The organism is Flavobacterium xueshanense (assembly GCF_900112975.1).
GTDB lineage: Bacteria > Bacteroidota > Bacteroidia > Flavobacteriales > Flavobacteriaceae > Flavobacterium > Flavobacterium xueshanense.
Genome location: NZ_FONQ01000008.1, coordinates 1 through 57,671 on the forward strand (window position 1 = coordinate 1; position 57,671 = coordinate 57,671).

Annotated in this window: 49 protein-coding genes, 3 tRNA genes and 2 pseudogenes (1 of these 54 running past the window's edge); 34 read left to right on the plus strand and 20 right to left on the minus strand. The window is 34.6% G+C overall.

Features of this window, described 5'->3' with window-relative positions:
• Window positions 1-334, plus strand: a 334-nt coding sequence (locus tag BMZ76_RS08825; protein WP_143071068.1) for an IS30 family transposase, incomplete at its 5' end; no start/stop codon positions are given.
• A 35-nt stretch (window positions 335-369) separates the two neighbouring features.
• On the opposite strand, the gene BMZ76_RS08830 is transcribed toward BMZ76_RS08825, so the two are convergent.
• From BMZ76_RS08830 to BMZ76_RS08855, 6 genes are all read right to left on the minus strand, one after another.
• A complete protein-coding gene (locus tag BMZ76_RS08830; RefSeq protein WP_091205054.1) occupies window positions 370-735 on the minus strand; it encodes a response regulator transcription factor in 366 nt (121 codons plus the stop codon).
• Between the two features lie 145 nt (window positions 736-880).
• Window positions 881-3,232, minus strand: a complete 2,352-nt coding sequence (locus BMZ76_RS08835; RefSeq protein ID WP_091205057.1) for a response regulator — start codon at window positions 3,230-3,232, stop codon at window positions 881-883.
• Between the two features lie 9 nt (window positions 3,233-3,241).
• Window positions 3,242-3,535 (minus strand): response regulator, encoded by a 294-nt coding sequence (locus BMZ76_RS08840; RefSeq protein ID WP_091205059.1) that lies wholly within the window; start codon window positions 3,533-3,535, stop codon window positions 3,242-3,244.
• Window positions 3,536-3,666: 131 nt separating this feature from the next.
• The gene (locus BMZ76_RS08845) at window positions 3,667-4,077 is read right to left on the minus strand and encodes a response regulator (protein WP_091205061.1); all 411 of its coding nucleotides are present in this window, start codon (window positions 4,075-4,077) and stop codon (window positions 3,667-3,669) included.
• A 4-nt stretch (window positions 4,078-4,081) separates the two neighbouring features.
• Window positions 4,082-4,810, minus strand: coding sequence for a sensor histidine kinase (locus BMZ76_RS08850; protein WP_091205063.1), 729 nt, complete (start codon window positions 4,808-4,810; stop codon window positions 4,082-4,084).
• A 6-nt stretch (window positions 4,811-4,816) separates the two neighbouring features.
• Window positions 4,817-7,135, minus strand: coding sequence for a PAS domain-containing protein (locus BMZ76_RS08855; RefSeq protein ID WP_091205424.1), 2,319 nt, complete (start codon window positions 7,133-7,135; stop codon window positions 4,817-4,819).
• A gap of 646 nt (window positions 7,136-7,781) precedes the next feature.
• On the opposite strand from BMZ76_RS08855, the gene ppsA reads away from it, so the two are divergent.
• The 19 genes and pseudogenes from ppsA to BMZ76_RS08950 all read left to right on the plus strand — a co-directional run bounded on the left by ppsA (window position 7,782) and on the right by BMZ76_RS08950 (window position 26,267).
• On the plus strand, window positions 7,782-10,202 hold the full coding sequence (ppsA, locus tag BMZ76_RS08860) for a phosphoenolpyruvate synthase (protein WP_091205067.1): 2,421 nt from the start codon (window positions 7,782-7,784) through the stop codon (window positions 10,200-10,202).
• A 180-nt stretch (window positions 10,203-10,382) separates the two neighbouring features.
• Window positions 10,383-10,970, plus strand: a pseudogene (locus tag BMZ76_RS16120) (SDR family oxidoreductase).
• A 215-nt stretch (window positions 10,971-11,185) separates the two neighbouring features.
• Entirely contained in the window at window positions 11,186-11,461 is a 276-nt protein-coding gene (locus BMZ76_RS08870; RefSeq protein ID WP_091205069.1) for a zinc ribbon domain-containing protein, read from the plus strand.
• 329 nt (window positions 11,462-11,790) lie between these two features.
• Window positions 11,791-12,018, plus strand: coding sequence for a hypothetical protein (locus BMZ76_RS08875; protein ID WP_091205071.1), 228 nt, complete (start codon window positions 11,791-11,793; stop codon window positions 12,016-12,018).
• Complete coding sequence (locus BMZ76_RS08880) at window positions 11,970-12,203, plus strand: hypothetical protein (protein WP_167547444.1); 234 nt, start codon at window positions 11,970-11,972, stop codon at window positions 12,201-12,203. The genes BMZ76_RS08875 and BMZ76_RS08880 overlap by 49 nt, the downstream gene beginning before the upstream one ends.
• Window positions 12,204-12,484: 281 nt before the next feature.
• The gene (locus BMZ76_RS08885) at window positions 12,485-12,925 is read left to right on the plus strand and encodes a CBS domain-containing protein (protein WP_091205076.1); all 441 of its coding nucleotides are present in this window, start codon (window positions 12,485-12,487) and stop codon (window positions 12,923-12,925) included.
• Window positions 12,912-14,066 (plus strand): phospholipase D-like domain-containing protein, encoded by a 1,155-nt coding sequence (locus BMZ76_RS08890; RefSeq protein ID WP_091205079.1) that lies wholly within the window; start codon window positions 12,912-12,914, stop codon window positions 14,064-14,066. Before BMZ76_RS08885 ends, BMZ76_RS08890 begins: the two co-directional genes overlap by 14 nt.
• A gap of 614 nt (window positions 14,067-14,680) precedes the next feature.
• Entirely contained in the window at window positions 14,681-15,622 is a 942-nt protein-coding gene (locus tag BMZ76_RS08895) for a reverse transcriptase domain-containing protein (protein WP_208857650.1), read from the plus strand.
• Window positions 15,623-15,834: 212 nt separating this feature from the next.
• Window positions 15,835-16,407 carry a YceI family protein gene (locus tag BMZ76_RS08900; protein ID WP_091205081.1) on the plus strand — a complete coding sequence of 191 codons (573 nt, stop codon included), beginning with the start codon at window positions 15,835-15,837 and terminating at the stop codon, window positions 16,405-16,407.
• Window positions 16,408-16,482: 75 nt separating this feature from the next.
• Window positions 16,483-17,373 (plus strand): DnaJ C-terminal domain-containing protein, encoded by an 891-nt coding sequence (locus tag BMZ76_RS08905; RefSeq protein WP_091205084.1) that lies wholly within the window; start codon window positions 16,483-16,485, stop codon window positions 17,371-17,373.
• Window positions 17,374-17,375: 2 nt separating this feature from the next.
• Window positions 17,376-17,663, plus strand: coding sequence for a chaperone modulator CbpM (locus BMZ76_RS08910; protein ID WP_091205086.1), 288 nt, complete (start codon window positions 17,376-17,378; stop codon window positions 17,661-17,663).
• A 186-nt stretch (window positions 17,664-17,849) separates the two neighbouring features.
• The gene (locus BMZ76_RS08915; RefSeq protein ID WP_091205089.1) at window positions 17,850-18,683 is read left to right on the plus strand and encodes a universal stress protein; all 834 of its coding nucleotides are present in this window, start codon (window positions 17,850-17,852) and stop codon (window positions 18,681-18,683) included.
• Window positions 18,684-19,073: 390 nt separating this feature from the next.
• Window positions 19,074-19,352 carry a transposase gene (locus BMZ76_RS08920; protein ID WP_244281773.1) on the plus strand — a complete coding sequence of 93 codons (279 nt, stop codon included), beginning with the start codon at window positions 19,074-19,076 and terminating at the stop codon, window positions 19,350-19,352.
• Window positions 19,352-19,804: a hypothetical protein gene (locus tag BMZ76_RS08925; RefSeq protein WP_091205095.1), complete on the plus strand. Its 453-nt coding sequence runs from the start codon at window positions 19,352-19,354 to the stop codon at window positions 19,802-19,804. Before BMZ76_RS08920 ends, BMZ76_RS08925 begins: the two co-directional genes overlap by 1 nt.
• A 608-nt stretch (window positions 19,805-20,412) precedes the next feature.
• Complete coding sequence (locus BMZ76_RS08930; RefSeq protein WP_091205099.1) at window positions 20,413-21,195, plus strand: MlaE family ABC transporter permease; 783 nt, start codon at window positions 20,413-20,415, stop codon at window positions 21,193-21,195.
• 5 nt (window positions 21,196-21,200) lie between these two features.
• Complete coding sequence (locus BMZ76_RS08935; protein ID WP_091205428.1) at window positions 21,201-21,953, plus strand: ABC transporter ATP-binding protein; 753 nt, start codon at window positions 21,201-21,203, stop codon at window positions 21,951-21,953.
• Window positions 21,954-21,960: 7 nt separating this feature from the next.
• Entirely contained in the window at window positions 21,961-22,953 is a 993-nt protein-coding gene (locus tag BMZ76_RS08940; protein ID WP_091205101.1) for an MlaD family protein, read from the plus strand.
• 48 nt (window positions 22,954-23,001) lie between these two features.
• Window positions 23,002-24,039, plus strand: a complete 1,038-nt coding sequence (locus tag BMZ76_RS08945; RefSeq protein ID WP_091205103.1) for a glycoside hydrolase family 130 protein — start codon at window positions 23,002-23,004, stop codon at window positions 24,037-24,039.
• 11 nt (window positions 24,040-24,050) lie between these two features.
• Complete coding sequence (locus BMZ76_RS08950) at window positions 24,051-26,267, plus strand: glycosyltransferase (protein WP_091205106.1); 2,217 nt, start codon at window positions 24,051-24,053, stop codon at window positions 26,265-26,267.
• A gap of 85 nt (window positions 26,268-26,352) precedes the next feature.
• Here BMZ76_RS08950 and BMZ76_RS08955 read toward each other — a convergent pair whose 3' ends face one another.
• Both BMZ76_RS08955 and BMZ76_RS08960 read right to left on the minus strand, forming a co-directional pair.
• The gene (locus tag BMZ76_RS08955; RefSeq protein ID WP_091205109.1) at window positions 26,353-27,477 is read right to left on the minus strand and encodes a cysteine desulfurase family protein; all 1,125 of its coding nucleotides are present in this window, start codon (window positions 27,475-27,477) and stop codon (window positions 26,353-26,355) included.
• 23 nt (window positions 27,478-27,500) lie between these two features.
• Window positions 27,501-28,415, minus strand: a complete 915-nt coding sequence (locus BMZ76_RS08960) for an EamA family transporter (protein ID WP_091205111.1) — start codon at window positions 28,413-28,415, stop codon at window positions 27,501-27,503.
• A 204-nt stretch (window positions 28,416-28,619) separates the two neighbouring features.
• Here BMZ76_RS08960 and BMZ76_RS08965 point away from each other — a divergent pair, with 204 nt between their 5' ends.
• The gene (locus BMZ76_RS08965) at window positions 28,620-29,564 is read left to right on the plus strand and encodes a hypothetical protein (RefSeq protein WP_143071070.1); all 945 of its coding nucleotides are present in this window, start codon (window positions 28,620-28,622) and stop codon (window positions 29,562-29,564) included.
• 139 nt (window positions 29,565-29,703) lie between these two features.
• Here the strand turns inward: BMZ76_RS08965 and BMZ76_RS08970 are convergent, their stop codons facing one another.
• Complete coding sequence (locus BMZ76_RS08970; protein WP_091205116.1) at window positions 29,704-30,255, minus strand: Smr/MutS family protein; 552 nt, start codon at window positions 30,253-30,255, stop codon at window positions 29,704-29,706.
• Window positions 30,248-30,430, minus strand: a complete 183-nt coding sequence (locus BMZ76_RS08975) for a hypothetical protein (RefSeq protein WP_091205119.1) — start codon at window positions 30,428-30,430, stop codon at window positions 30,248-30,250. Before BMZ76_RS08975 ends, BMZ76_RS08970 begins: the two co-directional genes overlap by 8 nt.
• A gap of 101 nt (window positions 30,431-30,531) precedes the next feature.
• Here BMZ76_RS08975 and BMZ76_RS08980 point away from each other — a divergent pair, with 101 nt between their 5' ends.
• Window positions 30,532-30,810 carry a DUF2752 domain-containing protein gene (locus BMZ76_RS08980; RefSeq protein WP_091205122.1) on the plus strand — a complete coding sequence of 93 codons (279 nt, stop codon included), beginning with the start codon at window positions 30,532-30,534 and terminating at the stop codon, window positions 30,808-30,810.
• Between the two features lie 82 nt (window positions 30,811-30,892).
• Here the strand turns inward: BMZ76_RS08980 and BMZ76_RS08985 are convergent.
• Window positions 30,893-31,519: pseudogene (locus BMZ76_RS08985) on the minus strand (DUF1003 domain-containing protein).
• Window positions 31,520-31,943: 424 nt separating this feature from the next.
• Between BMZ76_RS08985 and cysM the strand changes: the two are divergent.
• Window positions 31,944-32,831: a cysteine synthase CysM gene (gene cysM, locus BMZ76_RS08990; RefSeq protein WP_091205125.1), complete on the plus strand. Its 888-nt coding sequence runs from the start codon at window positions 31,944-31,946 to the stop codon at window positions 32,829-32,831.
• A gap of 123 nt (window positions 32,832-32,954) precedes the next feature.
• Window positions 32,955-33,647 carry an SGNH/GDSL hydrolase family protein gene (locus tag BMZ76_RS08995; protein WP_244281774.1) on the plus strand — a complete coding sequence of 231 codons (693 nt, stop codon included), beginning with the start codon at window positions 32,955-32,957 and terminating at the stop codon, window positions 33,645-33,647.
• 84 nt (window positions 33,648-33,731) lie between these two features.
• Here the strand turns inward: BMZ76_RS08995 and BMZ76_RS09000 are convergent, their stop codons facing one another.
• Entirely contained in the window at window positions 33,732-34,142 is a 411-nt protein-coding gene (locus BMZ76_RS09000) for an OsmC family peroxiredoxin (RefSeq protein ID WP_091205128.1), read from the minus strand.
• A gap of 132 nt (window positions 34,143-34,274) precedes the next feature.
• On the opposite strand from BMZ76_RS09000, the gene BMZ76_RS09005 reads away from it, so the two are divergent.
• Both BMZ76_RS09005 and BMZ76_RS09010 read left to right on the plus strand, forming a co-directional pair.
• Window positions 34,275-38,420 (plus strand): T9SS type B sorting domain-containing protein, encoded by a 4,146-nt coding sequence (locus BMZ76_RS09005; RefSeq protein ID WP_091205130.1) that lies wholly within the window; start codon window positions 34,275-34,277, stop codon window positions 38,418-38,420.
• Between the two features lie 80 nt (window positions 38,421-38,500).
• The gene (locus BMZ76_RS09010; protein ID WP_091205133.1) at window positions 38,501-41,287 is read left to right on the plus strand and encodes a T9SS type B sorting domain-containing protein; all 2,787 of its coding nucleotides are present in this window, start codon (window positions 38,501-38,503) and stop codon (window positions 41,285-41,287) included.
• A gap of 189 nt (window positions 41,288-41,476) precedes the next feature.
• Here the strand turns inward: BMZ76_RS09010 and typA are convergent, their stop codons facing one another.
• On the minus strand, window positions 41,477-43,273 hold the full coding sequence (gene typA / locus BMZ76_RS09015) for a translational GTPase TypA (protein ID WP_091205136.1): 1,797 nt from the start codon (window positions 43,271-43,273) through the stop codon (window positions 41,477-41,479).
• 173 nt (window positions 43,274-43,446) lie between these two features.
• Between typA and BMZ76_RS09020 the strand changes: the two genes are divergently transcribed.
• Window positions 43,447-45,162 (plus strand): PAS domain-containing sensor histidine kinase, encoded by a 1,716-nt coding sequence (locus BMZ76_RS09020; RefSeq protein ID WP_091205138.1) that lies wholly within the window; start codon window positions 43,447-43,449, stop codon window positions 45,160-45,162.
• The gene (locus tag BMZ76_RS09025; protein ID WP_091205141.1) at window positions 45,162-45,572 is read left to right on the plus strand and encodes a response regulator; all 411 of its coding nucleotides are present in this window, start codon (window positions 45,162-45,164) and stop codon (window positions 45,570-45,572) included. The genes BMZ76_RS09020 and BMZ76_RS09025 overlap by 1 nt, the downstream gene beginning before the upstream one ends.
• A 67-nt stretch (window positions 45,573-45,639) precedes the next feature.
• Here BMZ76_RS09025 and rpsT read toward each other — a convergent pair whose 3' ends face one another.
• The 5 genes from rpsT to proS all read right to left on the minus strand — a co-directional run bounded on the left by rpsT (window position 45,640) and on the right by proS (window position 47,785).
• Complete coding sequence (gene rpsT, locus BMZ76_RS09030; protein WP_091205143.1) at window positions 45,640-45,891, minus strand: 30S ribosomal protein S20; 252 nt, start codon at window positions 45,889-45,891, stop codon at window positions 45,640-45,642.
• Window positions 45,892-45,924: 33 nt separating this feature from the next.
• Window positions 45,925-45,996, minus strand: a tRNA-Glu gene (locus BMZ76_RS09035).
• A gap of 41 nt (window positions 45,997-46,037) precedes the next feature.
• Window positions 46,038-46,109: transfer RNA gene (locus tag BMZ76_RS09040), tRNA-Glu, on the minus strand.
• Between the two features lie 47 nt (window positions 46,110-46,156).
• Window positions 46,157-46,228 (minus strand) — tRNA-Glu (locus BMZ76_RS09045).
• A gap of 78 nt (window positions 46,229-46,306) precedes the next feature.
• Window positions 46,307-47,785 (minus strand): proline--tRNA ligase, encoded by a 1,479-nt coding sequence (gene proS / locus BMZ76_RS09050; RefSeq protein ID WP_091205146.1) that lies wholly within the window; start codon window positions 47,783-47,785, stop codon window positions 46,307-46,309.
• Window positions 47,786-47,886: 101 nt separating this feature from the next.
• Here proS and BMZ76_RS09055 point away from each other — a divergent pair, with 101 nt between their 5' ends.
• The 6 genes from BMZ76_RS09055 (at window position 47,887) to BMZ76_RS09080 (ending at window position 56,697) form a co-directional block, all read left to right on the plus strand.
• Window positions 47,887-48,903 (plus strand): hypothetical protein, encoded by a 1,017-nt coding sequence (locus BMZ76_RS09055; protein ID WP_091205148.1) that lies wholly within the window; start codon window positions 47,887-47,889, stop codon window positions 48,901-48,903.
• A 47-nt stretch (window positions 48,904-48,950) separates the two neighbouring features.
• The gene (locus BMZ76_RS09060; RefSeq protein WP_091205150.1) at window positions 48,951-50,531 is read left to right on the plus strand and encodes an OmpP1/FadL family transporter; all 1,581 of its coding nucleotides are present in this window, start codon (window positions 48,951-48,953) and stop codon (window positions 50,529-50,531) included.
• Between the two features lie 262 nt (window positions 50,532-50,793).
• Complete coding sequence (gene rimO / locus BMZ76_RS09065) at window positions 50,794-52,107, plus strand: 30S ribosomal protein S12 methylthiotransferase RimO (protein ID WP_091205152.1); 1,314 nt, start codon at window positions 50,794-50,796, stop codon at window positions 52,105-52,107.
• A 37-nt stretch (window positions 52,108-52,144) separates the two neighbouring features.
• Entirely contained in the window at window positions 52,145-52,621 is a 477-nt protein-coding gene (locus tag BMZ76_RS09070; RefSeq protein ID WP_091205154.1) for a hypothetical protein, read from the plus strand.
• A gap of 33 nt (window positions 52,622-52,654) precedes the next feature.
• Window positions 52,655-53,557 carry an N-acetylmuramoyl-L-alanine amidase gene (locus BMZ76_RS09075; RefSeq protein WP_091205156.1) on the plus strand — a complete coding sequence of 301 codons (903 nt, stop codon included), beginning with the start codon at window positions 52,655-52,657 and terminating at the stop codon, window positions 53,555-53,557.
• A 311-nt stretch (window positions 53,558-53,868) separates the two neighbouring features.
• On the plus strand, window positions 53,869-56,697 hold the full coding sequence (locus BMZ76_RS09080) for a M16 family metallopeptidase (protein ID WP_091205159.1): 2,829 nt from the start codon (window positions 53,869-53,871) through the stop codon (window positions 56,695-56,697).
• A gap of 194 nt (window positions 56,698-56,891) precedes the next feature.
• On the opposite strand, the gene BMZ76_RS09085 is transcribed toward BMZ76_RS09080, so the two are convergent.
• Together BMZ76_RS09085 and BMZ76_RS09090 are read right to left on the minus strand one after the other, a co-directional pair.
• Complete coding sequence (locus BMZ76_RS09085; RefSeq protein ID WP_091205162.1) at window positions 56,892-57,251, minus strand: hypothetical protein; 360 nt, start codon at window positions 57,249-57,251, stop codon at window positions 56,892-56,894.
• Between the two features lie 62 nt (window positions 57,252-57,313).
• Window positions 57,314-57,671 carry the 3' end of an AIR synthase related protein gene (locus tag BMZ76_RS09090; protein ID WP_091205168.1) on the minus strand. Its footprint extends 821 nt past the window's final position, so only the last 358 of its 1,179 coding nucleotides appear in the window; the start codon falls outside the window, past its right edge; the stop codon is at window positions 57,314-57,316.

Consider the following 57,671-nt stretch of genomic DNA (forward strand, 5'->3'; position numbering starts at 1 on the left):
GCAAGCGACTATTTCATTGCTACAGAACTGGAAGCCCTATTTGTTTACAATAACATCCGATAATGGCAAAGAATTTGCAATGCATCAAGATATAGCAACAGCACTAGAAATTGATTTTTATTTTGCGAATCCATATAGTCCTTGGGAACGAGGAGCTAACGAAAATCTAAATGGACTTATCAGACAGTATATACCTAAATCAACATCCTTTGAAGAGATATCCAATGAAAGAATTATAGAAATTCAAGAGAAGTTAAATAACCGTCCAAGAAAAAGATTTAATTTTGAAACACCAAATTATATGTTTAATCAAAAAGTTGCATTTATAACTTGAATCTAGCGAATTAAAAAAGGAAACTACTCCAATTCCTATTTTTTTAGCAAAAGTCGTTTTATTCTCACCAACAATTCATTAGGACTGAAAGGCTTTGTTATGAAATCATCTGCTCCCAATTTAAAAGCCTGCAAAACTGTTTTCTCCAATCCCACAGCCGAAAGTATAATGATTGGGATATTTAGTTTGAGTTCTATTTTTACTTTATTTACGATATCCAATCCCGATATCAAAGGCATCATAATGTCGGAAATGATTAAATCAGGACTTTCTGAAACTATTTTGTCTAAAGCAACTTGTCCGTTTGGACATAAAATCACATGATATCCTTCTTTTACCAATCTGAATTCCATGGTTTTTAACATCATTTCATCATCCTCGGCAATTAATATTTTCTTCATAAAAATTTTTATACGTTTATAGTTTGAACTATTCTAGTTATTATTTAATTCTCCATTATAAGAAAATATCTCTAATTAAGCTTTTTGTACTACCCAAATAAAAATACACTTTTTACAATAATAATATAAAGTTCACTAAAGAAATTTAATATTCCTCCACCAACTCCAGTTCTTTGATGGCTAATTGACAAATTTCATTTAAATAAACAACTTCCTCTTTTCTTTTTAGTCCCAAAGGATTTATTTCAAGTTCTTTTTCAATGCTATTTATACTTTCAGAAGCCTTGATTACACCCAATAAACTGATGGAAGATTTTAGTTTATGAATCTCTTCTTTTAAAGTTTTGATATCATCATTTTTGTTCAATTCAAGGATTAATGCCATAGTTTCAGGCGTTTTTTCTAAAAAAACGGCAACCATATTTTTTATGAAAGTGTCATCTCCATCTGCGAATTCCTTTAAATATTTGAAATTAACGAGTTTTTCTATTGTCATTTCTTTTGTTGCTAATTCAGGAGATAGTTTTAAATTCCCTTTATTTTTAGTCAAGTTCAGATATAATTTCTCCAATAACACATTAAAATCATACGGTTTCGATAAGTAATCGTTCATTCCATTTTGCAAACATCTTTTCTCCTCTTCTAATGTAGCGTGCGCGGTCAAGGCGATAATAGGAATTGTAGATTTCTCCCCCATTTTGGTTCGAATGAAACGTGTAAGCTCATTTCCGTCCATTTCCGGCATTTGGATGTCCATCAAAATAATATCATAATCATTATTCGTTATCTTTTCAATCGCTATTTTTCCATTAGCGGCAATATCAATTTCTTTGTCCCATTTCCCAAAAACTTTCATTGCAAGAAGCTGATTCAATTCATTGTCCTCTACTAAAAGTATTTTTATGTCTTTTAAAAAATCGGGAGCGATTGCCGTATTTTTTAATTTAATGTGGTTGGCGGTTACTTTCTGAGCCTTTTTATATTTTAATGAAAAAGAGAATTCACTTCCTTTGGAAACAGCACTTTCAACAATAATCTTTCCGCCCTGCAACTCAACTAGTTTTCGAGTTATGGTAAGACCAAGTCCGGTTCCTCCATATTTTCTGGTTGTTTCGTTTGAAGCCTGATTGAAACTTTCAAATATGGAATCTATTCTATCTTTTGGAATACCAATTCCGGTGTCGATTACTGAAAATTTGATTAGCGAATCTGATTCGGTTTCCAGCAATTCAGTAACTACCATTTCCACATATCCTTTTTCGGTAAATTTTAGAGCATTCCCAACCAGATTCACTAAAATTTGAGCCAGTTTTGTAGGATCTCCATTTAAATTATCATTTATATTCGGATCGATATCGTATAACAATTTTATTTTTTTCTCTTTTGCAGTTGGACACAGCAACTCAATAACATAATTGACTGTTTTTGACAAAGAAAAATTTACGGCTTCAAAAATCATTTTATCGGCTTCAATTTTCGAGAAGTCAAGAATATCATTGATAATAAACATCAAATTATGGCTGGCTTTTTTTATCGCTTCCACACTCTGTTTCTGGTCATTGTCTAAATTTGTACTTTCGAGAATTCTGGCAAATCCTATGATTCCATTCATCGGAGTCCGAATTTCATGGCTCATATTGGTAAGGAATTGTTCTTTTATAACTACCGCTTTTTCCGCTAAATCTTTTGCTTTTATTAATTCTGCTTCCGTACGTTTTTGTTCACTGATATCTTGAATGGTTCCCAGAATTTTACAAGGTTTACCATTTTCGTCATTCAAACATTTGATGAATACATTGATATATTTTAACGTCCCTTTTTTACTGGTGATGCTGTGCTGGAACTGTACTTCTGCATTTGTATTTTTGACATGATCGAGATTACTTTCATAAAGCGCTAAATCTTCGGCATCAGTAAAAAATGATTTAAAAAAATCAACGGAAGCAATCGCCTGATTTTCTACTTCAAAAATAGTAAAAAATTCATCAGAAAAATAGGATTCATTATTGCTTAAATTGATTTCCCAGCTTCCTATTTTAGCCAGTTTTTGTGCTTCCAGAAGTCGGTTAGCATTTACCTTCAAAGCAAATTCTGTATCTTTTCGGAGTTTTATACTGTCATGCAAATTAATGGCATTTCTAATACTTTGAGAAACTCCATCAGGAGTCAATAAGGTTTTCGGAATATAATCCGAAGCACCGCTTAATATCGCCTGGCTGGCAATTTTTTCATCTCCTTGCGAGGTTACAAAAATGATCGGGGTTTCAATTCCGGACTCTCTTATTTTTTTCAAAAAAGAAATTCCATCCGTATCCGGCATCATATAATCTAAAAAAATTAAGTCATACTTCAATGATTTAATTTTTTCTATTCCTTCATCTGCTGAAAACACACTGTCTACCTCAGCAATAATTCCGGATTTAGATATGGAACGGCTGATGGTAATGGAATCGACTTTATCATCATCGATTATTAATATTTTTAAAACGAGGGCCATAGTGTGTTGTTATTTTTGACTGGAAAATTCAATTATATTCCAATAGTCATTCAATACCGAGAAAAAATGATTTAATTGTTGGATTTCGAATGAGAGCGGAATGTATCCTGCAATATTCAAGTTCAAAGCTGTTGTTTTATTTTTACCGTAATCCGAGTGGGTAATGACAAACATTAAAATCGATTTTAAATCCGGATGATTACGTATTGCATTCAATACATTTATTTCTTTGTTCTTTGTTCTGTTCAAATCAATCAGTACGATTTTAGGAACAGGAGTGAGTTTATGGGAACCGTTTAACATTAACCATGCTTCATTTTCGTTTTGTGCTGAAAATAAAGTATGTTTACTATTAATTTCTGAAAAGGACTTTTTAATATTTTCACAACCAACAAGATGTTTGTGTTTCCCAAAATCAAAACAGATTAAATAAATTACATTTCACATAACTGCCAGAAATTTTTTAGAGTTGCGACTGAGGTCACAAATTTTTCAAAAGAAAGCGGTTTAAGAATGTAACCGGCAACGTTCAAATTATAAGCATCAATCTTGTCACTATCTTCGTTTGAAGTGGTCATTACAAAAACCGAAATGTTTTTAAGCTTCTCGTTTTCCCGCACAATTTTAAGAAACTCGATTCCATTCATTTTTGGCATATTAATATCCAAAATAATGATTTTAGGCAAAGGAATAATTTTGTCCTTTAACATTTCGAGTGCTTCCACTCCATTTCCGGCGATAAAAAGCGGATTCATAATCTTGTTTTTAGAAAATGCTCTTTTTACATTCATTACATCTACTTCATCGTCTTCGATTAATAAAATATTGACCAATTTTTGGTTCATAATTTTAATTTTTTAATGTTATTATTTTAGGCCAATGTATTGTAAAAACCGAACCGCTGTGTACATCAGGAGAATATTCTATTTTTCCTCCCACTAATTTCATGATTTTACAACTGATGGCTAATCCTGCTCCAGTTGTATCTACAATATCTTTAGAATTAACGGTATAAAAAATAGAGAAAATTTTATGAATTGCCTGTTCGGGTATTCCGGGTCCGTTATCACTTATTTTTATTTCGTAATCGTTATCATTTTCTACGATGTCAATGAATACCTTCCTATTTTCTTCATGATGAAAGCGAACGGCATTATCAAGGACACTCATTATTACTTTTTGCATTTTCACACCTAAAGTAACACAATTTTCATTAATTATATCAGCCTTAAAATGAAAGTCAACATTTGATTCACGGTCAAATAAATCAATACAATTCGCAATCATTTTAGTAATATTCAATTCGTAAAATTCTAATTCTGTTCTGTCAACACGGGAAAGCTCCAACAATGCATTCATCATATTTTCAAGACGGTATACTCTGTTTTTCAACAATCCTAAGTTAGTCAAAACATCTTGATTTACAACACTTCCTAAATCTTCCTCAATCCAGGTCGTTATATTTGATATCGCTCTCATTGGCGACTTTATATCATGTGAGACGATATAAATAAACTCTTCAAATTCTTTTTTAAGGGCTACCAATTCTTCTTGGCACTTCTTTTCAGATTCCTCCATTTGTATTTATTTTGGTACGGTGAAAATGAAATTACACCCTTTATTTTGTTCGGATTCAATATGAATTGTCCCTCCTTTTTCTTCAATAATTTTCTTGACAATAGATAATCCAATTCCGGTGCTCTCTTTTACATCGCGCGCTTCAATGGTTTGAAAAACTTCAAATACTTTTTTATGGTACGCTTCCGCAATTCCGGGGCCATTATCTTTGATGCTAAATTGGTGAAAACCAGATACTGATTGATAATGACATTCAATTTTCCCTAAAGATTTATTGTTGTGTTTTACTGCATTACTAATTAGGTTACTAAATACCTGTTGCAATAGTATTCGTTCAGTTACAATAATCGGAAAGTTGTCGTCAACTGTAATTTCGAAACCTTCATCCGGAACTATAGAATCAATGATCTGACGTAACATCAGTTCCAAATCAATGGTTTCTTTCTCAATTTCAACTCGACCAATACGGGAATATTCTAAAACTCCGTTAATCAAGTTTTCCATTCGTAACACGCGCCCGCGCAATAAATCAAAGTTTGCGCTTGCCTCTTTTGGCATATCCGGCATATCTTCAACAATCCATTCCGAAAGATTATTTATTGCCCTGAGCGGAGCCTTCAAATCATGAGAAACTACGTAAGCAAACTGATCGAGTTCTTTATTCTTCTTTTCAAGATTCAGCAACGCATAATTTAGGTTTTCCTCTGCGTTTTTTTGATCCGTTATATCCGTACTTATTGAAATATATTGATAGGGATTATTTTTTTCGTCCAAAAAAGGAACAATAGTGGCTTTCTCCCAGTAGTATGAACCGTCTTTGGCTAAATTGCGCATTTCTCCTTTCCAAATAGTATCCTTAACAATGGTTCGCAATGTGATTTTAGCAGATTCTTCAGGAAAATGCCCCGTAATACTGCGCTGATCTTTACCTATAAGTTCATCCTTGGCATATTTAGAAATGGTACAGAAGTTATCGTTGACGTATGTAAGTAGTCCCATTTGATTTGAAATAGATACAATTGCGGATTCATCAAGAGCCGATCGTATGTCTTGTATTTCTTTCGATTTTTGAATGATTTTTTGTTCGGCCATCGTTATCGCAGTGATGTCCTGAATAATACCTTTTAATTCTGTCACCTCGCCATTTTCATTTTTAAAAGGCTGACCAATCTCTAATATATGTTTGACGCGTTGATCCGGAAATACGATTCGGTATTTAATTTTAAAATCTTTTCCAGTTTTGTTCACATCGATACTGACTTTATTCAGCTTTGCTAAATCATCCTTATGAATTCTGCTTCTGTATGCTTTATACAATTGATCCGTAGGCATTTTATCAAGTTCAAAAATACGGTAATGACCTTCTGACCAAATTAGGTCATTAGTAACCAAATCAAATTTCCAGCTGCCAATTTTTGCAATACTTTGCGATTCATCCAGTAATCTGTTCCCATCAATTAAGCTTTGTTCTGCTTCTTTCTCTTTTGTCATATTTCGCGCAATACAGTATAGATTTCCAGTAAGGGGATCTGGAGAGGTATTCCAGCTCAATACAACATATTTCCCGTTTTTACAGAGGTACCTGTTTTCAAAACTAATGGTCAGTTCACCTCTAGAGAGTTTTTCAACTTCATGGTATGTTGAAGCTAAATCATCGGGATGAATAAAGTTGACAAAAGGACTTCCTTCCAATTCTTCCTTAGAATAACCTAAAACGGATGTAAATGCAGGATTTACTTTATAAAATAATCCATCCACATTGGCAATGCAAACCAAATCTTTAGAGAGATCTATAAAATTTTGAAACTCTCTCTGCGATTTATTAAGGTCTAAATTTTTCTTACGCGCATCCAGCAACAAAACAACTTGACCGGCAAGTAATTGCAATGCGTTTTTTTGTTCCTCAGTAAGTATTTTGGGTTTTGTATCAATAACACAAAGTGATCCTAAATTAAAACCATTTGCATCGTGAAGCGGTGCTCCAGCATAAAATCGGATCTTGGGAGCTCCCGTTACGAGAGGATTATCCGCAAATATTTCATTTTCCAAAGCATTACTGACCTCGAAAACACCATCACCCATAATGGTATATTGACAAAAAGAATCTTCTCTTGAAGTTTCGGTAACATCTATTCCAATGGTAGATTTAAACCACTGTCGTTGACTATCAATTAAACTTACAAGGGCAATGGGAGTTCCACAAATGTACGAAGCAAGCTGGGTGATGGAATTATATTCTTTTTCTGGTAATGAATCCAGTACCGCATATTCTTTCAGAGCTTTCAGTCTTTCTAATTCTTTCTCCGGTTTTGGATGTATTTTCATCAAGATGGGACTTTTTTTTACTAGTACTGATAAAGAATTAATAATTTCTGGCGGTTGAATGATTATTTGTTTCAATTTTCATAAGCAACCTTTCTGTACTTTTATTCAAATACTAATATGTTTCGTTACAAAAATAAAATTAATTTTGAATTAAACGGAAAATTCATAACATAAAATTACTTCATGCCGCAAAGATTAAACTAGAGTTTAAAAAGCCAAATGATAAAGAATCGCAAGTACTTGAATGACACAACAGAAACCATTTAAAATAAAAATTATCCATTTAATATACCAACTTCTTATTAAAAAAAACGTCCTTAAATCACAACCTTTTGCCAAAAATAAAAATATTTTAAAGCACTTGATAAAATACACATTATTATGATTAACAACAACTTAAACACAAAAATAAATACTATTTTTTAAGATTAGAAAAAATATTTTATTAAATTTACAGTATTGGTTTTAGCAAACAGGAAATCCTACTTCTCGCTTCTTTAAACCTAAAAAAGTCCTGTAAATTTTAAACCTACCTCTGAATTTCAAAATTTTATAATCGGATTAATTAAAAGCCCCTACCTAATTTCTGATACTATTATTTTAACAGACTTTAAAGAAAGCATATTTTTATTTAAAAAAAAACGAAATGAAAAAGTACAAACACATCCTGTTTTTCAATCAAATTGGTATTGAATCCCTTAGCAAAGTTGGAGGCAAAAACGCCTCTCTTGGCGAAATGTACAATCAGCTCAATCCAATTGGCATCGTCATTCCAAACGGATTTGCAGTTACCGCCGAAGCATACCGATTATTCCGCAAAGAAAATAATCTGGAACAGCCGCTTCAAGAGTTGTTGATGTCATTGGATACTAAAGACTATTCAAATCTTTCTTTCATTGGAGAAAAAGCCAGAAATCTTATTTTATCAGCCACCATTCCGGAGGAGACTCGTGCTGAAATTGAGCTCGCTTACCAATCGCTTGGCGAACAATGCGGCACAAGCACTCTAGATGTGGCGGTTCGAAGCAGCGCTACTTCGGAGGATTTACCTACCGCCAGTTTTGCCGGAAGAATGGAATCATTTTTGAACATTAACGGAGCACAACAATTGCTCGAAGCCATTCGCCGGTGTTATGCATCCTTATTTACAGACCGCGCCATAAAATACCGTTATGATATGGATTTTGCCAAATTAGATATTGCAATTTCCGTTGGTGTGCAACAAATGGTGCGGAGTGATAAAGCATCTTCAGGCGTTGCCTTTACCATAGATCCGGACAGCGGTTTCGAAAATACTATTATCATAAATGGCTGCTGGGGATTGGGTGAAAATATTGTTCAGGGAACCGTTACACCGGATGAATGGATGATTTTTAAGCCAACTTTAGAAAACTCGGATTTGAATCCAATGCTGAAAAAACAATGCGGCAGAAAAGAGTTCACGATGATTTATTCCGATACATCAGAAAGTAGCTCAGCAGAAAACACCATTGTAAATACCGAAACGACTTTGGAAAAACAAAACCAATTTTCCTTAACAGATAAAGAAGTCATCCAACTATCCCAATGGTGCGTTAAAATTGAAAAACATTATCAGAAACCAATGGATATTGAATGGGCAAAAGACGGTTTGAATAACGAATTGTTCATTGTTCAGGCACGTCCGGAAACCGTTCACGGAAAAGGAAATAAGCAGGTTCGGGAGATATACACATTGAAAGAAAAAAGCACGCTTTTGACTAAAGGAATAGCTCTTGGCGATAAAATTGCTTCAGGTAAAGCCCGAATCTTGAACAATCCGCAAGAGGGTGCTTTGTTGCAAAACGGAGAAATCATAGTCACTGATTTGACTAATCCGGACTGGGATCCCATTATGAAAAGAGCTTCGGCGATTATTACCAACAAAGGCGGACGCACCAGCCATGCCGCCATTGTCGCCCGAGAATTGGGAACTGTTGCGGTGGTGGGTTGTGGAGATGCGACCGCAACAATACAAAACGGGCAGGAAATCACAGTGTCCTGTTCCGAGGGCAAAGTAGGCAATATTTATGACGGGAAATTGAAATGGGAAATAACAGAACAGGATTTCAGTAAACTTGAAATGCCTAAAACAGATCCGATGCTAATTCTTGCTGATCCCGAAAGAGCCTTTGAATTAAGCCATTACCCCAATCAGGGTGTGGGTTTGATGCGGATGGAATTTGCGATTTCGAATACTATCAAAATTCATCCTCTGGCGTTGTGCGAACCTGAAAAAATAAGGGATGAGGATGTAAAATTGGAAATAGCGGCATTGACAATCGGATATGAAGATCCTAAAAAATATTTCGTTGACAAACTCGCCGAAGCCGTAGCTATTGTGGCAGCTGCTTTCTATCCAAAAGAGGTCATTGTGCGTATGAGTGATTTTAAAAGCAACGAATACGCCAACCTCATCGGAGGGAAATATTTTGAGCCTGATGAAGAAAATCCAATGATTGGCTTTCGGGGCGCTTCGCGTTATTACAGTGATTTCTATCGAAAGGGTTTTGCCTTGGAGTGCGAAGCTATGAAAAAAGTACGCAACGAAATGGGACTTCACAATGTAAAACTGATGATTCCATTTTGCCGCACGATCGAAGAAGGTGAACGTGTATTGGCCGAAATGGCTAAAAATGGTTTGGTACAAGGCATCAACGGATTGCAAGTTTATGTTATGATTGAAATCCCAAGCAATGTATTGATGGCGGATGATTTTGCAAAACTCTTTGATGGTTTTTCTATTGGTTCCAATGATTTAACCCAGCTCACTTTGGGGCTGGATCGCGATTCGGCATTAGTGAGTTACTTGTTTAGCGAAGAAAATCCTGCTGTCAAAGCGTTAATAAAAGAAACCATTAGGGTGGCGAAACGTAATGAAATAAAAGTGGGACTATGTGGACAAGCACCAAGCGATATCCCTGAATTCGCCACGTTTTTAGTAAATGAAGGCATTGACAGTATCTCTTTTAACCCAGATGCTTTGATAAAAGGAATCGAAAATATTTTGGAAGCAGAACAAAAAACAAAAAGAAAAATCATAGTCTAAGAAAACCAAATCATGGAAACAATATTCAAGAACAAAGTGGCATTAGTAACCGGTGGTTGTTAGGGAATTGGCAAATCCACGGCACTAACTTTCACCAAAAAAAGAGCCAAAGTAGCCGTAGCAGACTGGAAAGAAAATGATGAAATGGTAAACCTTATCAAATAATTAGGCGGTGAAGCCATTTTTATTAAATGCAACGTTTTAAAAACCGATGAAGTGAACGCAATGATTGCGCAAACGATTGCCGCATTTGGCGGAATGGATTATGCGTTCAACAATGCCGGAATCGAGGGTGCGTCTGCTTCTACCCAAGATTGTTCGGAGGAAAATTGAGATAAAACTATTAGCATAAATCTAAAAGGAATTTGCCTCTGCATGAAATATCAAATTCCCGAAATACGCTAACAAGGCAAAGGAGCCATTATCAACTATGCCTCTGTAGCCGGAATGGTTGGTTTTGCAGAACTACCGGTTTACGTGGCTTCTAAAAATGGCATTGTGGGATTTACAAAAACCACTACTTTAGAATGTGCTACTCAAGGAATCCGAGTAAATTTAATGTGTCCTAGCTTTATTTAAACACCAATGATTGATCGACTGGCCGGAAAAGCAAAAGAAGGTATTGAGCGATTTAATGGTTTTAAACCCATCGGGCGTTTTGGTCTTCCGGAAGAAATAGCCAATACAGTGGTTTGGATGTGCTCAGATGAAGCGTCTTTTGTAACCAGACATGTGATGGCAGTAGATAGCGGATTTACACCACAGTAATTTTATATGGTATTCAAAAACATTCCAAAATGAAAAGTATAAGCCTTTGTTGTTACTGCTTATCTTTTTCTAAAAAATAAATTAAAAACCAAAACTAAGTCCCTTTTGCGACAGCAAGAATTTAGTACTTATGAGCCCATCGACAACCTGATGTAAACCCAAAATAAATTAGAAACTACATAAAGAAAAAAAGCTAACTATTTAAATCAACCCACCTGGAAAACACACCTTTTTATTGTCAAAGTTGCGGAGTGCCACTGACTACAGAAGACATCAAAGGAACCGAAAATAACGGTCAGAAAACAAATGACTATTGTAAATATTGTTATAAGGACATTCACTTTAAAAAACCAGATATGAACTTGGAACAAATGAAAAATACCGTAAAAATGCATATGGAGAAAAAAAATCTTCCTAATTTTATGATTCAAAAAGCACCAAATATTTTACCCGTTTTGAAACGCTGGAAAAACATACAATTTTTGATTTAATTCCTAATCACTTTGCATCACGGACAATAGTATCGGGTAAATAATGTTTACGCATCGGAAGATTTATTTAAATAAAGTTTTACAAAGCAATGAAAATGATGAAAGTATTTTCTTGATGAACGAAAATTTGAGTTAGAAAATGAGAATATCGGATAAAAGAAAAAATGGATAAATAAGCAGAGGAATACGCTAAAAAAAATAAATCAAAATTCCGGAAGAAGATTATGCTACAATCTCCAAATTACATGAACTGACGGCTTACAATAAAAATAAAAAATGATAAAGTAAAAGTATTAGTCTACAGCATCTTTGGCTTTGATAAACCATTTATGGAAAAAGCAGCACATGGAAATCATAAATTGGTTTTTACGGAGCAGCATTTGAATGAAAATACGGCACACTTGGCCCAAGGATTTGATGCCGTTTCGCTTTTCACTTCGGATGTGGCTTCAGAAACGGTTTTGCAAAAACGCTACACCTCGGTGTTAAATATATTGCGCTGGGGGCTGTGCACTCAGATTTTATTGATGTTCCAAGGGCAAAAGCTCTGGCGATAAAAGTGGCAAATATCCCCATGCATTCACCTTATTCGGTTGCTAAACATGCTGTTGGTTTGGTATTGGCACTCAACGAGAAACTCGTTTTTGGGCAGCGATTAATGGAAATTGGAGATTACCGAATGGATCATTTAGTCGGTTTTGATTTGCATGGAAAAACTCATCACCATTCCCAATACTTCTGAACAACTGATGGCAGAATTATCTAATGGTGTCAATGCCTATAATTTTTTCTAAATTTCTTTTTAGTCAATTTCTGGCTGGTGCTTTTTAATTTAATTCCAGCGTTTCCGTAGGATGGCGGCCGCATTTTACGTGCTTTTTTATCCTTTCGGATGAGCGCCATATAGCTACCCGAATATCGGCAAGGATTGGTCAATTTCTAGCTTTAGATTTTATACTTTTTGGTTTTTTTATCTCACCTATTTTAATTTTTATTGGTATTTTTGCAATTATTGGGGCTCAGATGGAAGCGGATTATACCGAATCAAAATTCATGCTAAAAGGATTTAAAGTCCACGATGTAGTAATGAAAGACTATCCAAAAATTGATGCCAATGCAACCGTAAAATCTGCCGTAGCATTAGTTTTGGACAGCCAAAACAATAATTTTTTAATCATGGAAGAAGGGACACCAGTAAGAACACTAAATAGCGATCAAATCATAATGGCACTCTCCAAAAAAGGCGAAGAGGAATTTATTTATAATGTGATGGATCGGAATTTAATTTTTATCGATGCAAATTCGCTTCTGGAAAATGTTTTTGAACTGATACAACTCAATAAATCAAGGTTAATGCTCGTTATCGAAAATAATGAAATGGTCGGAACTTTGGACATCGGAAATCTAATGGAATTTATTTTGATAAATGAGATTACAATAAATAAAGTGCATGATAAAAACTAACGATAGCTTTAATATTTCTAATAATCTGGAGCTGGTGTACAGTGGTGAAGATTATTTTTCCCGTTTAGAAGCTATCATCCGGGAAGCACAATTTCAAATACACCTGCAAATGTATCTTTTTGAAAATGATGCAACGGGAAAAAGAATTGTCAACGCACTAAAAGAAGCCGCGCTCCGGAAAGTTGAAATTTACGTACTTTTGGATGGTTTGGGCTCTTTATCTTTTCCGTCAGAACTGCAAAAGGATCTGAAATATAGCGGCGTTAACATTCGTTTTTTTGCCCCTTTATTTTCAACGTATACTTTTTATCTCGGACGAAGATTGCATCGCAAAGTGGTTGTTGCTGATGCAAAAGTTGCGCTGGTTGGTGGCATAAATATCGCTGATAAATACCGCGGTTCCGCCACAGAAAAACCTTGGCTGGACTACGCCGTCCAATTAAACGGAGAAATTGCCAAACCACTTCAACAGCTTTGTCATGATCTTTATTTTAAAAAAAGACAGCTGGGAAACAAAAAAATAAAATCTGCGTTTAATATCCAGCAAAATACTACCGTTCGCATCCTCCAAAATGACTGGTTAAAAGGGAAAAACGAAATTTGTGATGGTTATATAAAATCCATTCGGCATGCCAAAAAGGAGATCATCATTGTAGGCAGTTATTTTCTTCCTGGAATCCGAATTATTCGAGCCTTAAAAAAAGCGTCTAAAAATAAAGTAGTCATCAAATTGATTCTCTCAGGAAAATCAGATCTACCGCTGACAAGACGGGCAACTTGCTTTTTGTATGGCAAACTCCTCAGTTATAACATTGAATTATTCGAATGGAATGAATCCGTTTTACACGGAAAAGTTGCCGTTGTGGATGGCAATTGGTCAACAATTGGTTCCTTTAACCTGAATAATTTGAGTTCGTACGGAAGTCTGGAAATGAATGTTGAAATCCTTTCGGAAACCTTTTCAGTACGGTTTCAGACGCACCTCAACGAAATTATTTCGCAATGCCAAAGCATCACTCCGGAATCATTAAAAACCAAAACCACTATAATGACAAAGTTCATCAACTTGATGGCGTATGTCGTCACTAGAATCGTAGAATTAGTTGTTACTTATACTCCTTACAAACGGTTTTACAATTAAAAAAGAAGAATCCATTCTTGCGTTTCTAATTATAAAAACGGGTGTAAAGGGCAATTTAAAATTAAAACTAATTTTTTTAACAAATAATGCGGTCAATTCATTTTTTTTTGTAAATTTATAGTTGTAACGTATTATATATTAATACATTATAAAAATTAGACGTTGATTATAATTTTTAAAAATGGAACTATACCGATTTAAAACCCAAAAAAAAGAGGATTGGATCCAAAAGGATTTTGAAAGACAAATCCCTAAATTGGACCGTAAAAAAATATTTATCCCTAATCAGGATGAACTGTTTTTTTAATTCATTTTTAAGAAGCAAATTTGTTAGCCAAGGTTATCAACGGAGCCGTGAGTCACTGTTCTGTAATTGAATGTTCTTTCAAGCACCAGGTTTAAAAGATTCTCCGCTGAGCTCCGAACTTTTAAACCGGTTTTCTTAATTGGGTTTAGGGACATAAATGTCCCTACCCCATTAATGACTCAACCTTATGGATTTTAAACATTAGGAAGAAACATTTATCAAGGAATCCCGGAAATTAGGCTTTTCGCTCCCTAACATTCAGCGTTGTCTGGATTATGCCGAAGTTTTATTTTCGCATCAGGTTCCGGTGATTTACAATCCCACACATCTATCGGCTCTTGTAGGTTACAAAAAAGAATACCTGAAAAAAGCATCGCTGTTTCCTAACTATTTTTACCGAGATTTTGAAGTTGCAAAAAAAAATGGAAGCAAACGACTTATATCTGAACCACTCCCCAGTTTGAAAGAAATCCAAATGTGGATTCTCAGAAACATACTGTATAAAGTGCCCATCAGCACTTTTGCGAAAGCATACAGACCAACAGTATCATTACTGGAGAACCTGAGATTTCATAAAAACCAACCCAAAGTTTTCACGCTGGATTTAGAAAATTTCTTTCCGTCAATACGCGTTGAAGCTGTAGAAAATGAATTTCTGGAATTGGGCTACTCCAGAATAATATCAAAACTCCTGTCCAGATTATGCACCAGAGATGGCAGTTTGCCTCAAGGAGCGCCCACGAGTCCCTATCTTTCAAATCTTGTTTTTAAAGTGGCCGATGCTGCAATTGCTGCGTATTGCAAAGAACATAAAATTCGCTATACCCGTTATGCGGACGACATGAGTTTTTCTGGCGATTTTGATGAGAATAAATTACTTCAAATAGTGACAGAAATTATTGAGAAAATGGGGCTTCGCATCAATGCCAAAAAAACCAAACTGATGACGCCCGATATGCGACAAACAGTTACTGGTGTTGTAGTTAATCAAAAACCGCAGGTAATTTTCCATGAACGCAATCAGTTGCGCCAGGCCTTATACTACATTCAAAAGTTTGGTTTTGAGGAACACCGCGAATACAAAGAAATTAATCAGAAGAATTATCTGGAACATTTGTTAGGAAAAATAAATTTTGTGCTCCAAATAAATCCAAAAGACGCAGAATTCATAAAGTATAAAGCGCTACTTTTTGACTTGAAACACAAACAAGATTTAAAGACAATAGAAAACGAATTGTTTCCGATATAAAAATAAAAAAACCCATTTTAAAAGCTCCATTTTCGGAGCTTTTAATTTTTATAACGAACTATAATAAAACGCTTTATTGTTATTTTATCATCTAATAAATGATTAAATTTGGTACACAAATTTTTTGAAAATAATGATTTTAGATGTCAGAATAAATTCGATTTGAAACTCCTTAACTGCTTTATAGAATATTTAAATTAAAAAAATAAGCCATGAAAAAAATAGTAACAATTATCACCACATTATTTTTATGCACTTTTCTGTTTGCGCAAACAACCTGGAAAGCTGATCCAATGCATTCAAAATTAACTTTTAGCACGGTACACAATGGTATCTCTGATATTTCCGGATTGTTCAAAATATTTGATATTAGCGCAATTACCACCAAAACTGATTTCAGTGATGCTGTTTTTGAACTTTCAACAACTGTCGCGTCAATCAATACCGAAGTGGAAATGCGTGACAAGCATTTACGAAGTAATGAATTTTTTGATGTGGAAAAATATCCAAAAATGACTTTCAAAAGCACATCAATACAAAAAACAGAGAAAGATAAATATAAACTAACGGGCCAACTCACATTACACGGAATAACTAAACCGGTAGTCATTACTATGTGGTATAGAGGAACTATTGAAAATCCCCAATCTAAAGCGCCAACAGCTGGATTTAAATTCAGCACTGTCATAAAACGTTCTGATTTTAATATAGGTCCAAAATTCCCTGCACCAATGATTAGTGATGAAGTAAAAATTAAAGCCGACAGTGAATTTATAAAACAATAAGTATCAAAAAAACATTTTTTTTGTTTCCAAATGCTACAAACCTAACCCAATAACCACAACATAAAAATAATCGCAATGGCATTCATAGACTATTACAAGATTCTTGAAGTGGACAAAAAAGCAACCGAAGCCGAGATTAAAAAGGCCTATCGCAAACTTGCGCGTAAATATCATCCCGACTTAAATCCCAACGATAAGGAAGCCGAAAAGAAATTCAAGGAAATCAATGAAGCGAATGAAGTGTTGAGCCATGTTGAAAATCGGAAGAAATACGATGACTACGGCGAAAACTGGCAGCATGCGGAAGAGTTTGAAAAATCAAAACAGCAGCGACAATACCATGGAAATGGACAACAAGGCGGATTTGGCGGAGGTGGTGATTTCTCTGATTTTTTTGAATCTATGTTTGGTGGTCCTACCTCTGGTGGCGGTGGTCGCGGAAGTGCGCAGTTCAAAGGACAGGATTTTAATGCTGAACTGCATCTGGAACTCAAAGAGGTGTACACGACGCACAAACGCACGCTGACCATTAATGGAAAAAACATTCGCATTACTATTCCTGCCGGTGTTGAAAACGGGCAGCAAATAAAAATAAGCGGTATGGGTGGCGAAGTTTCCGGTGGTGGTCCCAAAGGCAATTTGTACATTACGTTCACTGTAGAGAATCATACTAAGTTTAAACGTGATAAAAATAATCTTTATGCAACAGTGAATTTAGATTTGTATACCGCACTATTGGGCGGCGAGATTACCTCAGATACTTTCGACGGAAAAGTAAAACTGACCGTGAAACCCGGAACCCAAAACGGAACTAAGGTCAAATTAAAAGAAAAAGGGTTTCCGATATATAAAAAAGAAGGAGAATTTGGTGATTTGTACCTAACCTATCAAATACAAATTCCTATTAATCTTTCTGAAAAAGAAAAAGAATTATTTACGGAACTCGCTACACTAAGAACCTCATAAACATGGAAAACCTAATCCCGATACCAGTATTATGTGATTATTATGAAGTGGAACTGTCTTTTTTTACAAACCTCAGTGACATGGGTTTATTGGAAATAAAAACTATAGAAACCAGCCAGTATATTGATTCCGATGCAGTTTATGAAATCGAAAAAATGATTCGCATGCATCAGGAACTGGAAGTTAATATAGAAGGAATTGATGTAGTTTTTAATTTGCTACAAAAGATTGATGCATTACAGAATGAATTGACCACTCTCAAAAACAGATTGCGTTTGTACGAAAGTTGAAAAATGTCCCTATTGACTCTACCGTGACTAAATTTGTATTTCGCTATTTTTAAAAATAGAAAAGTTGTAATGCCATTTATCTAAACTAAAATTATTAAATCGTCATGTCCATCTATTTAAGCAAGCAACAACCAATAAATAAAAAGCTGCTAATATAAACGACCGCTAAAAATAATTTTTACAGCCATGAAAACAATACTTGTGCCCACAGATTTCTCGATTCCGGCAGATTCCGCTATTCATTATGCTGTAAAATTAGCGGTACTTTGGGACGCTTCACTGATTTTGTATCACAGTTTCATTCCGTATGAAAGCGGATTTTACCTTCTTTCACTGAACGAAAAAGACAATATGGAGGCCCATAAAAAAGTAACAAACAGGCTCACTGCCATAAATAATTCTATTGTAAAGAAAAATCCCAATCTTTCTATTTCAATTCATGTCGATCAGGGCCCAGAAGGTATTAAGATTATTGATTTTTGCAAAAAAAGCAAAGCCGATTTGATTGTAATGGGGACCAAAGGTGCCAGTGGTTTGAAAGAAAAACTCATAGGAAGTTTTACCGCCGAAGTGACGATCAACGCTCCTTGTCCGGTATTAGCCATCCCAAATAAGTATAAATTTAAAGTGCCCGAAAAAATTACATACGCAACTAATTATTCCAAAAAAGACAAGAAGGTGCTCCAATTGTTATTAGAATTTAACCGGATTTTCGATGCTAAAATTAACATTTTACATGTTGATTGGGGAATAACGTTATTTACTGCAGATGAAGATTATGATAGGTATAAAAAAACAACCCAAAATCACTTTAAAGATTTTGAATTCACTTATCATCATACTGTTGGAAAAGACATTTCAAAAACCATTTTAGAGGAAACCCTGATTGATAAAACCGATATGATTGTGATGAATCCTTTGAAAAGAAAAGGAATTTGGAATCGTATTTTTCACAGAAGTGTAACCAAAAAAATGGCTTATCATGTTCCCATTCCGTTGCTGACTATTCCAATTAAATAATACTGTTTTCCACCCAAACGACAGTTAAGTCGTCGCTAAAAGTAGCTTCTACTCTAGTAAAGAAAACTATTTAGGGTCTGCTGAGAAACGCATATTAAATTGCAGTTCAATTAGATATAGTTATATTTGAGAAACTAAGTGCAAGGTATTATGCTAAACAGTCCAAAAAAGTGTGCACCAACACCTGATTTTGTCAGTCAAAACCAGTTGGTTTTTGAGGGATTTGAATCTCCTTTTGAGAAGAAATTGAATTCTGAAAACCAATAAGTTGTTTTAGCAAAGCTAATTCCTTGGGATGAGATTTGCAATATTTATCTTAAAGCGGTTCCTAAAAGTACAACTGGTCGACCACGATTGAATCCGAGGAAAGTTTTAGGGTCAATTATCATAATGCACTTGTGTGATATTGACGAGCGTGAAACAGTTGCTCAAATTTCCGAGAATATCTATATGCAACATTTCTTGGGTTATTCTAGTTTTTCAGATGAACCTCCATTTGATGCGTCTTTGTTTGTAACGTTTCGAAAGCATTTACGTTTGGATGTTTTGAATACCATTAACGAAAAAATTGTTGCTATAAAAACCAAACTTGAAGACAATAAAAGGGATCGTAAAGACGACACAGATTCAACAAACGATAGGGGAATTCTAATAGAGGAACCGTATTAATGGACGCTACAGCATGCCCTCAAGATATTTCTTATCCTACTGATTTGAATCTACTCAATGATGCCCGAGAAAAATCAGAGATGTTGATTGACCTCTTATATGTGAAAGAACTTCACGGCAAGAAGCCTAGAACTTATAGGGAAAAAGCAAGAACAATATATCTTCACACGGATCAAAAAAAGAACAAAACAGGTAGGATTGTTCGTAAAGGTGTTGGACAGCAACTTCGCTATTTGAAACGAAATATTGAACATATTTCCAAGCTATTAGAGCGATATAGCGGCATTCCACTCAGAAAAAAGGAGTTGAAATATTGGTATGTAATCCAGACACTTTATAGCCAACGAGAGGAGATGTTTCGAGAAAAAACAAAATCAGTTCCACACCGAATTGTCAGCATCCATCAGCCTCATGTAAGACCAATAGTAAGAGGAAAAGCCAAGCAAAGGTAGAGTTTGGAGCCAAGATACATTGTTAAATGATTGATGGAATCACATTTTTAGACAAATTCACTTGGGATGCTTTTAATGAAGGAAGTCATTAATGAATTACTGCTGACCTTGGCAGTATCAAGCATTATGTTTTGGGAAGAATAAATAGAAAAATGGATTTAAATCACGAAAGATAAACCCAAGCAGCAAGATAAAAAATAAAAATACGATTGATTTGTTACTTTTAATTTAGCCACAGATTATTACAAATTAAACGGATTTTTATAGTGCTGATAAATAAGACTCAATATCTGCTAAATATTTTCGGTTCATAATAATCTAAATTGTTTTACCGGACATCAATAAATAATAGTATTATCCGATTAAAGCAGGGGTTTATTGACCTTCTTTTTATCAAAAATCACATCTGTATTTGTAATTTTAAAATTGAAATTATTCGCCTGGATAAAAATAACGATTGCAAAAATGTCGTTATTTTTTAAAATTGTTATTTTCTCGACAAAACCTTCAATATTATAGGCAAACAACATGCTTAATAAATTTGATAATCAGATAAATAACTATATATTTGAGTGGCTATTTTCTGTTAAAAACTAATTCATTTGCTTATGAATACTATTTCTAAAATAACTGAATTATTCAAAGCTGTTTTAATCGAAATTGGCGAACTCTCCTATTTTTCAGCCCGTTTTTTTCAAGAAACTTTTAAACGTCCTACGGAGTTCAAAGAGTTTTTACGGCAGTGTTTTAATATGGGAAATCGTTCCTTGCTTCTTGTTGCCGTTACGGGATTTATTATTGGTTTGGTGTTCACGCTGCAATCGCGTCCCACGCTGCAGGAATTTGGCGCCGTTTCCTGGATTCCATCTATGGTTAGCATTTCACTGATCCGAGAAATCGGACCTATTATAACGGCTCTGATTTGTGCAGGACGCATCGGATCGGGTATTGGCGCTGAATTAGGTTCGATGCGGGTTACGGAACAAATTGACGCCATGGAAGTTTCCGGTACTAATCCGTTCAAATATTTAGTGGTAACTCGTGTATTGGCTACGACTTTTATGTTACCAGTTTTAGTTTTTTTTGGAGATGCTATCGCAATTTTCGGTTCTTTTCTTGTGGAAAATATCAAAGGAAGAGTTTCCTTTTTACTTTATTATAACCAGGTTTTTGATGCACTGGAATTTGGTGATTTAATTCCTGCAACCATCAAAACGTTCTTTTTTGGTTTTGCGATCGGAATAGTTGGCTGTTTCAAAGGATATTATTGCAAGAAAGGGACGGCCGGTGTTGGTTTAGCAGCTAATTCGGCAGTAGTTTTTACGTCGATGTTGCTGTTTATTATCGACTTTATTGCTGTTTTTGTTACCGATATATTTTATGATATATGATGATTATGAGTACCATGACACCAAATCTTAACCGAATTATAGAAATCAAAGACTTGCGAAAAAGCTATGGTGACAATCATGTTTTGGATGGTTTTAATATGGTGCTGAATGAAGGCGAAAATCTGGTGATTATGGGGAAATCAGGTTCCGGAAAATCAGTGATGATTAAATGCTTAATTGGACTGGAACAGCCAGATAGCGGCTCTATCATTGTGATGGGAAAAGACATAACGCAAATCGATCGCGAGGAACTGGACGATTTACGGACTGAGGTTGGATTTCTTTTTCAGGGAAGCGCGCTCTATGATTCGATGACGGTCAGGGAAAATTTGGAATTCCCGTTGCGACGTCACAAAAAAAAGTTTGGAGTTATCAAAGACACCACACAATTAGTGATGGAAGCTCTGGAAAACGTGGGATTAGCGCACACGATTAATTTAATGCCCGAAGAGTTATCGGGTGGAATGAAACGTCGAATTGCTTTGGCCAGAACATTGATTCTGCAACCCAAAATAATTTTGTATGACGAACCTACGACGGGATTAGATCCCATTACTGCAAAAGAAATTTTGCTGTTGATGATGTCTATCCAACAAAAATACAACACTTCGGCAATTATCATTACCCATGATGTGGATTGCGCCAGAGTGATTTCAAACCGAATGATTTTATTGGTCGATGGCATCAATTATACCGAAGGCACTTTTGATGAATTATCCCTCTCAACAGATCAAAAAGTTCAAGCTTTCTTTAAATAAGAATAAAATGGAAAAAACGACATCACAAAAATTGCGACTTGGACTTTTTGTAATAATCGGGTTATTGCTGTTTATACTCGCCGTGTATTTCATTGGCGATAAGCAACAAATGTTTGGTAAAACCAATAAATTATCTGCGGTTTTCAATAATGTCAGTGGCTTACAATTAGGAAACAACGTACGCTATTCCGGAATAAATGTCGGAACGGTTCGCGGTATAGCAATGATTAACGATACGGCGATCAGAGTCGATATGCTGATTGACAAAACCATTTTTCCACACATCAGGAAAAATGCAATTGCCACAATTGGTTCTGATGGTTTGGTAGGCAATATGATTATCAATATTATTCCCGGTAAGGAAATAGCCGCCTCGATATTACCAGGAGATGAGATTCGCACATTAAACCGCATTCGCAGTGATGATATGCTGAATACACTTGGTAAAACCAATAAAAATGCAGCACTTCTGACGGCAGATTTACTTAAAATCACAAAAGAAATCAATCAGGGAACAGGCACTGTGGGTTTATTGATTAAAGATTCAATGTTAGCTAAAGATCTGAAATTAACAATGCTCTATTTAAAAATTACAGGAAAAGGAAGTTCGGAATCGATGATAAAACTAAACCGCCTTATTTCTTCCTTAGAAAATAAAGACAATGTGATTGGTGTTTTGAAAGATACAGCTGTTGCCAATAATCTTAAAGCAATAGTACGCAATTTGAAGCAAACAAGCACTGAAATAGATAAAATAATAAGTAGAGTAGATACTACAATTGTGAATATTAAAGATGGAAAAGGAGCAATAAATTACCTTTCGAATGACCCAAAATTAGTTCATAAAATAGATTCGACTATGACTAATATTAACGATGCGAGTTTCCGTTTAAATGAAAATTTAGAAGCCTTGAAACATAATTTTTTATTTCGCGGCTATTTTAGAAAGCAGGAAAAAGCCAAAATGAAAGAACGAAAAAAGGAAGAGCAACAAAAATAACTTTGGATATTAATTTGAATTGAGATTTACATAAAATACAATTACAACATGGTTACAATAGAAAAACTAGGAATAATTCTAAGTCCCACCGACCACCAATTTGAAAATAACGGCGTGCTTAATCCCGGAATTTATCAGGAAGGAAATACAATTCATATTTTATACCGGGCAGTGGAGCATGGGAATTATTCAACCATAGGTTATGCCAAGATGGATGGTCCTGTAAAGGTAATTGAACGCCACGAAAAACCCCTAATTATGCGTGATTTTGAATATGAAAAACACGGTGTGGAAGATGCCCGTGTTGTCAAAATTGAAGATACCTATTACGTTACCTATACCGCCTATGATGGTGTCAATGCTATGGGAGCACTTGCCACTTCTAAAGATTTAATTCATTTTGAAAAACACGGTATCATAACGCCACATGTCAACTACCAAGAATATGAAAATTTTGTAAACTGTTGTGACCGTAATAATCTCAATCCAAAATACCATAAGTATTACAATCTTTTTGCTCAAATAGGATTGGTTGCAGATGAATTCAGGTTGCTCAGGGATAAAGACGTGGTGTTATTTCCACGGAAAATAAATGGGAAATTTATGTTGTTGCATCGAATTTGGCCCGGAATTCAGATTGCAGAATTTGAGGATTTCAACGATTTAACCGAGTCTTTTTGGAAAGAATATCTCATAAATCTGGTGGATCACATTGTACTGGATCCAAAGGATGCATTTGAAGTGAATTACATTGGCGCAGGCGGCCCGCCCATTGAAACAGAATATGGTTGGTTGCTTATTTATCATGGTGTACAAGAAACTGTTAAAGGAAAGATATATCATGCTAAAGCCGCTTTATTACAATTGGACAATCCGAAAATTGAAATTGCGAGATTACCATTTCCGTTGTTTTCACCTACAAAACAATGGGAAATAGAAGGGGAAGTAAGCGATGTTGTTTTTCCAACGGGACATGCTTTATTTGGAAACGACTTATACATCTATTACGGCGTGGCCGATAAACATATTGCAGTTGCAAAAGTAGACCTAAACGAATTACTTCTCGAACTGAGAAAACAACCGTAAAAAATAACATTATGAAAATCGAGAAAGGAATAAAAATGCTAATTGTAAGCTCCTATCCTCCAAGAGAATGTGGAATAGCAACTTTTACCAATGATATTGTCGATGCATTGTATGTTGTTTTTGGAGATACGCTTCCCGTGGAAGTTTGCGCTTTGCAAAATAGGGATCAGGAATTACGTTACACAGAAGAAGTTACCTATATCTTGCCTGTAGATTCTTTAGTACATTACAGGCTTGTTGCTGAAAAAATAAATGAACGTACCGATATTGGATTGGTATGCATTCAGCATGAATTTGGTCTTTTTAGAGGGGAATATGGTGATCATATTCTTTCTTTTATATTAGCGCTTAACAAACCTATTGTAACCGTTTTTCATACTGTGCTGCCTAATCCGGATGAAAAAAGAAAAAAAGTGGTTTATGCCTTAACTGATTTATCCGATAAAGTCGTTGTGCTTACCAAAAAATCGAAGGAAATTTTGAGCGACTATTACAACTGTCCGCATTCTAAAACCGTAGTTATTCCTCACGGCAATCATACCGTGCTTTGGGAACAAAAAAAGGTGCTGAAAAAAAAATATGGTTTTAAAGATAAAGTGGTATTATCAACCTTTGGATTAATTAGCGAAAATAAAGGAATTGAAACTGTATTACATGCATTACCGGAAATTGTGACTCGACATCCTGAAGTTATTTATCTAATTATAGGTAAAACTCATCCTGAAGTTTTAAAAACAGAAGGAGAAAAATACCGAAATTTACTTACTTCTATTGTAAAGGAGCTCGATCTGGAAAACAATGTGATTTTCATTAATGAATATCTTCAATTGGAACAGTTATTGGAATTTTTAACTTTATCCGAAATTTATTTATTTTGCTCAAAAGATCCAAATCAAGCTGTAAGCGGAACCTTTGCGTATGCCATGAGCAGTGGTTGTGCTGTGATTTCCACTCCTATACCACATGCTGTCGAATCGCTAGGAAATGGTAATGGGATCCTATTAAAAAATTTCGATAATCCAAAAGAATTTCAAAAAGCAATACGCTATCTTATTGAAAATAAAGAGCAACGAATCGCATTGGGAAAAAATGCTTTTGCTATGGCTCGTGCAACAAATTGGGAGAATATTGCAATACAATACCGCCTTTTGTTTGACCAATTAACAAATAGAGAAGATGATTTGAGATTCAATTTTCCAACTATAAATTTAGACCACATTAAAAAAATGACTACCGATTTAGGAATTCTTCAGTTTTCAAAATTTAGCCAGCCTGATCCTGAATCAGGCTATACATTAGACGATAATGCCAGAGCATTAATCAATATGGTCATGTATAACAAAGCGTTCCCCGGTAATGAGAATTTAAAATTAGCGAATATTTATTTGAACTTTATCGAAGGTATACAACAACATGACGGCTGGTTTAATAATTACAAAGACTTTGACAATCATCTAACAAAGCAAAACGGAGAAGTAAATCTAGAAGATGCCAATGGAAGAGCGTTATGGAGTCTAGGAATGGTGATTTCTCACAGACAAAACTTACCGCTGGACATGATTTGTCAAGCGGTAAAATGCTGGGACAAAGCGATAAAAAAGATTGATAATTTTAAATCTCCCAGAGCAATAGCCTATGCTTTGAAGGGACTTTACCTTTATCATGAAACGTACAAAGACAGCGAAATAAAAAATCACATCGCGAAACTTGCCGATAAACTTTTACATCATTATAAAATTAATTCAGCCGAGAATTGGTGCTGGTATGAAGATTATATGACCTATGCTAATAATGTGCTGCCCGAAGCCATGATGTACAGTTATTTAACCACCAAAAATCCAAAATATAAAAAAATTGCACTCATCACATTCGACTTTTTGCTTTCCCATTATTTCATGAAAGGACAACTGAAAGTAATTTCGAACAGAGGCTGGTTTAAAAAACAAAACGAAAGAATATTCTATGGGGAACAGCCTATTGAAGTGGCAACGACCATAATTGCATTGGATTTATTTTATGAAATTACGCAAAATAATAAATATAAAGACCAATTAAAACTCGCTTTTATCTGGTTTTTAGGAAATAATCATTTGAAACAAATCATGTACAATCCGGCAAACGGTGCTTCCTACGATGGATTAGAAGACAAACACATCAATATCAATCAAGGAGCAGAATCGACCTTATGCTTTTTTAAAGCGCGCTTAATTATGGAGAAATATGCCTAAACAGTTTTCCAAGAACTAATTAATACCCAAAACGAAGCAAATGAGAACTTAAATGCCACTAAAAATCTGCTGTAAAGCAGAATTTTTATATGGTTTTTAGTGCAGCAATAAGCACATCAATATCTTCTTTTGTATTGAAATGACTAAAAGAAATTCGTAAACTAGGTTTCTTTAAATCTTCAATTGAAAGCATTTCGGCTAAAACATGTGAAGGTTTGATACTTCCGGATTGGCAAGCGCTTCCGCGGGAAACTTCAATTCCTTTCATGTCCAAATGAAATAAAATCATCGCTGTTTTATCCGCTGAAAAAGGCAATAAAACATTCAAAACCGTATAAAATCCATCAACACTTCCATTAATTTCAAAAGCTGGAAATTCAAGTTCAAGTTGGGTAATTAAATAATTTCTTAATTCAAAAATATGATTTCGTTCCGTTTCTAAATTGCTGTATGACAATTCCAATGCTTTTGCCATTCCGGCAATTTGATGCAAAGCCTCAGTTCCGGCCCGAAGTCCTTTTTCTTGTTCACCTCCAAAAAATAAGGGTTGTAACCCGGAATTTTTTCGAATAAAAGCAAAACCAGCTCCTTTTGGTCCGTGAAATTTATGCGCACTGGCAACGATGAAATCAACCGATAATTTTTGTAAATCGATTGTTGTTTTTCCAACAGACTGCACCGTATCCGAATGAAATAATGCGCTGTGCTCTTGGCAAATGCGGCTTATTCGTTCCAAATCCAGAACGGTTCCTATTTCGTTATTCACATGCATCAAACTGACTAATGTCTTCTTTTCCTGCGAAAGTAATTCCACCAAATCTGTAATGTCAATTTGCCCATTCGATTTTATTGCAACATAATCCACCTGAATACCATACTCTTTTTCTAATGCTAAAGCCGTATACAAAACCGCATGATGCTCGATTTTACTGGTAATTATTCGTTTTACTTTCAAATCTTTAACGGCAGAACGAAGAATCCAATTGTTGGCTTCAGTACCGCAAGAAGTAAAAATAATTTCCTGAGCCGTAGCATTCAAATTTTTGGCAATTGATTTTCTGGATAGCTCCAAAATATTTTTTGCGGTACGTCCTAAACTATGTGTTGACGAGGGATTTCCGTAATCCTCTATTAAAACTTTGGTCATTTCCTGAATTACTTCAGGGCGAATCGCAGTGGTAGAGGCGTTATCGAGATATACTTTTTTCATTTTTTAAAATTATAAAATTATTTTTAACCCTCGATTTCTGTTTGAATCACTTTCGATTTTCTGGAAAAGAGTATTCTTTCATTAAAAACAATTATCGAAACCAAAATTAGAAAATAAGAAAACAATTGAAGGAAACTTACTTGCTCCTTGTAGTAAAATATGGCCAGTAAAAAATTAATAATAGGGTTAATATAAATCATAATTCCTACCGCAGAAGAGTTGATTCCTTTTAGCGCATAAAGATTTAAAAACAATGGAATAATGGTGAAAAATACCACAATCATGAACATACAGCTATAAAATAAAGGCTCCATAGGAATTGCTCCGCTGTATTTTGGATAAAAAGGAAGCAGAACAACTGCTGTAAAAATCAATTGAATAGTCAGCCCCAGAAATTTATCCAAATCGTTGTTTTTTCGTTGGCTCACTAAATACAACGCATAAGTCGCCGCGGTAATAAGGCTGTAAAATATATCCTGAAAATGGTTGAAAGATAACAATATACAACTAAAAAAACTGATTGAAACAGCGACCCACTGCCATTTACTGAGCGTTTCTTTCAACATAAAAAAGGCAAAAACAGTTGTCACAATTGGACAAATCAAATAGGCTAGCGATGCCGCATTGACACTGACATGATTCATCACATAAATGTAAACAAACCAGTTTGAGGAGAGAAATACGCCACCGCCAAGTGTCAATAAAACAACATTTCTCTGCTGTTTAAAAGAGATGTTTATGAAATGATTCCAATTTTGTCGCATTACTTTTCTGCGGAAAACAACATTGATAAATACCATCGTAATCACGCTAAAAAATACCCGATAAAACAAAATATCCAAAGAGGGATAATTATGCAACGGTTTTAAAGCAAAACTAAAAAAACCCCACATAAAAAAAGCCAAGAAAGCAGCCGAATAATATTTGTTAAGTTTCATGAACAGTATTAAATTGGTGCAAATATAACGAATTCAATTGGCTTTAAATGACAGCAATCCTAACAATAGCACCAACCAATATTTGATATTCACAGTGTAATTATTCGAACATAAAACCTAAAATCCTGTTAAATAATCTATTTTTAAACGGTAATGTAATTGGAACAAATTAAAAATTATATTTTTGTTAGAAATATTATAAAAATGAAAAGAATCCTTAGCTTGTTAATTTTAGTCCTGTTCTTAAATGGTTGTGATGATGGCGACTTAATTCAAGAAGACATCAATTTTGAAGATGTTATTGCACAAAAATGTACCACAAATAGCATTATTTATAAACTGAAAGACAGTGAAGCACTTATTTTTGAAGCAACCGGAATTACTTTCCCAACTGAAACCACTTCACAAGAATTTAGTATCAGTGGTTCTAATCGCGTTCTTTATCGTTTTTATAGTGGTACTGTTAGTGCATCAACAATTTGCGAATCAATACCGCCGGCAACTCCCATTGTTACGGATCAATGGACTGCTACAGGTGGAAATATAGTGATAAATACTACCGCTGTTAAAACAACTGATGAAAAGGATAACAGTACAAAAATTACGGGTTATAATCACAATATCACCTTTAAAAACATCACCTTTAACAAAGGAAATGGAACTCAAGTCTATGAGACATTCGCTTTTGGAGACTATTTGACTGCGGCAACGCCTTTGCCTTTCGCATTCAATAAGACACTTGAACAATGCAGCGCTTCTAAGCAATTATATGATTACAATAGTAGCGAAGCACTAATTCTTGATGTTGATTCTGCTCTAATTGTTAATGAAGCAACACTGCTAAATGCTCCAAGAACTGGATTGATAAGTGACACAAAAAACAAACTTACCTACCGATTATTCTCTGGTTTAGTAACTGGCGCTTATTTTTGTAATGCTACTTTTCCGGCAACTCCCGTAGTGACTGAAGAATGGATTGGAGTGGCTGGAGTTGCTAATACAAGTGGTATAGTTGAAGTAACCAGTACTCCTTTTGGAAACGGTTTCAAACACACCGTTGTCCTTAAAAAGGTAAAAATGAAGAAAGGAAACAGCGATTTTATTTTGGGCGATAATTACATCTACGGTGAATTATTAACTACGAATTAATGCCGAATTCAATCAAAATTCAACGCTAAAAAAAGCTGCTTTTACGGCAAAAAAAATCCCGATTTTAAATGAATTTTAATTAGAAAATTCGCTTAAAATCGGGATTCTTTTTTTCTGTTTTTAATGTAAACAATACTACCTACATGGCACTTTGTTTAATAAAAACTTCAGTGGCTCCTTGTCCATATTTTTGATAATTGCCTTCTTGAAAAGCAATGTTATCATAACGCCCTAAAAGGAAATCCAACTCTGCTTTTAAGATTCCTTCACCAACTCCGTGGATAAAAACAATCTTTGGAATGCGATTCCGAATGGCGAATTCTATGTGGCGTTTTGCCGTTTCAGTCTGCAAAGTCAAAATGTCATAATTAGACATTCCGCGTTTATTTGGAACTAGTTTTTCAATGTGTAAATCAAACTCCGGAGCTAAAATCTCATGCTTTGATTTCTTTTCCTTAACAAAGCTTCGTGGTTTTGGAATCTCTTTTTCTTTCGAAACTTCACTTACATTTATTCTTCTTATAGAATCCATTAAATTACTGGAATCGTTTACGTTAATCAACTCATTGACAAAAAATGTCATCGTAAATCCATCCTCTGTCTCTATAGTTACCTGCTGCTCCTTTACTGATAACACTACTCCGTTCATCGCTTCATCCAGCACTGAAACCTTATCTCCTTTGTTAAACATTTTCGTCTTCTTTATCTTGATTCTTACTTGGCGTTTTGGCACTCAATTGCATCATTCCCATCATGAAAATTACAATGGCGATTACCATTATATAAACATTTTTCTCGGCACTTACCTGCTCATACAAAGCAACAATGATGGCGATAATCATTATGGGAATTATAAACTTTTTCATCTTTTAAAATATAATATTCCAAAAGTAATGAATTTAAAATTGCTTCATTTAATATTGAAAAAGTTTCTTATTTTTTCGTAGAATTGTAAAAAGAAAAACCATTGGATTTAGAAAAATATATGATGCCTTGTTTAAGCAAAACACTCTTTGGAGTGGAGTGTTTAGGCTGTGGTTTTCAGAGAGGATTTTTGCTGCTTTTGCAAGGTGATTTCGGAGGTGCTTTTAATATGTATCCAGCCATTTTTACCACGTTGTTATTTTTAGGAATTCTAGGTTTGAATCTTATCGACAAAAACAGGAGTTACAAAAAAATCATCATTGGCTCCGCGATCCTCAATGCTGTTTTTATGATTGCGGGTTATTATTTTAAGCACTACTAACACATTATTTTTTTTGACTTTAAAACAAAAATAGCAATTTAATTCTGGTCAAAATATCATTCATCATTTCGATTTGCACTTTCTAAATTTCTATTAATTCTTCTTTTTGATGCATAATCGAATGATGTAGTTTTTCATGAATCTTTCGGATTTCAAGTTCTGATTTTAGATTTATCATATAATCTTTTTTGGCTCTCTCGTGGTCTTTTTCTTTCTGACGATTTTGACTCATCATAATTATCGGAGTTTACTGTGCGGCAAAACACAACAAAATTAGATTCAATAAAATAAACGAATACTTATCAAAACCTTTGTTCATCGGAATATAAATTTTGGCCAAGATCCGCAACAAAATAAATACACTAAAGAAAATGATAAATTTCCAGCTTCTGCCAAAAGAAGCTACTTTATCCGCCACTTTTAGCCCAACTGTATGAACACCCGCTTCAACCTCAACGGTACTTCCTATTAATTTATCTTCCTTCAAGGAACCAATAACTTTAGCTTCCAGATTGGACAACTCCCCTATTTCAATTAATAAATAATTCGAAATGTATTTCTCTCGATACCTATTGAGTTCGCTTATCGCCAAGGATTTATTGACATTAAAATCAGGATAATTATTTTGAATAAGCGCTACTATTGGGTTGCGTATATTTTTATAAGGTACTTTATCCGCAACTGGAAATTCCTTTTTTAGAAATATCACTTATAAAAGTCGAAGTACTTTTGAAAGATTCTTATTTATTAACTAATTTAAAAAAACGGTAGTATCAAAACTAAATAATGATCCAAGGACATTGAAAATAAATAAGTATGAAAAAATTCTTAAGTTCCAAAAATTAAAAAACAATCGTAAACACTGTCTTCACGGAATATTTATTTAACAAAATTGTCTCAATAAATTTAATAGCTTTTATTCTATCAAAGTAATATTCCGAAATAGTTCAATATATTTGTGGTTCGTTTTAAAACCTATGAAAATGTCACCAAAATACAAAAACATTCTTTTCTGCTATTGTTGTTGCTGTTTTTAAAATTACCGTTTTATAAATAGTTTTTACCAATAAATACGTATTGTAATTCAAGAAATAATCAGATTACTACAATTCAAACACAAGACATTAAACAGCATGAAACCACAAAAAATATTAGATTTAATAGGAAATACACCTTTGGTGGAATCTATCCATTTGATACAAAATAAAAACATAAAACTTTTACTGAAACTGGAAGGAAATAATCCCGGAGGTAGCTTAAAAGATCGTGCGGCGTACAATATGATAAAATCGGCACTGGAAAGAGGAGAAATTAAAAAAGGCGACAAACTCATTGAAGCAACGAGCGGTAACACTGGAATTGCTTTGGCGATGATTGCGCAATTATTTAAAATCGAAATCGAATTGATTTTGCCCGAAGATTCCACCATAGAACGTACGCAAACCATGCGTGCTTATGGCGCAACCGTAATTTTGACACCCGCAGCAGCTGGAATAATAGGCTCCAGAGATTATGCCGATAAAAAAGTAGCCGAAGGCGGTTACATCATGCTTAATCAGTTTGCAAACGACGACAACTGGAAAGCTCATTATAAAACTACAGGTCCGGAAATATGGAATGATACGGAAGGAACCGTTACCCATTTCGTTGCGGCAATGGGAACAACAGGAACGATTATAGGAACGTCAACGTATTTAAAAGAGATGAATCCTATGATTCAAATTGTAGGTGCGCAACCCAGCGACGGGTCCCAAATTCCGGGAATCAGAAAATGGCCTCAGGAATATTTACCTAAAATATTTGATGCAAAGAAAGTAGATACAATCATAGAAGTTTCGGAGCAGGAAGCACGTGCCATGACTAAACGTTTGGCACTTGAAGAAGGAGTTTTTGCAGGAATGAGCAGTGGTGGTTCCGTAGCAGTTGCCTTAAAAATAGCTGAGAAATTAGAATCTGGAGTCATTGTCGCTATCATTTGTGACCGAGGCGATCGGTATTTATCTTCCAATTTGTTTGATTAAATTGTACTAAAAACTACATCGCAACCTTCCTTTTCTGTATCTTTCGGATATAAATGGAAGGTTGTTTCGTTTTAATTCGGTACTACAAAATTTCCTTTTTGTGCATTTTAAATTCGTTTACAAATGAAAAACATCAAATTAATTTACAGCATATTATTTTTATCAATCATTATGGGAGGAAAAGTACAAGCGCAGGATTGGCCGAATTTAAATAAATATCAAATTGAAAATGCGAATTTGAAACCGGTAGCACAAGGAGACAAAAGAATAGTATTCATAGGCGATTCCATAACCGAATTTTGGAGTGTACTAAATCCTGAATATTTCGCCGGAAAACCATACGTTAATCGCGGCATCAGCGGCCAAACCACTCCACAAATACTTATTCGTTTTAGAGCCGATGTTATTGCGTTAAAACCCGCTGCGATAGTTATTTTGGCCGGAATAAATGATATTGCCGGCAATACTGGTCCTTCAACATTAGAAATGATAGCAAATAATATTTTCTCGATGGCCGAATTGGCAAAAGCAAACCAGATAAAAGTGATTTTGTGTACTGTATTGCCAGCTTACGATTTCTCCTGGAAACCCAATCAAAATCCTGCTGAAAAAGTGGTGGCACTAAATAAAATGATAAAAAAATACGCTGACGCTAATGGCATTCTGTATCTTGATTACTTTTCGGCTATGGCAGATGAACATAACGGATTGAAAACTGCTTATTCCGAAGACGGTGTACATCCCAACAAACTAGGTTATCAGATTATGGCTCCGCTTGCTGAAAAAGCAATCACGGAAGTTTTAGCAATCAAATAAAGAAACAAATAGAATTCTATTTTTATCAAAAACAAAAAGGCTCGATTTAAATTAAATCGCGCCTTTTGTTATGTAAATTGTTGTTTATGCTAAACTAGCTGTACTTGAAATCGCTGCATTCAACACTTTAGAAACGGGACAGTTTTTCTCAGCCTTTGTCACTAATTGTTGAAAAGCATCCTCTGTTATTTCTTTTACTTTTGCTTGAACCGTTAGGTGTGACGTTACAATTGTTCCGTCTACTAAATCGATGTCGCATTTAGTTTCGATACTTTCAATTTCAAAACCTTCTTCGCTTATGTAAGCCGAAAGTTGCATCGTAAAACAGCCTGCGTGCGCCGCTGCAATCAATTCTTCCGGATTTGTTCCTACTCCTTCTTCAAAACGGGATTTGAACGAATATTGTGTGTCTTTTAATGTGGTAGTTTGCGTGGTTAGTTTCCCGGCTCCTTCTTTTAGTGAACCATTCCAGACTGCGGTTGCATTTCTTTTCATGTTTTTCTGTTTTCTGTTAACTCAAATTTACTTCTTTTATCAAAAAATACTTTTAAACAAATGATAATTTAACTAAAATTTAAAGGTCGTTTTTCATAAAAAAGATAATATAAATTTCGCTATTTTTAGCACATGAAAAAAACTTTACTTATTTTCTTTACTTTTTTATCAATAAGTTGCTTTGCTCAATTGAGTAACAAACACTGGATTCCGCCTTTGCATAGTAGAAATTCAAGTAATGCACAAATAACTGATCAATATGTTTATTTGTCAACGGCTGAGACAACTCCATTTCTTGTTACTGTAACAGACGGACGTGGAATTCCTTTTGCGGGTTCTCCTTTTTCATTGTCAGCAAGCAATTCTGTTGAAATAAAAATTGGAGACCGACAGCCCTCAAAAATGTTTTTAGAACTAATTGACGTCAACAAAGTAGTTTCAGATAAAGGAATAATTCTTGAGGGAATAAAAGATTTTTATGTTAGTTTTAGAATGATGGCTCAAAATCATTCGGAAACATTAATATCTAAGGGAAAACCTGGAATAGGAACAAGTTTTAGATTAGGATGCACAATTAACGAATCATTAGACAACAGAAAAAATTTCGTTGCAAGCGTAATGGCAACAGAAGATAATACGGATATAACTTTATCCGATTATGATACGGGAGTTGTTTTTGCATCAGGTTCCGGTAATATTACTTCAGCCAGCCAAACTTTTTCAAATTTAAAAGCTGGCGAAAGCATTGTATTTAGTGGATACAGCAATACTCCGGCAAATCTAACAGGAATAATAGGAGCTTTAATTACTTCTAATAATCCTGTAGCGGTAAATACAGGCAATGTCCTTGGTGGAATTGAAAACGGAAGGGCCGATATTACATTAGATCAAATTGTTTCAGCATCACAAATTGGAAATGAATATATTTTTATTGAAGGAAATGGGTTGCCGAATATGGAAACACCTTTAATCGTTGCAGATAATGATGGAACTGTTATTTACATTAATGACATCCCAACGCCTATAATTACAATTGATGCAGGGGAATATTATCAAGTTCCAAATTCATATTATCAAGGCAGTATTAATAGAAATCTATATGTAAAAACAAGTAAGCCGGTATTCGCCTATCAATTAATAGGAGGAGGTGCTAATACTGCGACTTCGGGTTTGAATTTTATTCCACCTTTGAGTTGTTTTTTCCAAAATTCGGTAAATATACCACAAGTCAATAAAATTGGAAGCACAACTTATACTTCTGATTTAATGATACTAACCTATACCACATCAACCTTAACGGTTAATGGAAATATAATCCCACAAACACAAGCTCAACCTATTTTAGGAAATACTGATTGGGTTACCTACCGAATTTCAAATATTACAGGTGATGCCAATGTTATTTCTACAGGTCCTTTAGCAGTTGGAGTTTTTGGATTTCAAGGAACTGCGTCTGGGTTTGCAGGATATTATTCTGGGTTCGGAAGCACTCCGCAGGATACTAACGTAACAGTTTGTTCAAATGCAACACAAGATTTATTTGATGTAATAAATGGAAATCCTGATACAGGTGGCTCTTGGACTGTGCCTCCAAGTGGAAATCCTCTAAATGGAAACCTATTTGATCCCACTATTAATAGTCCGGGCGAATACAACTATTCTTTTACAAAAGATTGTAATTCCGCTATAACAACAATAAGCCTAAAAGTTAATGTTACAATACAGCAATCAAAAAATGCTGGCAGTAATAATTCGATTACAATTTGTACCGATTCAAGTTCTTTTGATTTGTTCTCATTATTAGGAACTGCAGATGTTGGAGGAACTTGGTCACCTGCATTAACGTCTGGAACTGGCATTTTTGATCCTGCAGTAGATTTGAGCGGTTTATACACCTATTCATTTCCTGCTGTTGGCTCTTGCGCTACTGCTTCAGCCACTATAAATGTAACCAACAATGCAATACCATTAAATTATACTATTACTGATTTTGAAATATGCGACAATAATTCAGATGGTAATGATTCAAATGGTTTTGTAGATTTTGACTTAACCAATAAAAACAGTGAAATTTTAGGCTCACAAACTGGAATAAATGTAACGTATCATAAATTACCGGGGGATGCTGAATCAGGAATAAATCCAATAACTACTTTATACTCCTCAAATACAACAATATATGCCCGATTAACAAACATTCTATCAAGTTGTTATATAGTTAACTCATTTAAATTAGTTGTAAACCCTTTACCATTAGTAAATGATGTTACAATTATACAATGTGACGATGATTTAGATGCTATTTCCACCTTTAATCTCACGGTAAAAAACGATGTGATTTCTAGCAATTTTACAAATGAAAATTTCACATATTACACTACACAAACTGAAGCAAATAATCCCTTATCAATTGATCAAATTTCAACACCACTTGCTTTTGAAAATATAAATCCTCCCCTTCCAGCTCCTCAAGGAATAATGAATGTTTGGGCAAGAGTAGTAAATAAAATTACTGGTTGTTTTAGTATTGCCAAATTAACATTAAAAGTAGCAGCTTCAAAAATCCCACCTACGTATAGTTATATACAACCTCCTGTTTGCGATGATATTTTAGCAACAGATGGAACATCTACAGGTGACCCTAATACAAACAAAAGAGATGGAATTTCAGTATTTGATTTAACCAATGCAATTAATGACGTAGAATCTCAATTACCTCCACCATTATCAAATTACACCTTTAAATATTATAGAAACAAAGCAGATGCTTTAGCTCAAAATGACGCTAGCGGAAATTCTTTAGCTATAAAACCATCCGAATATACTAATTTCAGGAATGACATCCCTTTTGCTCAAAATATTTGGGTAAGAGTAAATAATAATTTAACTTCTGATTGCGGTGCTGGCTTTGGTGACTTCATTAAACTATCAGTCGAAAAATTACCTTTTGCAAATCCAGTAATTATACCAAGCCAATGCGATGATGATCAAGATGGAATTTTTGTTTTTAATACAGCAACTTTAAAGTCAACTTTATTAGGAACCAATCAATCGTTTCCTGTCACAGTGACTTATTTTGATGCGACAAATAATCCTCTAAAAGATGTTAACGGAGTTTTGATTTCGAGCCCATTTCCAAATAGTTTTTCAACAAAATCTCAAATCATAAAAGCAGTTGTTACCAATAATACAACCCAAAAATGTTTCGATGAAACTATGATACAATTTATTGTTGATGATTTGCCTGAAGCATTTGCTGTTCCTATTGCTTTGACAACAACCTGCGATGACGAGACAAATCCATTGGTTCAAGACGGAAAATTTGGTTTTGATACTGCAATATTTCAAACAACAATTTTGAATGGACAAATTGGAATGAATGTTAAATATTTCGACCAAAACGGAAAAGCATTACCAAGTCCGTTGCCAAATCCATTTATAACAGGAACACAAAATGTAAAAGTTATTGTTGAGAATCCAATAAACACCTCTTGTTTCGCCGAATTAACAATTCCTTTTGTAATAGATCCACTACCGAATATTAGTTTAAATACCGATGGAAGCGAAGACAAATTAGTTTGCCAAAACGATCCATCATTCTTTGTTCAACTAGATGCGGGAATTCAAGATGGCTCGCCAACTGGCAATTATACTTATATTTGGTCGAAAGACGGAATAGTTTTACCAAGTCAAACTGGTTATATATTAGATGTAAACGCGGAAGGATTATATACTGTCGAAGCCTTTAATGGTAAAGGTTGCAGTAGAATTCGAGTCCTAAAAGTTACTGCTTCTGACGTGGCACATATTGATACCATTCAAATTGTTGATATGGCTGACATCAATACTGTTACAGTAAATGTTACAGGAGCAGGTGATTATGAATACAGTTTAGACGAAGATTATGGACCTTATCAAGATTCCAATTTCTTTGACAATGTTCCGGCAGGTATTCACGATGTTTATATTAATGACAAAAATGGATGTGGTACCGTAAGTAAAACCATTGCAGTGACAGGAGTTCCTAAATTTTTTACTCCAAATGGTGATGGAATTAATGATTATTGGAATGTAAAAGGAGTAAATAATGTCTTTAATAAAAATGCTGTTATCTATATTTATGACCGTTACGGCAAGTTGCTAAAACAAATTACGGCCTCCAGTCAAGGTTGGGACGGTACATTTACAGGACAGCCTTTACCCTCTGATGACTATTGGTACTCCATCAAATTAGATGACGGAAGAGAAGCTAAAGGTCATTTTAGTTTAAAGAGATAAACACCCAAAATATTGAGCGTCAAATGTTATTATTTCTTTTATACATTGCTATTCACTATATTTGATAGTTTTAATTTGATATGAAAACCCGTCTTCTTTTAGTATTTACCGTACTTATTTTTACGACCTCTGCATTTGCTCAAAAAGAAGCAGCTATATGGTATTTTGGAAATTATGCCGGGCTTGATTTTAATTCTGGAAGCCCGATTGCTTTAACCAACGGTAAGCTAAATACAGCTGAAGGCTGTACCACAATATCTGATAAAAATGGGAATCTACTTTTTTACACCGATGGTTCAATAGTGTATAACAAATCACATCAGGTAATGCCGAACGGTTACGGTTTATTAGGCCATAACTCGAGTACGCAATCGGCTATAATTGTTCCGCATCCAAGTAATTTAAATTTATATTACATATTTACAGTAGACCAACCTAATCCAAAGAATGTTGACGATAATCTCTTAAATGATGAGGATCCACCAAACAATGGATTAAATTATACGTTGGTTGATTTGAGGTTAAATAACGGCTTAGGGGATATCTCTGTCAAAGAAAAGAACATTCACCTTATTACTTATAATCCCGGAGATAGTGAAGAAATAAAGTTTAAATGTTCCGAAAAAATTACCGCTGTTCAACATGGTGATGGCACTTCTTTTTGGGTGATAACCCATTTCAAAAATACTTTTTACTCTTTTAAAATAAGCACATCTGGTGTTGACAAAAAACCGATTCAAACTACTACTTCTTTGAATGTTTCAACTGGCGGCTATATTTCTAATGCAATAGGATATTTAAAAACATCTCCGAACGGAAAAAAAATTGCTATGGCGAATACTTCTTTTAAAGCGACAGATGAATTAGGTCCAAAAGGTGAAATTAGACGAAATACCGGTAATGTGTGGCTATTTGATTTTGATGCAGCTACAGGAAAAATAAGTAATGGATTTTCTATTGTCAGCGGGATTAATCCGTATGGTGTAGAATTTTCTGCAAAATCAAAAAAATTATATGTGACTACAAATTTGTTCAGAAATGATGATGTTTCCTTAGGAAGTTTACTAATTCAATTTGATCTCAAAAGCGCTAATATTATAGGTTCAAAAACCACAATCAACTCTTCCACAAATGTCGCAGGTGCTTTGCAATTGGCGCTTGACGAAAAAATATATCGCTCTGGATATCCCTCCGGAAATGATAGTAGCGATAAATTATCTGTTATAAACAACCCCGAATTAGATGGCTCTAATTGTAATTATTTACAAAACGAAATTGACTTAGGCGGAAAAAAAGCAAAATTAGGTTTACCTCCATTTATCACCTCATTATTTTTATATGCTTTTAATTATGAATTCAATTGTTTAGGTGAATCTACTCATTTTTACAGTAATTCAGTTGAAAAAATTGACAGCGTACTTTGGAATTTTGGAGATGGATTCACCTCCACTGCTATTGATGCCTATCACACATACGCACAAGCAGGTGAATATAAAGTAACATTAATAAAAACTGTAAATGGTGAAGAAAGAGAGCCTCTTGAAAAAGCAATTACTATTTATGAAGTCCCCAAAATACTTTCTGCATCTTACAAATTAACACAATGCGACACACAAGATAGCGTTCCTACAGATGGTTTAGCTTTGTTTAATTTGTCTTTGGCTAATGAGCCAATTAGTTTAGGCGAAAAGGATTTTGAAGTCCACTATTACCATAGCATTGCTGATGCTGAAAATGATTTAACGAATACCCAATCCCTTCCAGTAAACTATCGAAACAGTTTTGCAGATGAGCTTACATACGCAAAAGTTTCGCAATCAAATTCAAGCTGCTACAGCATAGGAACTGTAATATTACATGCTAATAAAAACATATTATTATTACCCGAAGCACTACATGAATGTGATCTTGGTGATGGAAAAGCATCATTTGATTTGGAACGAAAAAAGGATTTAATAAAAACAGAGTTGACTTTACCTTCCGATGTACGTTTGTCTTTTTATTTAACTGAAGAGGATGCTTTTATAGGAATAAACGAACTTAATGGACCGTTTGTTTCAGTTCCTAAAACAGTATTCCTTCGAGCTGAAAATGCTGAAGGATGTTATGGAACCGGAAATTTCGAAATTATAGTTGAGCCTTCTCCAAAAATCAATATTTTAGAAAACGTAATTCTATGCGAAGGACTTGTAAATCCTTCAATCCTTTTAAATGCCGGAATTTTAGCACCAGCAACAATTTATGATTTCACTTATTTGTGGTCAACAGGCGAAACAACTCCAACCATATCTATAAACAAACAAGGCGAATATAACGTCTCTGTAAAAAATAAATCCGGCTGTACCACTTCACGAAAATACATTGTGACCATGTCATATTTAGCAAAAATAAATAATATAATTGTACAGGATTTACAACAAACAAATCAAGTCATAGTTGAACTTGATAATCCAAGTGACTATGAATATAAGCTTCACTACGAAAATGGAACCGAAACTTCTTTTCAAAATTCAATCCTTTTTGAAAATGTGCCTGGTGGCTTTCACGAATTAATTGTGGCAAATCGTAATGGATGTGGGCAAACGACAAAAAGTTTTGCCGTATTAAATGCTCCCAAATTCTTCACACCCAATGGTGATAGCTATAATGATTACTGGAATTTGAAAGGAATAAATAGCACTATTTATGAAAATGCTATTATATATATATTTGACAGATATGGTAAATTATTAAAACAGTTATCTCCTTCAAGTCTTGGTTGGGATGGCAATTATCTCAAGCAACCATTACCCGCAGACGATTATTGGTTCACAATAAAACTTGAAGACGGTCGGGAAGCAAAAAGTCATTTTAGCTTGAAGCGATAACAGAATAAAAAAAAATCCCATAAACTAACTTTCTGAGCATGTTGTTTCGAATAAATGCTGGCATTCACAAACATTAATAAAATATTTCTAACGCTTATTTGAGTCAAAAACAGCAAAGTGCGCAATTAGAAACCATAAAAAAAGCCATTCGAATCAACGAATGGCTTTTAAGTTTTATAAAAAATAAAATTAGATTTTAAATCTTTTTCTATCCGTTTCTGTCAAATATATTTTTCTCAAACGAATAGACTTCGGAGTTACTTCAACATATTCATCTTTTTGAATGTACTCTAACGCTTCCTCAAGAGAGAAAATAACTGGAGGAATAATTCTAGCTTTATCATCATTTCCAGAAGAACGAACGTTAGATTGTTTTTTCTCCTTAGTCACGTTCACACACATATCATCGCTACGAGAATTTTCTCCAATTACCTGACCTTCGTAAATTTCATCATTAGGATTAACGAAGAATCTACCACGATCTTGCAACTTATCGATAGAATAAGGAATCGCTTTTCCTTTTTCCATAGAAATCAATGAACCTTTGTTACGTCCAGAAATTTCTCCTTTGTAAGGCTCATATCCTATAAAACGGTGTGCCATAATTGCTTCACCAGCAGTAGCAGTAAGCAATAGGTTACGCAATCCGATAATTCCACGTGATGGAATATTGAATTTTATAATCATACGCTCCCCTTTTGTTTCCATACTCAACATTTCTCCTTTACGGAAAGAAACAAACTCCACCGCTCTTCCTGAAAGATTTTCTGGTAAGTCAATTGTTAATTCCTCAATTGGCTCACATTTTTTACCATCAATTTCTTTAATAATAACTTGTGGCTGACCAATTTGCAATTCATATCCTTCTCTTCTCATTGTTTCAATAAGAACTGACAAGTGAAGTACTCCACGACCAAAAACCATAAACTTATCTGCTGAATCAGTTTCACCCAATTTCATAGCTAAGTTTTTTTCCAATTCTTTATTCAACCTGTCTCTAATATGACGAGAGGTTACAAATTTACCTTCTTTTCCAAAGAAAGGAGAGTCATTGATGGTAAACAACATACTCATTGTTGGCTCATCAATAGTAATTGTTTGTAAGGCTTCCGGATTTTCAAAGTCAGCAATTGTATCACCAATTTCAAAACCTTCAACTCCGATAATTGCGCAAATATCTCCTGCAACTACTTCTTGCACTTTTTTACGACCTAATCCTTCAAAAGTATGTAATTCTTTGATACGTGATTTCATTATAACACCATCTCTTTTGCACAAAGAAATCTGCATTCCTTCTTTCAACACACCTCTTTCTAAACGACCAATAGCGATACGACCAGTAAATGCTGAGAAGTCTAATGAAGTGATCAACATTTGTGGAGTTCCTTCAGATACTTTAGGAGCTGGTACATTAGCAATAACCATGTCTAATAACGCTTCCACATTATCAGTTACGTTTTCCCAATGATCAGACATCCAATTATTTTTAGCCGAACCGTAAACCGTTGGAAAATCCAACTGCCACTCTTCTGCTCCTAACTCAAACATTAAGTCAAAAACTTTTTCATGAACTTCTTCAGGAGTACAGTTCTCTTTATCAACTTTATTAATAACAACGCATGGTTTTAAACCAAGGTCTAACGCTTTTTGTAATACAAATCGTGTTTGTGGCATTGGTCCTTCAAAAGCATCTACTAGTAGACAAACTCCATCAGCCATATTCAAAACACGCTCTACCTCACCACCAAAATCGGCGTGACCAGGAGTATCGATAATGTTGATTTTTGTTCCTTTGTATACTACAGAAACATTCTTTGAAGTAATAGTGATACCTCTTTCACGCTCTAAGTCGTTGTTATCAAGGATTAAGTCTCCTGTGTTTTCGTTGTCACGAAATAACTGACAGTGATACATAATTTTATCAACCAAAGTTGTTTTACCGTGATCGACGTGGGCAATAATTGCAATGTTTCTAATAGATTCCATCTGTGATTTTTAATGGGTGCAAAGGTACACTTTATTTTGATATAAAAAATATTTATCCAATAGTTTACATATTGTTAACCTATTAGACACAAAAACAGACCTTAAAAAAAACCTTAAAAAATAAGTTCTCATTGATGTTTAATAATTCGGCAATAATTATTTATATTTGAGTAATGAAAAGCAAAACCAATCAAGTAATCATCATTTACATTCTTATTTCATTGTTTGTAGCTATTGTTAGTCATAAAATATTACTACAATATATTTCTAATGAAAAACTTCCATTTTATACCTTTACTAAAGACATATTATTTATATTCTTTACCGGAATAATTTTTAAACTTATCCTTTCGAAAAACGACAACCGAAACATAGCCACATTTGAAAAAATTAAAAATTCGAATACTGAAATAAAGGAGTCAAATGAAAAATACGATATTGTAGCAAAAGCAACCAGTGATACGATTTGGGACTGGAAAATACAGGACGACAACTTTTCTTGGAACAAAGGAATCGAAAATGTTTTCGGCTACAAACCTGGAGAAGTCGGCAATAATTCAACATGGTGGTTTAATAAAATTCATCCCGAAGACAGCATCAAAATGTCTATCAAACTGTACTCCTTTATTGAACAAAAAACCGAAAAATGGCAGGATCAATACCGTTTCAAATGTTCTGACAATTCTTATAAATATGTTTTAGACAGAGGTTTTTTATTGAAAGACGAAAACGGGAAAGCAATCAGAATGATTGGAGCGATACAAGATATCACCAAACAAAAAGAAGAAGAACAACGACTTAAATTGTTAGAAACCGTTATTATTCAATCTAAAGATTCCATAATCATTACCGAGGCCGATTCTATTGATGCAAAAATCCCCAACATTATTTATGTTAACCCCGCTTTTTCAATCATGTCAGGATATGAATCCGATGAAATTATTGGAAGATCTCCAGATCTCTTTAACAGTCCAAACTCTGATGTTAATGAGCTTGAAAAGCTATTAAAAGCAATAAAAAACAAAGAAGAATGTTTGATAGAAACGATCAGTTACACCAAAAATAAAGATGAATACTGGGTACGATTTTCTATGATTCCTATTTTCAATTCTGACAACGAACTTTCCCACTGGATTTCCATTCAAAGAGATATCACTGAAGAAAAAAAGCAAGAAAAGGAAAAAGAACAGCTCATAAGAGAACTGACACAGAATAATAAAGACTTAAAGCAGTTCTCCTATATTACTTCGCACAATCTTAGAGCCCCATTATCAAATTTAACAGGGCTACTGAACTTAATAGAAGATATTCCTATTGAAAACCAAGAATTGAAGGAAATTTTAAGCGGTTTTAATAAATCTACTCATTTATTAAACGACACCATCAACGATCTTGTTAAAGTAATCATTATAAAAGATAATCCTTCCATCAAAAAAGAAGCGGTGTTGATAAAAGAAATATTTGAAAATGTTTTTAGTCAACTTAATTTCCAAATTGAATTGTACAGACCAATCATTAAACTCGATTTTGAAAAAGTTTCAATAATAAATATCAATAAAGCTTACTTAGAAAGCATACTATTAAACCTTTTAACGAATTCCATCAAATACAAATCGGAAAATAGAAAACTAAAAATAACTATGACTACTGACCAAATTGATGATACTGTTGTTTTAACTTTTAAAGACAATGGGATAGGAATCGACTTAGTTCGAAATAAAGATAAAGTTTTTGGGCTTTACCAACGTTTTCACAATTACCCAGACAGCAAAGGACTGGGATTGTATTTAGTAAAATCGCAGGTTGAAACTATGGATGGAACTATCGATATAGAAAGTGAAGTTAACAAAGGGACTACATTTACATTAACCTTCAAAAACATACAATAATGTTAGATCAAATTTTATGCGTCGATGATGATCCCATAACACTTATGCTTTGCAAAAAAGTAATTATTAAATCTTCATTTTCCAATGAAATTATCACATCACAAAACGGTGAAGAAGCGCTTAGTTACTTCAATACGATTAAACACATCAACAATAAAAACAAGCCAATCCCACAACCACAATTAATTTTTTTGGATTTAAACATGCCTGTAATGGGGGGTTGGGAATTTCTGGATCATTTTAATAGCCAAGAATTTGCAGAATTCAGCACTATAAAAGTGATTGTTCTTTCTTCTACAATTGATCCTGAGGACTTGGAAAAATCGAAACAATATCCAATGGTAGTTGACTTTTTATCAAAACCCATAAGTCAGTCCATGCTCGAATATTTAAAGAATAAATTAAAATAAAAAATACAAGACATAAAAAAAGCTCTCGTAAATGAGAGCTTTTTCTATATATAACAATTTGTATTACTTACAATTTAGCAACAAGTTTCGTTAATTTAGATTTTAAATTAGAAGCTTTGTTATCATGAATGATATTCTTCTTAGCTAATTTATCAATCATAGAAATTACACTTGATAATTTAGATGTAGCATCAATTTTATCAGTTGCTATTCTTAATGCTTTGATGGCATTACGAGTAGTTTTGTGTTGGTATCTGTTTAATACTCTTCTCTTTTCGTTACTTCTGATTCTCTTTAGAGCTGATTTATGATTTGCCATTTTATTGCTTTTTTATCTTTTACTATTTTTTTGTAGTCCGTAAGGGAATCGAACCCCTGTTACCAAGACGAAATCTTGGCGTCCTAACCCCTAGACGAACGGACCATTATCCCCTAAGTTTTTATCAATCAAAATATTGAAATTTGTAGCCCGTAGCGGAATCGAACCGCTCTTACATGGATGAAAACCATGCGTCCTAACCGATAGACGAACGGGCCAAACTTCCTTCTAAGTTCAGGAATACTTTAACATGCAATAAAAATAGTAGCCCGTAGCGGAATCGAACCGCTCTTACATGGATGAAAACCATGCGTCCTAACCGATAGACGAACGGGCCCTGCTTCTCTAATGCGGATGCAAAAATACAACTATTTTTGAAACGTACAATAGTAGATGCAAAAAAAATTATTTTTTTTTAATATGCCTTCGCAAATAACACTCTTCCAATTGAACTTTCCCCTGTAAAAACACAGCTTCCCACCTCTTTTACTCTATCCAAAGGAATGCATCTGATAGTAGCTTTAGTCAGGTCTTTAATCTTCTCTTCAGTAGCTGCAGTTCCATCCCAATGTGCTGATACAAAACCTCCTTTAGTGTCTAAAACTTCTTTAAACTCTTCAAAACTATTTACTTCAGTGATGTGCGTATTTCTATAATTTAATGCCTTTTCGAACAATTCTTTTTGAACTTGCTCTAACAAATCACTGATATAATTCGTAATTCCATCTTTAGAAACCACTTCTTTTGTCAACGTATCCCTTCTTGCCACCTCGAAAGTTCCATTTTCTAAATCTTTAGGACCTACAGCAATTCGTACCGGTACTCCTTTTAACTCCCATTCTGCAAATTTAAAACCAGGCTTTTGAGTGGTTCTATTATCAAATTTCACGGAGATATTTAATTTTCGCAAAGTTGCTGTCAAAAAATTTACTTCAGCCGTTATAGCCGCCAATTGCTCGTCTGTTTTATATATAGGAACAACTACTACTTGAATCGGCGCCAAATTAGGAGGTAAAACCAAGCCTTGATCATCAGAATGCGTCATTACCAGCGCTCCCATCAAACGAGTTGAAACACCCCAAGATGTTCCCCAAACATGCTCTTGCTTCCCTTCGGCATTGGCAAATTTCACATCAAACGCTTTCGCAAAATTCTGACCTAAGAAATGTGAAGTTCCCGCTTGCAATGCTTTACCATCTTGCATCAAAGCTTCGATACAATAGGTTTCCTCCGCTCCTGCAAAACGTTCTGTTTCAGTTTTTATTCCTTTTATAACCGGAATTGCCATGAAATTCTCGGCAAAATCAGCATATACATTCATCATTTTTTCTGATTCTTCAACAGCCTCCTCTTTTGTTGCATGCGCAGTATGTCCCTCTTGCCACAAAAACTCCGCTGTTCGCAAGAACAATCGTGTTCTCATTTCCCAGCGCACCACATTTGCCCATTGATTAATCAACAAAGGCAAATCTCTATACGATTGCACCCAACCTTTGTAAGTTGACCAGATAATAGCCTCACTTGTAGGACGAACGATTAATTCCTCTTCTAATTTCGCATTTGGGTCCACCATTAATTTCCCGGGTCTGTCTGGATCATTTTTTAATCTATAATGAGTAACGATTGCACATTCTTTTGCAAACCCTTCCGCATTTTTTTCTTCAGCTTCAAACATGCTTTTTGGAACAAATAAAGGAAAATAAGCATTTTGATGCCCGGTTTCTTTAAACATTCGATCCAACTCCGCTTGCATTTTTTCCCATATCGCATATCCGTACGGTTTAATAACCATACAACCTCTAACTCCTGAATTTTCGGCTAAATCGGCTTTGACAACCAACTCGTTATACCATTTTGAATAATCTTCCGCTCTTGTAGTTAAGTTCTTACTCATATTGAATAGTTTGGCACAAATTTTGCATTAATAAATTTTAAATAAATAGTTCAGCAAAACTAACTATTTTTGTAATGTACAACAATAAAAACTCCATATATATGAAAACTAGTACTCTTCCTTTCCAAAATACATCAATTTACTATATTGTTGGATTTTTGAGCGTCCTATTGACATCTTGTAGCTCTTACCAAAACAGCTCTTACTATGATTCTGACGGTATTTATGGTAATACAACAAATAGAGCCGTTGTTCCTGAGACTCAAAATGTACCGAATAATCAATATAAAGACTACTTTGGGTCTCTACAAAATAACAATCAACCTGTTGAGACCTTTACAGATGTTGATAATTATAATGATTACAGTTTAGAGAATGATACGTTACAAAACAACGATCCCAATTATCCCGGTTGGGGCAGTAATTCTCAAACTGTAAATGTCAATATTTACGATACCGGATGGGCAATGAATAATTGGAATGGAAATAACTGGGGATGGAACGGCGGATACGGTTGGGGTATGAACAATTGGTATGGAAACAATTGGGGTTGGAACGGTGGTTTTGGCTGGGGTATGAACGTTGGTTTTGGCTGGAATAACTGGGGTTGGAATAATTTCTACGGAAACAACTGGGGTTGGAATAACTGGTATGGAAACAACTGGGGATATTCAAATTACAACAACAACAGCGTCTACTCTCACAATCCAGGTCGTAGAGGTTCTTCGTACGCAAATTCAGTCAACAGTAATCGAAATTCTGGAAATTACAACAGAACACAAAGCACTACAATCAATAGAAGAGCTGTAAATTCAGACTATAGAGGAAATAACAGTACTGATTTCGGAAGAGGTTCTTCCGGTCGATTGAATAGAACAAGTCCGACTTTTTCTAGAAACCAAGTACAATCACAAAACAATTCTAACTACAATCCAGGCAGAAGAGGCAATACTACTAATGCTCGGAACGAAAGTAATGCTCCTTCCAGATCGTACACGCCTGCTGCAAGAAATGATAACAATTCGAGATCGTATAGTCCAAGCTCTAATAGTAGTTCCAGATCAAGTAATTCCAGCGGTGGCGGAAGATCATCTGGTGGAAGAGGCGGTAGAGGATAATTTAATTTCTTTCCTTTTATAGTATAAAATTAAAATTTTTGAAATACATGAAAAAATATATATTCTTATTAGCATTGGGCTTGACCGCAAGCCTTGCACAATCACAAGAAATCTCTGATGCGATGCGTTATTCGCAGGGCAATTTGAACGGAACTGCTCGGTTTAGAGCTATGAGTGGTGCTTTTGGAGCACTTGGAGGCGATTTATCTTCTATAAATGTTAATCCTGCCGGTTCAGCAATTTTTTCAAATAACCAAATGGGGATTACGCTGAGTAATAACGACACTAAAAACAACTCGAATTACTTTGGTAATACAACATCCGAAAAAACAAATTCTTTTGATTTGAATCAAGCTGGAGCAGTTTTTGTGTTTAACAATAGAAGTACCAACAGCAATTGGAAAAAAGTTTCATTGGGTGTCAATTATGAAAATACCAATAATTTTGATAATGGATTATATTCTGCAGGAACCAATCCAAATAATTCAGTAGCTAATTATTTTTTGAGTTATGCCAATAATGGGAATAATGGAGCGCCCGTTCCGCAACAGTTTGTGAATAGAGAATCCGGAGAATCCATATCTGACTTATATTCTTTTTTAGGAAGAAATTTGCCCAACAGCCAATTTCCTAGGTTAAGCGGTTTTGATGCCCAACAAGCATTTTTGGGTTACCAAGCCTTTGTCATAAATGCAGTTGATGAAAATAACGAAAACTCACCTTTTTCATCAAATGTTCCTTCTGGAGGGAATTATTATCAAGAAAATTCGGTTTATAGCACTGGCTATAACGGAAAATTATCTTTCAATGCAGCCACTTCTTTTAAAGATAAATTATACATAGGATTAAACTTAAATTCCCATTTTACGGATTATCAAAGATCATCCAATTTTTACGAAGACAACAACAATCCGTTGGATTCCAATTACGAAGTAAAACGAATACAATTTAACAATGACCTAAATACTTACGGAACAGGTTTCTCGTTTCACGCGGGAGTCATTGCAAAATTGACGAATGAGGTTCGTTTGGGATTGGCGTATGAATCTTCAACTTGGTATACCCTGACTGATGAGTTATCACAAAGTCTTGTTGCTGTCAGCAGCAATTCGGGAGGAGAATTACCATCCGATGTTGTAGACCCTCAAATCATCAATGTTTACGAAGCTTACAAATTACAAACCCCAAGCAAGTTGACGGGAAGTTTCGCTTATGTTTTTGGGAAATCTGGTTTAATAAGCGTTGATTATGCTCTTAAAGATTATAGTAACACTAAGTTCAAACCGGAAAATGATCCGTATTTTAATATGTTAAACAGCGATATGAATTCAATGCTGGATACTACAGGTGAATTAAGAATAGGTGCCGAATATAAAATTGAGGCATTGAGCTTAAGAGCAGGATATCGTTACGAGCAAAGTCCTTACAAAAATGCCGTAATTATAGGTGATTTGACTGGTTATTCAGCAGGTTTAGGATATAGTTTTGGTTCAACCAAAGTAGATTTAGCCTATTCGTATGCAAAAAGAAATTTTCAACAAGGATTTTTCAACCAAGGATTTACTGACGGAGCAAGCATAGACGCCATTAATAACAATTTGTCGTTGTCGCTTTTGTTTGAATTGTAATTATATCAAAAAATAAAATTTAGAATCCGTTTCGTGATTATGAAACGGATTTTTTTTAGCCCTGATGGAAGTGAAAACCCTCCCGATTTTTTTCGGGAGATTACTTCACTTAGTAGTCATTTATATAGGAGTTTAGTGAACTTTGTTTGTAGCGTACAGCGGGAATAGCTGCATAAAAATCTGAAAAGGAACTGAAATAAGTTCAGTTTGAATAAAAAATTGTAATTTTGCAAAATTCCCAAATTATCGGGATTCTAATGTTATGAGAACTAAGTCTTTAAAAAAGAATAAAATAAACGTAATCACTCTTGGGTGTTCAAAAAATGTATATGACAGTGAAGTGCTTATGGGTCAGCTACGCGCTAACGGAAAAGACGTTACACATGAAGCGCCAGAAGCCGAAGAGGGAAATATTATTGTAATAAATACTTGTGGATTCATTGATAATGCCAAAGCTGAATCGGTGAATATGATTTTGGAATATGCGGATAAGAAAGAGCGAGGGCTGGTTGATAAAGTGTTTGTTACCGGATGTTTGTCAGAACGTTACCGTCCAGATTTAGAAAAAGAAATACCAAATGTTGACCAGTTTTTTGGAACTACTGAATTACCACAATTACTGAAAGCTTTGGGAGCTGATTATAAGCATGAATTACTGGGAGAACGATTGACTACAACGCCAAAAAATTATGCGTATTTAAAAATTTCTGAAGGTTGTGACAGACCGTGCAGCTTTTGTGCGATTCCATTAATGCGAGGAAAAAACGTTTCGCAAACTATTGAAAAATTATTAAAAGAAGCTAAAGGTTTAGCCAAAAATGGCGTAAAAGAATTAATCTTGATCGCTCAAGATTTGACCTATTACGGTTTAGATCTTTATAAAAAGAGAGCCCTTGGAGAATTACTGGAAGAATTAGTAAAAGTAGAAGGAATCGAGTGGATTCGTTTGCATTACGCTTTCCCTACCGGTTTCCCAATGGAAGTATTAGAAATCATGAAACGCGAACCAAAGATTTGCAATTATATTGATATTCCGTTGCAACATATTGCTGATTCAGTATTAAAATCTATGCGCCGTGGAACAACTCAGGAGAAAACAACAAAACTATTGAAAGATTTCAGGGCAGCTGTTCCTGGAATGGCTATTCGTACCACTTTGATTGTAGGATATCCAGGAGAAACGCAAGAAGATTTCAACATATTGAAAGATTTTGTCCAACAAATGAAATTTGACAGAATGGGTTGTTTTGCTTATTCTCATGAAGAAAATACCCATGCTTATTTACTGGAAGATGACGTTCCGGATACTGTAAAACAAGAACGTGCTAATGAAATTATGGAATTACAATCTCAAATTTCTTGGGATTTAAACCAAGAAAAAGTAGGACAAACATTCAGATGTATTATTGACAGAAAAGAAGGTGCCCATTTTGTTGGTCGTACTGAATTTGACAGTCCTGATGTAGACAATGAAGTCCTTATTGATGCCTCTAAACATTACGTAAAAACAGGTGAATTTGTGATGATAAAAATCACCGAGGCAACAGAATTTGATTTATACGGAGAACCAGCATAACTGTCGATAATTTTTAAATTCATTCAAAAACGCTAATATGAAACCTATTCAATCCATTTTTATTATTGCATTTGTACTGTTCTTTTCCAATGCTATTTCGGCACAATTCGGAAATGGAGGATATGGAAACGGTTACGGGAATGGCTACGGTAGTAATCGCAGAATGAATAACGGAATGGACCAAACCAGAGCTCAGGAAAAACCAAAAGAAATTCCTGCTGAAGTAACGGTTGGAAAAATCATGGAGCGAATAAAACCAGAACTTATTCTTGATGCACTTCAGGAAATTGCCATCTCTAATATTCTGGTGGAGAGCATAAAAACACAAGGCATGCTCATTAAAGCAGAAGTTAGTCAAGTGGAAAAAATAAAAAATATTCAAGCTCTTTCAGAAACTACTGATAGGAAAATAATGGAATTATTGAACAAAGACCAAAAGGAAAAATATATTGCTATGAATGAAGAAGCAAAAAATCCTAAAAAATCGAAATCTAAAAAGAAAGCAAAACAATAATTTTTTTGTCAAACACAAAAATTAATTCCCATCATGAGAAAAATTTTTTACTACTTAATTTTTGCTGTTGCCATCACTTCTTGTGCGCCAAATCCTTTTAAAAAGAGCGAAAAAATATACGATACTACATTAAAAACATTAAAAAAAACCATATCCAATAAGGATTCGCAACCTTTACCTGAGATTCCTTATGTATCGATGAATATTGACACTTTATACACTAAACAACTGCATACGTTTAAGGATACAATTTTCAAAATGGGCTCGACACCTCTGGAAAATGGGATTAATACAGAATGGATAGGAACAGTAAATTTCAATTTACGCAAACCCAATTTCATTATTATTCACCACACTGCACAAGATTCATTGCAACAAACTATCAAAACGTTTACAAAAATAGAAACTCAGGTGAGTTCCCACTATGTCATTTCAGATGATGGAAAAGTAGTTCAAATGCTGAACGATTATTTACGTGCCTGGCATGCCGGCAATGGTTTATGGGGAAAAAACACCGATATAAATTCTAATTCAATAGGCATCGAATTGGATAACAACGGATCAGAAGTTTTTTCTGAATTACAGATTAATAGCTTATTGGCTCTTTTGACTAAATTAAAAAAAGAGTACAACATTCCGACGCAAAATATCATAGGACATGCAGACATTGCACCAACAAGAAAAAAAGATCCAAGTGCATTATTTCCTTGGAAAATATTAGCTGAAAAAGGTTTCGGAGTTTGGCCTGATGAATCTTTAGAAACAGCACCAATTGATTTCAATGTAGAACAAGGATTGCGAATCATAGGATACGATACTAAAAATCTGACTGCGGCAATTATGGCTTTCAAACTTCATTTCATTCAGAACGAAGTGAATGCTCTATTGGACGAAAAAACGATCAATACGATTTATTCTATTTATAAAAAGCAATAATCTATTGTATTCTCATCTTATAAAAACGGTTTTTTGATTCTTTCAAAAAACCGTTTTCTATTTATAATCAACTCGTTTCTATCCATTTAATTTCTTACTGCTTACTAATTTTAAAATAAAAAAAGCTTCCAAAGTAGACTATTCCATACATTTTTAATCTCCCCAATATGTTGCCTTGCAGATAATCGGCTAAAAGCCAAAATCCAACTTAACAGATGTTAATGTTTTATTATTTTATTTTTTCTTACTTTTAGTGTCTAAAGCAAAAATGTTCTTTGCTGTAAAAATAACGTTGAACCTAAATTAAAAAAATGAAACCAATCCAGTTATTAATGTGTTTTTTGGTGCTTTTTAGTACTTTTTCATCTCATGCCCAAAATCAAAAATCAAAAGAGTTCAAAGTAGCATTTGAAAAATTCACTTTAGAAAACGGATTGCAAGTCATCCTGCATATTGACCGCTCAGATCCTGTGGTTGCAGTTGCTTTGACCAGCCATGTAGGTTCTGCCAGAGAAAAAGCGGGTCGCACAGGATTTGCGCATTTATTTGAGCATTTACTTTTCTTGGAATCGGAAAACTTAGGAAAAGGAGGTTTGGATAAAATGAGCGCACGTATTGGTGGTGCCGGTGCTAATGGTTCGACCAGCAGAGATCGCACTAATTATTTTCAAACTGTTCCAAAAGATGCTTTAGAAAAAATGATTTGGGCCGAAGCCGATAAACTAGGTTATTTCATCAATACGGTAACAGAACCGGTTTTAGCCAAAGAAAAACAGGTCGTTAAAAATGAAAAAAGACAAAGTTATGACAACAGACCTTACGGACATAATTTTTCAGTAATCTCTAAAAACTTATACCCGGCGACGCATCCTTACAATTGGGACGTTATTGGTTCTTTGGAAGATTTACAAAATGCGACACTTGAAGATGTAAAAAGTTTTTACAATCGCTGGTATGTGCCAAATAATGTTACGCTAACTATTGCCGGAGATTTTGATGTTAAACAAACGAAAGCTTGGGTCGAAAAATATTTTGGAGAAATAAAACGTGGCGAAGCAATTCCTAAAATGGAAAAACAGTCTGTAACATTGACCGAAACTAAAAAACTGTATTATGAAGATAATTTTGCCAAGTTACCGCAACTCACACTCACATGGCCTTCCGTTTATGAATACCATCCTGACAGTTATGCATTGGAAGTTTTGGCAAGTTATCTTTCAAAAGGTAAAAAAGCCCCTTTGTACAAAACCTTAGTTGAAGACAAAAAAATAACAGATGCCGCTGATGTTTTCCAATACAATTCAGAAATAGCGGGTCAGTATATGTTGAGCGTAACGGCATTTGAAAAAACAAATTTGAATGAAGTAATGAATGGCGTGAACGAAGCTTTTAAAAACTTTGAAACTGAAGGAATTTCACAACAGGATTTAAATCGAATTAAAGCGGGACAAGAAACTGCTTTTTACACAAATTTATCTAGTATATTAGGAAAAGGATTTCAACTGGCGCAATATGAAATTTTTGCAGGAACTCCAGATTATATCAACCAGGATGTTAAAAATATTCTTGCGGTAACTACCCAAGATGTGATGCGGGTGTATCAAAAATACATCAAAGGAAAAGATTTTGTGGCCACCAGTTTTGTTCCAAAAGGAGACGTAAATTTGATTTTGGATGGTTCAACATTAGCCGCGGTTGTTGAGGAAAAAATCATTGAAGGCAAAGAAGATTCCTTTGACGCCAGTATTGCTGCAACTTATGAAAAAACACCTTCTAAATTTGACCGAAGCAAAGAACCGGCTTATGGACAAAGTCCTGATGTAAAATTACCATCTGTATGGAAAAATAAGTTATCATCGGGAATAAATGTTTTAGGTGTAGAAAACCATGAAGTACCGCTTGTTCAATTTCAATTGCAAATAAAAGGCGGAATGCTACTTGAAAACACTGCTAAAATAGGCGTTTCAAATATGTTGGCGGAACTAATGACAAAAGGAACCAAAAACAAAACTCCGGAACAACTGGAATATGCTATCGAAAGTCTGGGCGCAACGATTAGAGCGTATGCAACTGATGAATCCATTTTTATTTCAGGAAATACCTTAGCTAAGAATTACAATGCAACTATGGCATTAGTTCAGGAAATAATTTTACAACCGCGCTGGGATACTAAAGAATTTGAATTGATTAAACAAAGTACTTTAAGCCAAATTCTACAACAAAAAGCAGATCCAAATAGTATTGCCAGAAATGAATTCAAAAAATTAATTTATTGCAAAGAATCAATTTTATCCAACAACCGCATCGGTACCGAAAACTCTGTAAACAGTATTACAATTGATGATTTAAAAAATTATTACACTAAAAACACAGCTCCATCAGTTACTAATTTTCAAATTGTTGGTGGTGTTTCAAAAGCGGATGTGACCAATTCATTAGCGAATTTAAATAAAAACTGGGAGGCTAAAAATGTTACGATTCCTAAAATAACAGCTACAAATACGGTAACGGCGTCAAAAATTTATTTTTATGATGTTCCGGGTGCAAAACAATCTGTAATTAGAATTGGATACCCCGCACTTGCGGCTACTGATTCAGATTTTTATCCTGTTCAAATCATGAATTACCGTTTAGGTGGTGGCAGTTTTGCCTCACAATTGACACAACAATTACGTGAAGGAAAAGGATTTACGTATGGAATCAATTCTTCGTTTAATGGTTCTGTCAACAAAGGTCCATTTACAGTTTCGAGCGGTGTACGTTCCAATGTTACCTTTGAATCCATTAGTTTGATAAAAGAAATTATAGAGCAATATGGAAAAAACTTTAACGAGAATGATCTTGAGGTGACGAAAGGATATTTAATAAAAAGTAATGCTAGAGCATTTGAAACCCTGTCTTCTAAACTGGAAATGCTGTACAACATCAGCAACTACAATTATGCGGATGACTATGCGAAACAACAGGAAAACATTGTAAAAAACAGCACTGTTGACGTCATAAAAAAGCTTTCAGAAAAGTATTTGAATGCTGATAAAATGATCTATTTAGTGGTTGGTGATGCTGAAACGCAGTTGATAAAGCTGGAACAAATTGGTTTTGGAGCACCAATCCTTCTAAATAAAGCAGCGGTAAAATAAGCTGATTTTAAGCTAATTTGGGTTACACATAACTGATTGTCTTAGCCCAGATCAAAGTGAAAATCCCTACTGCAAAAAAAATAATTTTTCTTGTCCTGAAAGAGCGACCAACGGAAGCTCCTTTCAGGATTTAGAAAAATATTTTATTTAAGGGAGGATTATTGTAACGGAGCGCTGGATTAGCTCCTAAAATTTTATTCATTCATTTCGTCATGACGCTCCGGAACTTGCGGATCGTACAGCGGACATTTGAATTCTTCCATTATATTCACTAAAGTATCCATTGTTTTTCCTTCGGTGCCATAGCAATCAATTTTTATACTTTGGGGCGTCGTTCTGATGTGAAAAGCACCTGCACCATTGTTATTTTTCCAACTATTATCGTCTACTTTATCCCATTTTGAAAATACAGAAGCGATTCTATTCAAGATGACTTGTACCGGAAGTTCTTCAAGACCTTCAATTTCAGCTTGCTCTTCTGTAATAGTTTCATAAACCAAGTGATGGTTGAGATAAATTCCCTCAAGATATTTCCAAAAAACCAATTCGTACATAGCTAAAAAATTAAAAGATTAAAGAATTGAAAGATTAAAATTTGAACTTCAATTGAAGCTTTTTAATATTCAAAAGTTCCGTATTCACTGGCAATAGTCAGTTTTTTTGAAGTAGCAACTTCTACTCTACCTACTATTTGTGCATCAACATTAAATGATTTTGAAATCGCGATAATGTCTTGTGCAACTGCTTCCGGAACATAAATTTCCATACGGTGACCACAATTGAACACTTGGTACATTTCTTTCCAATCCGTTTTAGATTGCTCTTGAATTAACTGAAATAATGGTGGAACAGAAAACAAATTATCTTTTATAATGTGTAAATTTTCTACGAAATGTAAAATTTTAGTTTGCGCTCCTCCACTGCAATGCACCATTCCGTGAATTTCATTGGAAGAATATTGGTCTAAAATTTTC

What these genes read in the sequence shown, in the direction of transcription:
- BMZ76_RS08935 (WP_091205428.1), top strand. Translation starts at nt 21,201, where the DNA reads ATGAGTACCATGACACCAAATCTTAACCGAATTATAGAAATCAAAGAC.
- BMZ76_RS09025 (WP_091205141.1), top strand. Translation starts at nt 45,162, where the DNA reads ATGTTAGATCAAATTTTATGCGTCGATGATGATCCCATAACACTTATG.
- BMZ76_RS08915 (WP_091205089.1), top strand. Translation starts at nt 17,850, where the DNA reads ATGAAAACAATACTTGTGCCCACAGATTTCTCGATTCCGGCAGATTCC.
- BMZ76_RS08945 (WP_091205103.1), top strand. Translation starts at nt 23,002, where the DNA reads ATGGTTACAATAGAAAAACTAGGAATAATTCTAAGTCCCACCGACCAC.
- BMZ76_RS08835 (WP_091205057.1), bottom strand. Translation starts at nt 3,232, where the DNA reads ATGGCCCTCGTTTTAAAAATATTAATAATCGATGATGATAAAGTCGAT.
- proS (WP_091205146.1), bottom strand. Translation starts at nt 47,785, where the DNA reads ATGAGTAAGAACTTAACTACAAGAGCGGAAGATTATTCAAAATGGTAT.
- BMZ76_RS09085 (WP_091205162.1), bottom strand. Translation starts at nt 57,251, where the DNA reads ATGTACGAATTGGTTTTTTGGAAATATCTTGAGGGAATTTATCTCAAC.
- BMZ76_RS08885 (WP_091205076.1), top strand. Translation starts at nt 12,485, where the DNA reads ATGGAAGCGGATTATACCGAATCAAAATTCATGCTAAAAGGATTTAAA.
- BMZ76_RS09000 (WP_091205128.1), bottom strand. Translation starts at nt 34,142, where the DNA reads ATGAAAAGAAATGCAACCGCAGTCTGGAATGGTTCACTAAAAGAAGGA.
- BMZ76_RS09005 (WP_091205130.1), top strand. Translation starts at nt 34,275, where the DNA reads ATGAAAAAAACTTTACTTATTTTCTTTACTTTTTTATCAATAAGTTGC.
- BMZ76_RS09075 (WP_091205156.1), top strand. Translation starts at nt 52,655, where the DNA reads ATGAGAAAAATTTTTTACTACTTAATTTTTGCTGTTGCCATCACTTCT.
- BMZ76_RS09060 (WP_091205150.1), top strand. Translation starts at nt 48,951, where the DNA reads ATGAAAAAATATATATTCTTATTAGCATTGGGCTTGACCGCAAGCCTT.
- BMZ76_RS09080 (WP_091205159.1), top strand. Translation starts at nt 53,869, where the DNA reads ATGAAACCAATCCAGTTATTAATGTGTTTTTTGGTGCTTTTTAGTACT.
- BMZ76_RS08840 (WP_091205059.1), bottom strand. Translation starts at nt 3,535, where the DNA reads ATGTTAAACGGTTCCCATAAACTCACTCCTGTTCCTAAAATCGTACTG.
- BMZ76_RS08890 (WP_091205079.1), top strand. Translation starts at nt 12,912, where the DNA reads ATGATAAAAACTAACGATAGCTTTAATATTTCTAATAATCTGGAGCTG.
- typA (WP_091205136.1), bottom strand. Translation starts at nt 43,273, where the DNA reads ATGGAATCTATTAGAAACATTGCAATTATTGCCCACGTCGATCACGGT.
- BMZ76_RS09055 (WP_091205148.1), top strand. Translation starts at nt 47,887, where the DNA reads ATGAAAACTAGTACTCTTCCTTTCCAAAATACATCAATTTACTATATT.
- BMZ76_RS08960 (WP_091205111.1), bottom strand. Translation starts at nt 28,415, where the DNA reads ATGAAACTTAACAAATATTATTCGGCTGCTTTCTTGGCTTTTTTTATG.
- BMZ76_RS08965 (WP_143071070.1), top strand. Translation starts at nt 28,620, where the DNA reads ATGAAAAGAATCCTTAGCTTGTTAATTTTAGTCCTGTTCTTAAATGGT.
- BMZ76_RS08830 (WP_091205054.1), bottom strand. Translation starts at nt 735, where the DNA reads ATGAAGAAAATATTAATTGCCGAGGATGATGAAATGATGTTAAAAACC.
- BMZ76_RS08995 (WP_244281774.1), top strand. Translation starts at nt 32,955, where the DNA reads ATGAAAAACATCAAATTAATTTACAGCATATTATTTTTATCAATCATT.
- BMZ76_RS08925 (WP_091205095.1), top strand. Translation starts at nt 19,352, where the DNA reads ATGGACGCTACAGCATGCCCTCAAGATATTTCTTATCCTACTGATTTG.
- BMZ76_RS08975 (WP_091205119.1), bottom strand. Translation starts at nt 30,430, where the DNA reads ATGAAAAAGTTTATAATTCCCATAATGATTATCGCCATCATTGTTGCT.
- ppsA (WP_091205067.1), top strand. Translation starts at nt 7,782, where the DNA reads ATGAAAAAGTACAAACACATCCTGTTTTTCAATCAAATTGGTATTGAA.
- BMZ76_RS08845 (WP_091205061.1), bottom strand. Translation starts at nt 4,077, where the DNA reads ATGAACCAAAAATTGGTCAATATTTTATTAATCGAAGACGATGAAGTA.
- BMZ76_RS08875 (WP_091205071.1), top strand. Translation starts at nt 11,791, where the DNA reads ATGGAAAAAGCAGCACATGGAAATCATAAATTGGTTTTTACGGAGCAG.
- BMZ76_RS08920 (WP_244281773.1), top strand. Translation starts at nt 19,074, where the DNA reads ATGCACTTGTGTGATATTGACGAGCGTGAAACAGTTGCTCAAATTTCC.
- BMZ76_RS08950 (WP_091205106.1), top strand. Translation starts at nt 24,051, where the DNA reads ATGAAAATCGAGAAAGGAATAAAAATGCTAATTGTAAGCTCCTATCCT.
- BMZ76_RS08970 (WP_091205116.1), bottom strand. Translation starts at nt 30,255, where the DNA reads ATGTTTAACAAAGGAGATAAGGTTTCAGTGCTGGATGAAGCGATGAAC.
- BMZ76_RS08900 (WP_091205081.1), top strand. Translation starts at nt 15,835, where the DNA reads ATGAAAAAAATAGTAACAATTATCACCACATTATTTTTATGCACTTTT.
- BMZ76_RS08855 (WP_091205424.1), bottom strand. Translation starts at nt 7,135, where the DNA reads ATGAAAATACATCCAAAACCGGAGAAAGAATTAGAAAGACTGAAAGCT.
- BMZ76_RS08910 (WP_091205086.1), top strand. Translation starts at nt 17,376, where the DNA reads ATGGAAAACCTAATCCCGATACCAGTATTATGTGATTATTATGAAGTG.
- BMZ76_RS08850 (WP_091205063.1), bottom strand. Translation starts at nt 4,810, where the DNA reads ATGGAGGAATCTGAAAAGAAGTGCCAAGAAGAATTGGTAGCCCTTAAA.
- BMZ76_RS09070 (WP_091205154.1), top strand. Translation starts at nt 52,145, where the DNA reads ATGAAACCTATTCAATCCATTTTTATTATTGCATTTGTACTGTTCTTT.
- BMZ76_RS09010 (WP_091205133.1), top strand. Translation starts at nt 38,501, where the DNA reads ATGAAAACCCGTCTTCTTTTAGTATTTACCGTACTTATTTTTACGACC.
- rpsT (WP_091205143.1), bottom strand. Translation starts at nt 45,891, where the DNA reads ATGGCAAATCATAAATCAGCTCTAAAGAGAATCAGAAGTAACGAAAAG.
- BMZ76_RS08940 (WP_091205101.1), top strand. Translation starts at nt 21,961, where the DNA reads ATGGAAAAAACGACATCACAAAAATTGCGACTTGGACTTTTTGTAATA.
- BMZ76_RS08905 (WP_091205084.1), top strand. Translation starts at nt 16,483, where the DNA reads ATGGCATTCATAGACTATTACAAGATTCTTGAAGTGGACAAAAAAGCA.
- BMZ76_RS08955 (WP_091205109.1), bottom strand. Translation starts at nt 27,477, where the DNA reads ATGAAAAAAGTATATCTCGATAACGCCTCTACCACTGCGATTCGCCCT.
- cysM (WP_091205125.1), top strand. Translation starts at nt 31,944, where the DNA reads ATGAAACCACAAAAAATATTAGATTTAATAGGAAATACACCTTTGGTG.
- rimO (WP_091205152.1), top strand. Translation starts at nt 50,794, where the DNA reads ATGAGAACTAAGTCTTTAAAAAAGAATAAAATAAACGTAATCACTCTT.
- BMZ76_RS08930 (WP_091205099.1), top strand. Translation starts at nt 20,413, where the DNA reads ATGAATACTATTTCTAAAATAACTGAATTATTCAAAGCTGTTTTAATC.
- BMZ76_RS09020 (WP_091205138.1), top strand. Translation starts at nt 43,447, where the DNA reads ATGAAAAGCAAAACCAATCAAGTAATCATCATTTACATTCTTATTTCA.